The organism is Stenotrophomonas sp. YJH_SMC_119 (assembly GCF_059368315.1).
Map to the genome: position 1 here is coordinate 1 of NZ_JCAFRP010000016.1, position 57,037 is coordinate 57,037.

Genomic DNA, 57,037 nt, shown 5'->3' on the forward strand with positions numbered 1-57,037 from the left:
CGCCGTAAACCCCCCTTCCGGGGTCCGGCCCAGCCGCTGGCGGCTGTGCGTTCGGGCGCTTGCGAAGCAGTGCTTCGCAAGCAAAGCGCCCTCACCCCTGGGGGCTCGATGGCGCCATCCATGGCGCCAACGGTCCTGCCAGCCCACATCGCCCCACCTTTGACAGTTTCCCGGTGACGGTTGGACTGATCCTGGAACTACATGGGGTCCTGGGGTCAGATCCGTTTTCCTTTGGAAAACGGATCTGACCCCAATCGATTTCGATATCCGACAGAGATTCATCCACGCATGGCGTGGATCTACAGATCGCGGAAATCTGTCGAAGGCGGGGTGGGTCCGGTTGCGGGGGTGTCCGCGGCATGGATGCCGCGGCCAAGCCCCCAGGGTGAAGTGACCCCCGGGAGTTGGACGTCAGATCCAACCCCGAGGGATACATGAACAGATACGACGCACGTTTCAAACTGCAGGTCGCCAAAGAGGCCTGCAAGACCTCCACATCGGTCAAAGCCATTGCCCGTCGCCACGGCCTTGAGTTCTCCACGGTCAGGCGCTGGGTGGCGACCTATCGACTGCATGGTTGGCGCGGATTTCATCGCCAGGCCCGGTTCTATGACCTCCCGTTCAAGCTGGCTGTCCTGGAAAAGATGAGCCAGGACGGCATGTCCGGGCGGGAGGCCACCACCTACTTCCAGATTGGTGATGCCGGCGCGGTGGGGCGATGGCAGCGCCTGTATGCTCGAGGCGGTGCCCAAGCGTTGGCACCGCCTCCGCCGCTGCCCCGAAAGCCGATGAAAAAGACCCGTTCGTCCAAGCCGCCTGAGGAAATGAGCCGCGATGAGCTGCTCAAGGAAGTCGCCTATCTGCGTGCGGAGACCGACTACCTAAAAAAACTCGATGCCTTGATCCGGGAAGAGCAGGCGGCGCAAGACGCAAAGCGCAAGCCATCCAAGGATTGAGGCAGGTTCATACGCTGTCGCTTCTGCTCGAAGCGGCGGAGCTGTCACGCAGTACGTTCTATTACCAGAACCATGTCCTGGCCCATCCGGATCAGGACGAGGCAGCCCTTTGCGAGCGCATCCGTGCAATCTACGATCAAAGCAAAGGGCGCTATGGCTATCGCACGGTGACGCTGGAATTGGCCAATCAGGGTCATCGGACCAATCACAAGCGGGTACAGCGCCTGATGGGGGAGATGGGCCTGAAATCACGGGTACGGGTGAAGCGCTACCGGTCCTTCAAGGGGGCCGCCAATGTTGTGGTTGGCAATGACCTCAATCGCCAATTCCACGCCGAGCGCCCCAACCAGAAGTGGGTGACCGACGTGACCGAGTTCAAGGTACAAGGCATGAAGCTGTACCTGTCGCCGATCATGGACCTCTACAACGGTGAAATCGTGGCTTATCAGATCAAGCGCCAGCCCGTGTTCGATCTGGTAGGTCAGATGCTGGAGGAGGCCATCAAGGAGCTTTCGCCGGATGAGCGCCCCATGATCCACTCCGACCAGGGCTGGCAGTACCAGCATGAAAACTACCGGCACATGCTGGAAAAACACTCGCTGAAACAAAGCATGTCCCGGCGTGGCAACTGCCTGGACAATGCGGCGATGGAGAGCTTCTTCGGGACGCTGAAGTCGGAGTTCTTCTACCTGAACAGCTTTGACAACATCGAGAGTCTGGAGGCTGGGCTGGTGGAATACATCCAGTACTACAACCAGGAGCGCATCAAACCGAAACTGAAAGGTCTGAGCCCGGTAGAGTACCGGGAGCGGGCCCAATCGGCCGCCTGATCCCGTCCAAGTCTCGGGGGTCACTTCAGGGACGGGTTTACGGCGTCCCCCGCAACCGGACCCACCCCGCCATCCCACGGATAGTCGGCTTTTGCTGTTGCTTCGGCTTCGGCAGGTGCAGGGCGCAGCCCTGCCGAACACCCCCTCTCATGCTGCGCCGCAGAATGCATTCGGCTGAAGCCGCATGCTCTACTTGAATCGATCTAAATCCACGGTCTGGTGGGTCGGGCGTCATTCCAGGGGGAGCTCTCTGCAGGTCAGGGCAGGGCTCAGCGGAACGGTGCCGGACGGCCCCGGCCGTCTGCCTCCGCGTCATCGACTACAGGAACCCGACATGCGTCCAGTGCCGTCCGCTCCCGCCGTCCCATTGTCCTCCCGCCCGCTGGCGCGCCTGGCCTGTCTGCTGGCGCTTTCGGCCATGCCGATGCTGCTGCAAGCCGCACCGGCGGCGCTGGAGCGCGAGGTCAACACCTTCATCGGCAGCAAGGACGACGGCAATACCTTCCCCGGCGCATCGGCACCGTTCGGCCTGATCCAGGTCAGCCCGATCGGCAGCCACTATTCGGGCTGGCGCTACGACGACGAGAAGATCCGCGGTTTCGGCCACTCCTTCATCTCCGGCGCCGGTTGCTGGGAGCAGGGCGGGCAGGTGTCGATCCTGCCGGTCACCGGCAGCATCGGTCCGGGCGGCGATTTCGATACTGCTGATGCCAAGAACTTCAACCACAAGACCTATGCCGCTTCGTACACGCATGACGGCGAGATCGGCCAGGCCGGCTATTACAAGGTGCGCCTGACCAGCTACGGCGGCATCGATGCCGAGGCCACCGCGCGTACACGTGCCGCGGCCGAGCGCTACACCTTCAGCCAGCGCCAGGGCGAGGGCCACGTGCTGGTCAACGTCGGCCAGGCCAACGAACGCCACTCGGTGATCGGCAGCGTGGTCGATGTGGTCGGCGACCGCGTGGTCGAGGGCAAGCTGGTGACCAAGAGTTTCTGCGGCGGCCATCAGTACACCACCTGGTTCCGCATCGAGTTCGACCGCCCGTTCAAGGCGCATGGCACCTGGGGCGAGGGCGGCGGCCTGCCGGGTGCGCGCCACAGCATGGAAGGCGAACAGAAGCCGAATGGTGCCTGGCTCAGCTTCGACCTCGCCAAGGGCCAGTCGGTAACGGCGATCAGCGCGATATCGCATGTGGATGCCGAAGGCGCGCGCATCAACCTGCGCGCGGAAGGCATGCAGGGCGGCGCGCTGCTCGGTTTCGACCGGATGCGGGCGCTGTCCCAGCAGTCGTGGCGCGAGCAGCTGGGCCGGGTGCGCGTGCAGGGCGGCACCGCCGACGACCGCGCTGTGTTCTACAGCGCGGTCTACCACGCGCTGCTGCAGCCGATGACCGGCAACGACGCCGACGGCCGCTACCGCGGCTATGACGATGGCATCCACCGTGCCGATGGCTGGACCTACTACGAGTACTTCTCGCTGTGGGATACCTACCGCGCGCAGAACCAGTGGCTGGCACTGACCCGCCCGGACGTGGCGCGCGACATCGGCCGTACCCTGCTGGCGATCGACGAGCAGGGCGGCTGGCTGCCGCGCTGGGGCTATGCCAACTTCGAGACCAACATCATGACCGGCGATCCGGTCACCCCGTTCATGGTCGACCTGTGGCGCTTCGGTGCGCTCAAGGGCCGTGAATCGCAGGCCTGGGATGCGCTGCGCCGCAATGCCTTCGGCACGCCGCCGCTGAACTCACGCATGGCCGGCCGTTCCGGCAACCCGACCTACCTGGACAAGGGCTATGTGGTCTACGACCGCGCGTTCCCGTCCAAGGGCATGGACGTCGATCCGCACCACGGCGGTTCGGCTACCTTGGAATACGCACTGGCCGACTGTGCGCTTTCGCAGATGGCCGATGGCCTCGGCCATGCGCAGGACGCGGCGACGCTGCGTGAGCGCGGCCGCAACTGGCGCAAGGTGTGGGACCCGCAGGTGCGCGACGCCGAGACCGGCTTCACCGGTTTCCCGCGCCCGCGCACCGAGGATGGCCAGTGGTACACCCCGGCCGATGGCCACTACAGTCCGCGTTCGCACCACGGTTTCCATGAGGGCACGGCGTGGCAGTACCAGTGGCTGGCGCAGCAGGACGTGCCGGGGCTGGTCGAAGCGATGCAGGGCCGCGAACAGGCCGGCCGCCGCCTCGACGCGTTCTTCGCCATGGACGCGCTGCAGGCCGATCCGCTCAATGCCGCCCGCAAGGAGTGGGTGGTCGGGCCGTACAGCTACTACAACCAGTTCCGCTACAACCCGAACAACGAGCCTGACCTGCACTCGCCGTGGCTGTACACGCTGATCGGCCAGCCGTGGAAGACCGCGGCCGTGGTGCGTGCCGCGCAGCAGCTGTTCACCAATGCGCCCAATGGCGTGACCGGCAACGACGACCTCGGCACGATGTCGGCCTGGTATCTCTTCAGCGCCATCGGCGTGTATCCGGCGGTGCCGGGCAGCGGCCAGTTCCTGCTGCACACCCCGCGCTTCAGCAAGGTGGAACTGGACATGGGCAATGGCCGGACGCTGCGCATCGACGCGCCGGGTGCCGATGGCCGCCGCCTGCAGTACGTTCAGGGCGTGCAGGTCGATGGCCAGGCGCATGCGCCGGTCTGGCTGGACTGGAACCAGCTGCAGCAGGGCCCGCGCCTGCAGTTCGCGCTTGACGCGAAGGCGCCGGAGCAGGGCTGGGGTACGGCGGTGAAGGACCTGCCGGTGTCCTGGTGCGCGGCACCGGGCAGCCAGCTGCGCTGAGCCGGACTGTGCCGTTCGCGGTGACCCAGCGAACGGCACGGCACGACACGGCCCTGATCCATTAGGCTTGAGCCTCCAGCGGAGTCCGGGAAGACGATGAACGACAACGGCAGCAGTCCCAGCAAGCGCGCCGGCAAGGCAGTGACGGTGACCGACATCGCGCGTGCCATCGGCGTGTCACGGGCGACCGTGTCGCTGGTGTTGCGCGGCAGCCCGCTGGTCAACGTCGATACCCGTGCCAAGGTCGAGGCCGAGCTGCGCCGGCAGCGCTATGTCTACAACCGCGCTGCCGCCAACCTGCGCCGGCGTACCTCGTCGAGCATCGCGCTGGTGATCAACGATCTTTCCAACCCGTTCTTCGCCGAATTCGCGTCCGGCGTGGACGAGGCGCTGGGCGGACGCGGCTACGTGACCCTGCTCGGCAGCACTGGCGAATCGCCGGAGCGCCAGCAGGCGGTGCTGTCCACGTTGATGGAGCACACCCCGGCCGGCCTGATCCTGTCGCCGGCCGAGGGCAGCGATACCGTGCAGTTGCGACAGGCACTGGGTGCCAATGCCAACGTGCTGCTGTTCAACCGCGAACTGGAAGGGGCCGACTGGGACTTCCTGACCCTGGACAACCAGCACGGCGCCTATCTGGCCACGCGTCACCTGATCGAGCGCGGCCATCGCCAGATCGCCTTCTTCGGCGGCCACGCTGCATCGAGCTCGTGCCACCAGCGCCGTGCCGGTTTCCAGCAGGCGCTGGCCGAGGCCGGTCTGTCGCTGCCGCCGGGCTGGATGATCGAGTCGGCGCCGAACCGTCTGGAAGCCGCTGCGCGCACCGATGAGCTGTTTGCCGATGGCCATCGGCCGAGTGCGGCGGTCTGCTACAACGACACCGTCGCGCTGGGCCTGATGCTGGGCTTGAATTCACGGGGCATCCGTCCGGGAGGTGACTTTGCCGTTACCGGCTTCGACGATATTTCCGAGGCTGCGGTGGCGGTGCCGCCGTTGACCACGCTCACCGCCGATCCGCGCGAGCGGGGCCGGCAAGCTGCGGCGCTGCTGCTGCAACGACTGGACGAACCGGACGCGCCGCCACGGCGCACGGTCGCGCCGGTGCAGTTGCGCATCCGCGAAAGCAGTGCCGCACGACCGAACTGATTTATTCCATACACCCCTTCCACGCAACAACGACCTTCCGCGCATCGAGGCGCGTACCGCATGCCGATCTCCGCAACGCCCCGTCCAACGGGATCTTCGGGCAACGCACCTGCCGTCACCAACGGCAAGGCGCTGGCCGTGGTCACCACGATCTTCTTCATGTGGGGCTTCCTGACCTGCCTCAATGACATCCTGATCCCGCACCTGAAGGCGGTGTTCGAGCTGAACTACGCCAAGGCGATGCTGGTGCAGTTCACCTTCTTCGGCACCTATTTCCTGATGTCGCTGCCGGCGGGTCGGCTGGTGGCGGCGCTGGGCTACAAGAAGGGCATCGTGGCCGGCCTGGTGATTGCCGGTATCGGTGCGCTGGGCTTCTGGCCGGCGGCCGAGCTGCGCGTGTATGGCGCCTTCCTGGGCGCACTGTTCGTTCTGGCCACCGGCATCACCGTGCTGCAGGTTGCTGCGAACCCCTACGTCGCGCTGCTGGGCCCGGAGCAGACCAGCTCCAGTCGCCTGACCCTGGCGCAGGCACTGAACTCGCTGGGCACGGCCATCGCCCCGATCTTCGGCGGCATGCTGATCCTGTCCAACACGGTGAAGAGTGCCGATGACATCGCGGCACTGCCGGCCGCCGAACAGCTGGCCTACCGTGCCGCCGAGGCGCAGGCCGTGCAGGGCCCGTACGTGGGGCTGGCCGTTGCGCTGGTGCTGCTGGCGCTGTTCGTATACCTGTTCCGCCTGCCGGCACTGAGCGACGCCACCGAGCAGGCCGACCAGGGCCACCACCACAGCTACCTGGATGCGCTGCGCAAGCGCCACCTGCTGCTGGGTGTGCTGGGCATCTTCTTCTACGTCGGTGCCGAAGTTTCGATCGGCAGCTTCCTGGTCAACTACCTGTCGATGCCCAACATCGGCGGCTTCAGCGAGCAGGAAGCCACGCATTACGTGTCGGCCTACTGGACGATGGCGATGATCGGCCGCTTCGCCGGCTCGGCGCTGCTGGCGCGCTTCTCGCCCAGCCGCCTGCTGGCGATCTTCGCGCTGGTCAACGTGGGGCTGCTGGTCACGACCATGCTGACCTCCGGCAACATCGCGCTGTACTCGGTGGTGGCGATCGGCCTGTTCAATTCGATCATGTTCCCGACCATCTTCGCGCTGAGCATCGAGCGCCTGGGCCCGCTGACCAACAAGGGTTCCAGCCTGCTGATCATGGCCATCGTCGGCGGTGCGGTGGTGCCGTACCTGCAGGGCGTGCTGGCCGACCACATCGGTGTGCAGGCCAGCTTCATCCTGCCGCTGCTGTGCTACGGCTACATCATTTTCTACGGACTGGTCGGCGCACGTACGCCGGCTTCCGCAACGCAGGGAGGCTGAGTCCGGAATGGGTTCCATCGTTTGCTTCGGCGAAATTTTGATCGATCTACTAGCGCAGCCGCCGGCCTCGGCCGATACGCCGCGGGCGTTCCTGCAGTACGCCGGCGGTGCGCCGGCCAACGTTGCCGTGGCCGCTGCGCGGCTGGGCGCGAAGACCCAGTTCGTCGGCATGCTCGGCCGTGACATGTTCGGTGACTTCCTGGCCGACAGCCTGGTCGAGCACGGCGTGGGCACGGATTACATCGTGCGTACCGATGCGGCGAAGACCGCGCTGGCCTTCGTCGCCCTCGACGCCAGTGGCGAGCGCAGCTTCAGCTTCTACCGCCCGCCGGCGGCCGACCTGCTGTTCCGTGACAGCGATTTCCAGGCCGCCTGCCTCGACAGCGCGCAGTGCTTCCACGTCTGCTCCAACAGCCTGACCGAGCCGGGCATCGCCGAGGCGACCTTTGCCGGCATGGACCGTGCACGTGCGGCCGGCGCAGTGGTCAGCCTGGACCTCAACCTGCGGCCCGCGCTGTGGCCGGCGAACGAGGATCCGACGCCGCGCCTGTGGCAGGCGCTGGAACGCGCCGATCTGGTGAAGCTGTCGCGCGAGGAGCTGGACTACCTGGCCGCGCCGCTGGGCAATGACGGCGAGGCGACGGTGCTGCGGCGCCTGCTGGCCGCGCAGGCGCGCTGGGTGATCGTCACCGACGGTGCGGCCACACTGCATTGGTATACCCGCGACAACCACGGCACGGTCACCAGTTTCCGCGTGGCCACGGTCGACACCACGGCTGCTGGCGATGCCTTCGTCGGTGGCGTGCTGGTCGGCCTGCTGGAGCGCGGTGGGGCGGGCGCTGGTTTCGCTGCGTTCTGCCAGGACCCGGAGGCGATCACCGCCACGCTGCGTTTCGGCGCCGCCGTGGGGGCGCTGGCTGTTACCCGCAAGGGCGCGTTCGCCGCAATGCCCTCGCTCGATGAAGTGCAGCAGCTGCTGCAGGCACAGGACATTACCGCATGAGCACCTCGCCCGATTTCCGTTCGCCCGCGTTCCTGCGCGCGCACATCGCCGATACCATGGCGTTCTACCATCCGCGCTGCATCGATCCGGACGGCGGCTTCTTCCACTACTTCCGGGATGACGGCAGCGTCTACGATGCCAGCCACCGGCACCTGGTGAGCAGCACGCGCTTCGTCTTCAACTACGCGATGGCCTACCGCGAATTCGGCAATGCCGAGTACCGCGAGGCGGTCGAGCACGGCGTGCGCTACCTGCGCGAGGTGCACCGCAACCCGGCTACCGGTGGCTACGCCTGGACCCTGCGTGATGGCAAGGTCGAGGACGACATGAACCACTGCTACGGCGTGGCGTTCGTGCTGCTGGCCTACAGTTGCGCGCTGAAGGCCGGTATCGAACAGGCGCGTGTGTGGATGGACGAAACCTGGAAGCTGCTGGAAGCGCGCTTCTGGGAGCCACAGCACGGCCTGTACAAGGACGAGGCCGATGGCCAGTGGAACTTCACCGGCTATCGCGGCCAGAACGCCAACATGCACATGTGCGAGGCGATGCTGGCGGCGTTCGAGGCCAGTGGCGAGCAGCGCTATGTCCAGCGTGCGCTGCAGCTGGCCGACAACATGACCCGCCGCCAGGCGGCCAAGGCCGGCGGGCTGGTCTGGGAGCACTACGATGAGAACTGGGAGATCGACTGGGACTACAACCTGGACGACCCCAAGCACCTGTTCCGTCCATGGGGCTTCCAGCCCGGCCACCAGACAGAATGGGCCAAGCTGTTGCTGATCCTTGATCGCCACGTGCAGGCCGACTGGCTGGTGCCGACCGCGCAGCACCTGTTCGATGTGGCTGTGGCGCGCAGCTGGGACGAGGCGCGCGGTGGCTTGTACTACGGTTTCGCACCGGAAACGCGCCGACAGGCGGGCATGGACGGTGCCCCGATCGGCGGCGACAGCTTCGTCTGCGACGACGACAAGTATTTCTGGGTGCAGGCCGAAACGCTGGCCACCGCCGCACTGATGGCCAAGCGCACCGGTGATGACCGCTACTGGCAGTGGTACGAACGCATCTGGGCCTACTCGTGGGAGTACTTCGTCGACCACCAGTACGGTGCCTGGTTCCGCATCCTTGATGCCGACAACCGCAAGTACAGCGACGAGAAGAGCCCGGCCGGCAAGGTGGATTACCACACCATGGGCGCGTGCTACGAAGTGTTGAACGTGGTGCGCTGAAGATCGTTCGAAGGCAGTAGTGCCAGGCCATGCCTGGCAATCCGGAATCGGTAGCGCCGGGCGACGCCCGGCGGAAAAACAGGAGCTCCGCGTGCATCGTCTTTCCCTCGTTGTCCGTCTGCTCCTGCTGCTGATCGCAGCCTCCGCCTTCCCGGTAACTGCAGCCCCGCTGCAGGCACAGTGGGAATTCCGCATGCTGCCCGGTGATGCGCAGGGTGCAGCCCACCCGGGCCTGCAGCAATGGCGTGCGGCGAAGGTGCCGGGCAGCGTGCACACCGACCTGCTCGCCCACGGGCTGATCCGCGATCCGTACGTCGGTGCGCCTGAGGCAGAGCTGCAATGGATCGGCCTGGCTGCCTGGGAGTACCGCGCCCGCTTCGACGTGGATGCGGCGACATTGGCCAAGCCCAATGCCGAGCTGCGCTTCGACGGGCTGGATACCTATGCCGAAGTCAGCCTCAACGGCAGGCCGCTGCTGCACGCGGACAACGCGCACCGCACCTGGCGTGCGCGCGTGGACGGGCGCCTGCGCGCGAATGGCAATGAACTGCAGATCGTGTTCCGTTCGCCGATGCGCACGCTGTTGCCGGGTGTACAGGCGATGCCGCACAAGATCGCCGGCAACTATCCTTCGCCCTATGGCGATGAGCCCAAGGACGCGATGGTCGGCAACTTCGCGCGCAAGCCGGCCTATCACTTCGGCTGGGACTGGGGCCCGCGCTATGTCACCGCCGGCGTGTGGCGCGGGGTCGACCTGCAGGCCTGGGATGCGCACCGCCTGACCGATCTTGCCGTGCGTACCGATGCATTGAGCGCGGAGCAGGCGAAGCTGGCCGTGCTGCTGGAGATGGAGCAGGGCGCGGCGGCCGGTTCTGCGGTGGTCCATGTCGATGTGCGCGATCCGCAGGGTCGCAGCGTGGCCCAGGTGCAGCGCACGGTGCTGCTGAAGCCCGGCCAGAACGCCGTCGAAGTACCGGTCCAACTGATCAAGCCGCAGCGCTGGTGGCCGGTCGGCCACGGTGCACAGGACCGCTACACCGTACAGGTCCGCCTGGATGATGGTGTCGATGCAGCGCTGGTGCGCGAGCAGCGTATCGGCCTGCGCACGGTTGAACTGCGCCGCGAGGAAGACGGCAAGGGCGGGCAGGGCTTCGCTTTCGTCATCAACGGCGTGGAGATCTTCGCAAAGGGCGCCAACGTCATTCCGTTCGATGCCTTCCCCGCACGGGTCGACGCCGCGCGCCTGCGCCACGTGCTGACCGCCGCACGCGACGCCAACATGAACATGCTGCGCAACTGGGGGGGCGGCTACTACGAGGACGATGCCTTCTTCGACATCGCCGACGAACTGGGCCTGCTGGTCTGGCAGGACTTCATGTTCGGTGGTGGCATGCAGCCGGGCTACGATCCGGCCTTCCGTGCCAGCGTGGTGGCCGAGGCACGCGACAACGTGCGCCGGCTGCGCCATCACCCCAGCATCGTGCTGTGGTGTGGCAACAACGAGGAAGAAACCGCCTGGAAGGACTGGGGCCACGGCCGCGACCTGAAGGCGGCCGACCCGGCGTTTGCAGCGAAGGTCTGGCAGGGTTACGTCGACCTGTTCGGCAATGACCTGCGCCGGGTGGTGGGTGAGGAGGGGCTGGGCGTGCCGTACTGGTCCAGCTCGCCCAGCAACGACCTGGATGAAAAGGCGAACGACTCGACCCGTGGCGACAAGCACTACTGGCAGGTCTGGGGCAATCCGGCGCTGCCGGTGCAGGCTTACCTGCGCGAGACGCCGCGCTTCATGTCCGAGTACGGCCTGCAGGCATGGCCGTCGGTGGCCACCGTGGACCAGATTGCCACCCGCGCCGAGCAGCGCATCGACAGCCCGGTGATCCGCGCGCACCAGAAATTCATGGCCGGCGAGGGCAACAGCCGCCTGCTGCACTACATCGAACTGGGCTACGGCACGCCGAAGGACTTCGAGGACTTCGTCTACCTCAGCCAGGTGATGCAGGCCGATGGCATCGCGCTGGCCGCGCTGCACCATCGCGCCTCGCGGCCGTACACGATGGGCTCGCTGTACTGGCAGCTCAACGACGTCTGGCCGGGTGCTTCATGGTCCAGCGTGGACTACTTCGGTCGCTGGAAGGCGCTGCACTACGCCGCGCGGCGCTTCTTCGCGCCGGTCACGCTGGCGGCATTGCGTGATGAGGGCAGTACGCGGGTGCGCCTGATCAATGATGGCGCTGCCGCAGACGCACGTTGGCGGCTGCGGGTGATGGATGTGGATGGCAAGATGCTGCGTCGTCGCGAGGACGCGGTGGCGTTGACGGCGGCTGGCGTCACCTCGATTGGTGATTTCCGCGATGCCGAGCTGCTGGCCGGTGCCGATCCGAAGCGCACGGTGGCCGTGTTCGAGCTGCTGCAGAACGGGGCGGTCAGTGCCCGCCAGGTCGTCGGATTCGTCGAAGCCAAAGACCAGGTGTTGCCGCGGCAGAAGCTGAAGGCCACCTTGTCCATCGAAGGCGATCACTATCGTCTACGCCTGGAAAGCGCGGCTTACGTGCGCGCGACGTGGATCGATTTCGGCGCGCTGGATGTGCAGGTCGAAGACAACCTGCTGGACCTGCTGCCGGGCGAGACCCGGGACATTGCGGTGCGCGGCCCGGTGGACCTGACTGCCCTGCGCGAAGCAATGAAGCTGAAGACCCTCAACGATCGTTGAGGGCGGCGTATCCCGCATTGGCAGGTGCCAACCTTGGTTGGCACACCCGGAACATGCCAACCAAGGTTGGCATCCACCAGACGCGGAGCGGGGCAGCTGCGGACCGCTGGTCCGCCCACCTCGATCGTTGAGGGCGGCACATCCTGTTTTGGTAGGTGCCAACCTTGGTTGGCACACACCGAACATGCCAATCAAGGTTGGCATCTACCAGAAGCGGAGACGGGTAGGTGCGGACCGTTGGTCCGCACACATCTCTTCTTTACAGCTGGATCTGCTGGAAGTTCTCGACCCGCTCATGGCCGTTGGCGGCCTGGCCGATGCGCGGCATCGGGTAATCATCCAGGCGATCAATCAGGCGGGTCTGCAGGCCGGCTTCGCGGGCGGCGTCCAATTCCTCCACCACATCGGACAGGAACACGATCTCGCCGGCCGGCACGCCGATCGCCTGCACGATGCGGCGGTAGCTGTCGGCCTCGCGCTTGCCGCCGATCTCGGTATCGAACCAGCCCGACACCAGCGGGCTGAGGTCACCGGCATCGCTGAAACCGAAGAACAGCTTCTGCGCCGGCACCGAGCCGGAGGAGTACACGTACAGCGGCAGGCCGGCAGCGTGCCAGCCCTTCAGCACCGGCGCCACTTCCGGGTAGAAGTGCGCGGTGTAGTCGCCGCGGCGGTAGCCTTCATCCCAGATCAGGCCCTGCAGCGCCTTCAGCGCGGTGTGCTTGCGGTCCTGGTCGATCCAGCCCTGCAGCGTCTCGGCCACCAGGCTGTCCTGGCAGGCGCCGCCGATCTCGGTAGCCACCGCGTCCAGCCAGCGGCGGACCTCCGGCTGCTGGCCATGTTCGGCGACGAACGCCGGCAAGGCCTTGCGGGCATAGGGGAACAGCACGTTCTTGACGAACGAGATGCTGCTGGTGGTGCCTTCGATGTCGGTCAGGATGACGCGGGGCTGCATGGATCAGGACGCCTGGGTAGGTACGTAACGGGGGAACTTCTGTGCGATGTCGGTGCCGGTGAAATGACCCACCCAGCCGTCCGGCTCGGTGAAGAAGCGGATCGCCACGAAGCTCGGTTCATCGCCCATGTCGAACCAGTGGGTGGTGCCATCGGGCACGGCGATCAGGTCGTCCTTCACGCATTCGATCTCATAGACCTTGTCACCCACGTGCAGGGTGAACAGGCCGGAGCCTGCGACGAAGAAGCGCACCTCGTCTTCCTTGTGGAAGTGCTCGTCGAGGAACTTCTTCCGCAGCTCGGCGCGGTTCGGGTTGTCCGGGGCGATCGAGGCGACGTCCACGCTCTTGAAGCCGCGCTCGGCGACCAGGCGGTCGATGTCCGCACGGTAGGCAGCGAACACTTCCTCCTGGCTGGCGCCCGGCGCGACTGGCGCGGTGGCCTGCCAGCGCTCGAAGGTGACGCCGATCTTCTGCAGTTCGGCAGCGATGACCGCGCCGTCCTGGGTGTCCAGCAGCGGCGATTCGGGGCGGGTGTCGTCGTAGATGCGCAGTCGGCTCATGGCGGCAGCTTGAACGTCTCGGGGGGAAGACAGGGTAGCAGGGTGGGGACGAGGCGCAGATTCCGGATCGGCATCTGCACCTGCGCACGGGTTCAGCCGCGCAGCTTGCGCAGTTCCAGTTCGCAGTGGAACAGGAATTCGAAGGCTTCCAGATGACGGCGCGCCTCGGCCATGTCACGGCCCCAGGCGTACAGGCCGTGGCCGTCGATCAGGTAGCCCCACAGGTTCTGGCGGTCGAGCAGATCATCGACCTGCTTCGAAAGCACGTTCATGTCCTGGGTGTTGGCGAACACCGGTACGTCGATGGCCATCTCGTGGGTGCTGTTGCCGGCGAAGGCCTTCAGCAGTTCGTAGCCTTCCAGGTGCACATGACCCTGCGGCGCGTACAGGCGCGAGGCAATGGTCTGCACCGGCGAATGGGTGTGCAGTACGCAGCCGATTTCCGGGAAGCGGCGGTACAGCTGGGTGTGCAGCAGGGTTTCGGCGGAGGGGCGCAGCGGGCGGCCGACGGCCTTGCCATCGAAGTCCACCACCATGATGTCGTCCTCGATCAGGCGGCCCTTGTCCTTGCCCGAGACGGTGATCGCGGCGTGGCGATCGTCCAGGCGGTGGGAGAAGTTGCTGCTGGTGGCCGGGGTCCAGCCGGCCTGGGCCAGTTCGCGGACGTTGTCGATCAGCAGCTGGGCCAGTTCGCCCAGGCGGGCGGTGTCGTAGGGGAAGGTGGTGGTGTCCATGGACGGCATTTTACGTGATCCGGCCCGATGCTGGGCCCGCGCGGCGACCGCCTGCCTGATGCGTGGGCAACGCGAAGCGGCGTGCTGGCAGGCGGCGCGCAGGGGTTGGATCGAGGCAAGCACAGCGCTGGCTGAATGGGGAGGGCAGCGCTCCCGCTGGAAGCGATTCCGGTCGTGGACAGCCCTCTTGCCGCGAAACATCATCGGATTGCCGCAGAAGTTCCGGCGAGCGCCAAGAAAAGGAGTACTTCGATGATCGCGCGCGCGATGGGGATGATGGGGGTGATTGGCATCATGCTTGCCAGCAGTGGCTGCACGATGGAATGGGTGAAGATGGATGCGGGTGCGCGGTCATTCGGCCCCGCCCATTCGAGTTGCAGGGCGCAGGCCGACGATCACTGGCCGGTCAGGAATGAAGTGGCCACGCGCACCGTCTACGAAGACCGCAAGGTGCCCTGCAGGCTTGATGAAGTCTGCGCCATTGACGGCAAGTACAACATGGTACCCATGCCGAAAGAGGAGAGTTACATCGTGGACGTCAACGCGTCCGACCGCAGCAGCGAGTTCAATGCCTGCATGGCCGGTGCCGGCTGGCAGCAGCAGCTCATCTGGTTCAATCGCCGCTAGGCAGGGCGGGCGCAGCGGACGACAGGGGCTCGACCGGTTGCTGGTCAACGTAGTCGAGGCAACAGGGGCCAGCGGAGAATGATCTGGCTCTGCGAACCGTTCAGGCGTCGAGGCTGGAGACGAGCAGGGAGCAGGACAAGAACACGTACGACGTGGACGGAAAGTACGAGCGCGTGCAGCGACCGGAAATCGAGAAGGATGAGGGAGATGGCTACGTGTATGCGAATGGCCGTTGCTGCGGGGCTTGCGCTGTTGACCGGCGGTTGTGCGACCGAATGGGCCCGCTTCAGTGATCATGCTGATCCGCTGGATGAGTCGCGGTGGCGCTGCAGGGCCGAAGCGAACGAGAAGTGCCCGGAGAAGATTGAGGTTGTCGAGCGCACCGAAGAGACCGAGGTGCTGACGGTCTGCAAGGAAGGCGAGACAAGCGACGTGGATGGCAAATACAAGAAGATGCTGATGCCAAAGACCGAGCGCCACACCGTGGACGTCAACGCCAAGGAGAATCACGAGCACTTCATGGGCTGCATGGGCGGCGCAGGCTGGATACAGAAGACCATCTGGTTTGGCCGCAGGTGATCATCGTCGGGCGCCCTGGTCGCTGGGAATGACCATCATCCACGCATGGCGTGGATCCACCGGATGCGCCGGGAGAGTGTCGAAGGTGGGGAGGGGTGAGGTTGCGGGGGCGTGAGCCGCTTGGATGCGGCGACCGAGCTTACAGGGATGTACTTGCAGCGCCCCCCGCAATCTCGCCCCTCCCCGCCAAACCCTCAGACCCGCTGTTGCCGTTGCCGTTGCTCCGGCTTCAAAGGCGGGTGCAGGGCCGCAGGCCCTGCAATCCCTTTACTTCACCCGCAGGCGGCTGTGCCGGAACCCGTAGCAGAAATAGATCACGAAACCGACGAACGTCCACACCCCCATCAGCATCCAGTTGTGCATCGTCATCGCCGACAGCAGGGCAAGGCAACTCAGCACGCCCAGGCTGCAGATCAGCCACGCCATCGGCATGCGGAACGGGCGCGGCAGGTCCGGCTGGGTACGGCGCAGGATCAGCACGCCGGCGCAGACTGCGGCGAACGCGATCAGCGTGCCCATCGAGGTCAGCTCGCCCAGGATGTCCAGCGGGAACAGCGCCGCCAGCAGCGCGATGCCGATGCCGGTGATCACGGTGTTGATGTGCGGAGTGCGGTACTTCGGGTGGATCCTGGTGAACACCGGCGGCAGCAGGCCGTCGCGACCCATGATCATGAAGATGCGCGGCTGGCCGATGATCATCACCAGCACCACCGAGGACAGGCCGACCAGCGCGCCGACCTCGACCACCCAGCGCAGCCAGCCCAGCTGCGGATGCGCGGCCACGGCAGTCACCACCGGCTCGTCGGTGCCGAGCAGCTGGAACGGCACCAGGCCGGTCATCACCGCAGCCATCGCGATGTACAGCACGGTGCAGATCACCAGCGACAGCATCATGCCGAACGGCATGTCACGCTGCGGATTCTTCGATTCCTGCGCCGCCACCGACACCGCTTCGAAGCCGATGTAGGCGAAGAACACCATCGCCGCGCCACGCAGTACGCCTTCCATGCCGTACTTGCCAGGCCCTTCGTTGGCGGGAATGAACGGGGTCCAGTTGCTGGTGTCCACATACTTCCAGCCGACCACGATGACCAGCAGGATCAGGCCGGTCTTGAGCACGACCATCGCCATGTTCATCGCCGAGGACTTGCTGATGCCGACGTAGCACAGCCAGGTCAGCAGCAGTACCAGCGCAGCGGCCGGCAGGTTGGCGATCGCGCCGGTGGGGCGCAGCTGTGCATCGAGTGGGGCGCTGACCAGCGCCGCCGGTAGATGGATGTCGAACTGGCTGAGCAGGCTCAGGAAATAGCCGGTCCAGCTGACCGCGACCGCCGAGGCGGAGACGCCGTACTCGAGCACCAGCATCCAGCCGATGAACCAGGCCGAGAGCTCGCCGAAGGTGGCGTAGGTGTAGGTGTAGGCGCTGCCGGAGACCGGCACCATCGAGGCGAATTCGGCATAGGCCAGTGCGCAGAAGGCGCAACAGATGGCGGCCAGTACGAACGACAGCATGATGGCCGGGCCGGCGTGGTTGGCGGCGGCCTGGCCGGTGATGACGAAGATGCCGCCGCCGATCACCGCGCCGATACCGAGGGCAGTCAGGCCCCAGGGGCCGAGGTGGCGGCGCAGGCTCAGGCCGTTGGCCTCTTCATGGGCGGCATGCGGGTGCTTGGTGGCCCACAGTTGCTTGAACATGTGTGGTGGTCTTGTCGAAGCGCGCCACGGGCGGCGCGCGGGGAAAACGGACGGGCCGGCGCGAGGCCGGCCCGTAGGCGGATCAGGGCGACTTGGCAAGCTTGCTGTTGCGGATGCCGTAGCCCAGGTAGATCAGCAGGCCGAGCAGGGTCCAGCCAACGAACAGGTGCCAATGCACCACGAACGCCTGCCAGAACAGGAACAGGCAGGTGGCAGCGCCGAGCGGGCAGATGATCCAGACCATCGGCACGCGGAACGGGCGGTGCAGGTCCGGCTTGGTATAGCGCAGCACCAGCACGCCGACGCAGACGGTGGCGAAGGCCAGCAGGGTGCCCATCGAGACGAGTTCGCCGAGCACGTTCAGCGGCACCAGGCCGGCCAGCGCGGCAGCGATCACGCCGACCACGATGGTGGCGACGTACGGGGTGCGGAAGCGGGCGTGGACCTTGCCGAAGAACTTCGGCAGCAGGCCGTCGCGGGAGATGGTGTAGGCGATGCGGGTCTGGCCCATCATCATCACCAGCACCACCGAGGACAGGCCGGCGATGGCGCCGATTTCCACGAACGTCTTCAGCCAGGACAGGGTCGGGTAGGGCTCCAGCGCGGTGGCCACCGGCTTGTCGGTGCCCAGCAGGTGGTACGGCATCATGCCGGTCAGCACCGCACAGACGATGATGTAGACGAGGGTGCACACGGCCAGCGAGCCGAGCAGGCCAATCGGCATGTTGCGCTGCGGGTCCTTGGTTTCACCGGCGGCGGTGGAGACCGCATCGAAGCCGATGTAGGCGAAGAACACGATGGTGGCCGCGCGGAACACGCCGCTCCAGCCGAACTCACCCGGCACGCCGGTGTTTTCCGGGATGAACGGCTGCCAGTTGGCCGGGTCGATGTGGGCCGCGCCGATACCGATGAACAGGCAGATGACGGTGACCTTGATCGCCACGATGATCGCATTGACGAAGGCCGACTGGGTCACGCCCACGTACAGCAGGCCGGACACCGCTGCCACGATCAGCACCGCTGGCAGGTTGAACAGCTTGCCGGAGGCGATGAACTCGCTGCCTGTCCAGGCGATGGGCGCGGCACTGAGTGCATCCGGGAACGGCATGTGCAGCGTAGTGGTGATGAAGCTGATCAGGTACGCCGACCAGCCCACCGCGACCGAGGCCGAAGCGAACAGGTATTCCAGCACCAGGCACCAGCCGATGAACCAGGCCATGCCTTCGCCGAGGGTGGCGTAGGAGTAGGAGTAGGCGCTGCCGGAGACCGGCATCATCGCCGCGAACTCGGCGTAGCACAGGCCCGCCAGGGCGCAGGCGAAACCGGCGATCACGAACGACAGCATGACTGCCGGGCCCGCGTGGTTGGCCGCGGCCTGGCCGGTCAGCACGAAGATACCTGCGCCGATCACCGCACCCACGCCGAGCAGGATGAGGTGTTTAGCCGTGAGGGTCCGTTTCAACGTGGCTTCGCCGTCCAGGCTGCCTTCGATGGGTTCGCCGGCATCGACGTGCCCGGCCGGTTCAACCGGCTTGACCCTCAACAGAGCTTTCAGCATGCAGTACTTCCTAGTGATCGGATGGGGTGGGACGCCGATACGTTGCCGGCAACCCTGGAATGGTGAAGGCCGCGCGAACGGCCCGCTGTACCTTAGCCAAAGCTGAAGCCAACGCACAAGCGCAATCGCAACAATGAACGGCGATAATGAGCAGTATTTTTCCAGACCGCCCCCATTCATGCGCCAGACCGCCGAAACCCTTGCCGTGCTTGACGATCGCCTGCGCGACCTGTTGCGGGACTACGCCCGCCGTGAGCCCGCCCACGACGCACTGGCTGCCGAATTCGGCACATTGCTGGATGATCCGGAAGACCCGTTCCGGCGTGAACGGCTTGCCGGCCACTTCACCGCCAGCTGCTGGCTGGTCAGTGCCGATGGCCAGCGCCTGCTGCTGACCCATCACCGCAAGCTGCAACGCTGGCTGCAGCTGGGCGGCCACGCCGACGGTGACCGCGACCTGGCCCAGGTGGCACTGAAGGAAGCCGAGGAGGAGTCGGGCCTGAGCGGCCTGGTGCTGGAAGATCCGGCCATCTTCGATCTGGACAAGCACTGGATCCCGGAGCGCAAGGACGTGCCGGGGCACTGGCACTACGACGTGCGTTTCGTGATCCGCGCGCTGGGTGGCGAAGCCTTCGTGCTCAGCGAGGAGTCACTCGACCTGGCATGGCGGCCGGTGACCGAAGTCGCGTCCGATCCGGAATCGGACGAGTCCATGCAGCGCATGGCGCGCCGGTGGCTGGCACGTTGAGGTAAAAAGGGGACGGAGGGGATTAAGTCGTTTATAGCGCATGTGCCGCAAACGACTTAATCCCCTCCGTCCCCTTTTTTCAATACAGGATGCGTGTCCGCAGCGTGCCCGGAATCGCGGCCAGCTCGTCGCGCACGGCGGCGGCCTGTTCCTCGCTGGCGGTGATGTCGATCACCACGTAGCCCACCTTCGGGTCGGTGCGCAGGAACTGGCCGTCGATGTTGACGTTGTGGCGCGAGAAGATCTCGTTGACCTTGGACAGCACGCCCGGCACGTTCTGGTGGATGTGCAGCAGGCGCAGGCTGTCTTCGTGTTCGGGCAGGGTCACTTCCGGGAAGTTGACCGCCGACAGGGTGCTGCCGTTGTCGCTGTAGCGCACCAGCTTGGCCGCCACCTCCACGCCGATGTTGTCCTGCGCCTCCAGCGTGCTGCCGCCCACGTGCGGGGTCAGGATCACATTGTCGTGGCGGGTCAGCGGCGATTCGAAGATATCGCCATTGCCCTTCGGCTCGACCGGGAACACGTCCAGCGCGGCGCCACCGACGTGGCCGCTGGCCAGCGCCGCGTCCAGCGCATCGATGTCGACCACGGTGCCGCGCGCGGCGTTGATCAGGTGCGCGCCCTTGCGCATCTTCGCCAGCTCGGTGCTGCCGATCATCCACTGCGTGGCCGGGGTCTCCGGCACATGCAGGGTGACGATGTCGGCGCGGGCCAGCAGGTCGTCCAGGCTGGCCGCAGCACGCGCATTGCCCAGCGCCAGCTTGGTTTCCACGTCGTGGAAGATCACCTGCATGCCCAGCGATTCGGCCAGCACGCCGACCTGGGTGCCGATGTGGCCATAGCCGATGATGCCCAGGGTCTTGCCACGCACCTCATGGCTGCCGCTGGCCGACTTCGACCAGCCGCCGCGATGGCACTCGGCATTCTTCTGCGGAATGCCACGGGTCAGCATGATGGCCTCGGCAATCACCAGCTCGGCCACGCTGCGGGTGTTCGAATAGGGCGCGTTGAACACCGGGATGCCGGCCAGCTCGGCCGCGTCCAGGTCGACCTGGTTGGTGCCGATGCAGAAGCAGCCCACCGCGATCAGGCGCTTGGCCTCGGCCAGCACCTCGGCGCTGAGCTGGGTGCGCGAGCGGATGCCGACGATGTGCGCCTCGGCGATGCGCGCCTTCAGTTCGTCCTCGGGCAGCGCCTTGGTGTGCGCCTCGATCTGGCTGTAGCCGGCGGCGCTGAACACCTCCACGGCGGTCTGGCTGACCCCCTCCAGCAACAGCACGCGGATATCCTGCTTGGGGAACGAGGTCTTCTTCGGCGACATGGGGCGACACGGCCAGTGGGACAGGGGCTGACCACTATGCCAGATCGAAGCGCCCATGGTGCAGTGCGCAATTGGTTGCATCCGTAGCTATCTGCAGCGCGGCAGGGCTGGACGCTGGCGCGTGCCGCTGGCACGCTTGCCCGTTCTTCACGCCCCGCGCTGGACCGTCATGACCGATTCCCGCATTGCCTCGCTGCAGCAGGCCTGTCCCGGCCTGAAGCTGAAGACCGACCCGGCCGACCTGGAGCATTACGGACGCGACTGGACCCGGCGCTGGACGCCGGCGCCGCTGGCGATCGCACTGCCGGCCACGGTCGAGGAAGTGCAGGCGGTAATGCGCTGGAGCGCAGGTGAGGGCGTGGCCGTGGTGCCGTCCGGTGGCCGCACAGGCCTTTCCGGGGGCGCGGTGGCCGCCAACGGCGAGCTGGTGCTCAGCCTGGAACGTATGAACAAGGCGCTGGCCTACGACGCGGTCGATCGCACCCTGGTGGTGCAGGCCGGCATGCCGCTGGAAGCCGTGCACAACGCCGCGCTGGACCACGGCCTGATCTACCCGGTGGATTTCGCCGCGCGCGGGTCGTGCACGATCGGCGGCAACATCGCCACCAATGCCGGCGGCATCCGTGTGATCCGCTACGGCAATACCCGCGAGTGGATCGCCGGACTGAAGGTGGTCACCGCCAGTGGCGAGTTGCTGGAGCTCAACAAGGGCCTGATCAAGAACTCCAGCGGCTATGACTTCCGCCAGCTGCTGATCGGTTCGGAAGGCACGCTGGGCGTGATCGTCGAAGCGACGGTGAAGCTGACCGATCCGCCGCCGGCCAGCAACGTGATGCTGCTGGCGCTGCCCAGCTTCGAAGTGCTGATGCAGGTATTCGCCGCGTTCCGCGCGCGGCTGCAGCTGCAGGCCTTCGAATTCTTCACTGATCGCGCGCTGGAGCACGTGCTGGCGCATGGTGCGCAGGCACCGTTCGACGAGGTGCACCCGTATTACGTGGTCACCGAGTTCGCCGCCAACGACGAAGCGCAGGAAGCGGCGGCGATGGCGGCCTTCGAGGACTGCATGGGCAACGGCTGGGTCAGCGACGGCGTGATCAGTGCCAGCGATGCCCAGGCCGCCCAGTTGTGGCGCCTGCGCGAAGGCATCACCGAATCGCTGGCGCGCTACAAGCCCTACAAGAACGACGTCTCGGTGCGGATCTCGGCGATGCCGGCGTTCCTGGCCGAGACCCAGGCATTGATCGGGCAGGCCTACCCGCACTTCGATGTGGTGTGGTTCGGTCATATCGGTGACGGCAACCTGCACATCAACGTGCTCAAGCCCGATGACACCAGCGACGCCGATTTCGTGGCGCAGTGCGAGCATGTGACCAAGCTGCTGGCGCAGGTGCTGGCCCGGTTCGATGGCAGCATCTCGGCTGAACACGGCATCGGCCTGGTCAAGAAGGGCTACCTGGACAGCACCCGCGGCCCGGCCGAGATCGCCCTGATGAAGGCGGTCAAACGTGCGTTCGATCCCCAAGCGCGGCTGAATCCCGGCAAGCTGTTCGACGTTTGAGCCGGGCAAATCCTTCACGCACCCGTTACGCTCCACGCATCCTCACAACCGGCTTCGAACCGATGACCCGTCCGCTTCTGCTGCTCGCCCTGCTGTCCCTGCCGCTGGCCGGCTTCGCTTCCAGCTTCGCCGGCACCTCGGCCGGTTCCGCCACCGGTGCATCGTCGGGCTCTTCGGCCAGCAGCTCGGGCGACGACAAGGTGGTGCAGGCCGCACGCGACGATGCCGCCGCGTTCATCGCCAGCGACGGCCAGATCCGTGGCGCCCGCCTGCAGGCCGCGCTGGTCCACCTGCGTGAGCAGAGCGCTGCCGCGCAGCAGCAGAGCGACCTGGAACTGGCCCGCGCGCTGCTGGCGCGTTGATCCCGGGTAGTGCCGGCCGCTGGCTGGCAACGCCATGACATCTGCACGGAACGCAGCCAGGCATGGCCTGGCTCTACTGCTGGCCGTTCCGGCCGCACATGCCAGCAGCGACCTGCGCCTGGATCCGGAAGGGCTGAGCCCTGCACAGCAGCAGGTGGCGATGCAGACCCTGGCCGACGTGCAGTCCCTGCTGCCAGATGGCCTGCTGCGCTCACTGCCAGCACACGTGCAGGTGCGCTGGAGCGACCACCTGCCGGCCGATGTGCACGGTCGCGCTTTCGCCGGCCGCATCGACCTGCGTCGCGAGCTGCTGGATGATGCCGTGCCCGGCGCACGCCGTGCACGACGCAGCGCGCTGGTGCATGAACTGACCCATGTTGCAGACCGTAGCGGCGCGAACTGGTCGCGCAGTGCGCGCTGGCGCGACCTGGCCGGATGGCAGCGCAAGCCCTGGCATCTCGGCCGTGGTGGCAACGACTTCCGTGACCGTAGTCCGGATGCCTATGAACTGAAGGATCCGGCCGAGTACCTGGCAGTGAACGCCGAGCATTTCGTGCTCGACAGCGAGTTTGCCTGCCGGCGCCCGGCGCTGGCGCAGTGGTACCAGGCCCATTTCGGAACCCCGCCATCGCTGCCGCAGTCGCACTGCGCGGCCACGTTGCCATTGCTGCAGGCCGAATCGGAAGAGGGTGCGGCATCGCTGCTGCAGCTCGATCCTTCGCGCGTCTACGCCGTGGACTACCTGTTCGCCGAAGGCAGTGCGCAGCCGATGAGCCGCTTGGGGCACAGCATGCTGCGGCTGGTGATCTGCCGGCCGGGCCGTGCGCCGGGGCCGGACTGCCGCCTGGACCTGGAGCACCACCGCGTGCTGTCGTTCCGCGCATTCGTGGGTGATGTGCAGATTTCCAACTGGCGTGGCCTGACCGGCGGCTATCCCTCGCGGCTGTTCGTGCTGCCGCTGCAGCAGGTGGTGGACGAGTACACCAAGGTGGAACTGCGTGGGTTGCAGTCGCTGCCGTTGCAGTTGTCGCCCGGCGAGATCGCCGGCCTGCTCGAGCGCACTGCACAGGTGCACTGGAGCTACGACGGGCGCTATTACTTCGTCAGCAACAACTGCGCGGTGGAAACCGCAAGGCTGCTGCAGGCGGGCGTGCCGCGCCTGGGGGAGGCCGGGCTGGCCCAGCTGAGTCCGCGCGGGTTGAAGCGTCGGCTGGCGCGATTGCAGGTACTGGATGAGCAGGTGCTGGCTGATCGGGATTCCGCGCAGGCGCAGGGCTACTACTTCGCCTCGGCACGCGACCATTACCAGCAGTTGTTCGATGTGGCGGCTTCGCAGCTGGATCTGCCGGTGCGCGATGTGCGCGCCTGGCTGAAGCTGCCCGCACAGCAGCGTGCGCCCTGGCTGCTGCAGGGTGACCTGCGTGCCAGCGCCGGGCTGCTGCTGCTGGAACAGGCTGCGCAACGCCGCGCCGAACTGCGCGCGCGCGATGTGCTGAAACGGCGCCTGCTGGCGGCACCGGACAGTGCCGAGACGCGCGGCCTGCGCCAGCTGCTGGAGCAGGGTGGGCAATGGCTGCGCCCGGGTACGCTGCTGGTCGACGATGGCTACGGGTTGCCGCTTGCCGATGAGCAGGCGCTGTTGTCCGAGGTCGTGGCCACCGCCAGTGCGCAGGCGGTGCCGGCGTGGCAGGCGCTGCGCGTACAGCTGCGCCAGACGCTGCCGGCGCCGCAGCGCGACGAAATGGATGCGATCGACGCCAATCTGACCACACTCGGCGCGCACCTGCGCGAACAGGCCAGGCTGCCGGCTACTGGCGCGGAAGCTCGATGACGAAGCGGCTGCCGCCGGCGCTGCCGGGCGTGCAGTAGACGCGCCCGCCATGTGCATCGGCGATGGCCTTGACCACCGCCAGGCCCAGCCCGCTGCCGCCGCCCTGGCGCGAGCGCGAGCCGTCGGCGCGCATGAACGGAGTGAAGATGTCGGTGTGAAGTTCCGGGTCGATGCCCGGGCCTTCGTCCTCGATCGCCACCTGCACGTGTCCGGGCGTGTCGTGCACGGCAATCCGCACCTTGCCCGGGCTGGCGTAGCGACGCGCATTCTCCAGCAGTGCCAGCAGGGCCTGGCGCAAGCGTGTCGGGTCACAGTGCGCGTTGTATTCCTCGCGGCTGGTTTCCAGCTCCAGCACGAAGCCGGCGGCGCGGAACTGCGGGTCGACCAGGGTCATCACCGAATGCACTTCGGCCACCACGTCGGTGCGCGCGCGGCGTACGTCCAACCGCGCGTTGTCGGACAGGCTCAACACGCGCAGATCCTCGATCAGGCGTGAGAGGCCTTCGACCTGTGCCAGCAGGCTGCGGAACTGGGATTCGTCTGGCTGGAACACGCCCTCGGCCAGCCCCTGCAGGCGACCACGCAGGATCGTCACCGGAGTCCTTAGTTCATGGGCAATGGCCGCATGCCACATCGCGCGCTCGCTCTCCATGTGCTGCAGGCGGCGCGCCATCGCATTGAAATCCTCGACCAGGGTGGCCACTTCGCCGGGCGAGTTTTCCTGGGCGCTGGCGCGCGCACCGAGGTCGCCGCCGGCAAGCGCGCGCACGCTGTCGACCAGCGAATTCAACGGCGACAGGATGCGGTGGGCAAGGCGGAACGAGGCGGCGATGGCCAGTGCCAGGCCGGTCAGGATCACCCCGACCATCCATGCCAGCTCCGGCCCGGTCGGCAGCCAGCTTTCCGGCTCTTCGGCACTGCCGGGGAAGAACTCGACCAGCACCGCGTACAGCAGCCACGATGACAGGATCATCATCACGATGACGCCGATCACCATCAGCGACATCGAGACGATGATGTGGCGACTGAGCCCGGAGCGGCGCAGGCGGGCCATCAGCGGTCGGCCATCAACCGGTAGCCGACACCGCGCACGCTGGCCGGAACATTGACCATGCCCACTTCATCCAGCTTGCGGCGCAGCTTGCTGACATGGCTGTCGACCGTGCGCTCCAGCGCCTCGCTTTCCGGCAGGCATTCGTGCATCAGTTCGCTGCGGCTGAAGATGCGGGTCGGCGCCAGCGCCATGCAGTGCAGCAGCTTGAACTCGGTGAGGGTGAGCAGCACTTCGTGGCTGTAGCCGTCGCCTTCCACATGCACGGCATGGGTGGCCGAGTCGATCAGCAACGGGCCCGCGCGCAGTGCGGTCGGTGCGTCCACGCGCGAGCCACGCAGCGTACGCCGCAGCACGGCGCGCACGCGCGCTGCCACTTCGGCTGGATTGAACGGCTTGACCACGTAGTCGTCGGCGCCCATGCGCAGCGCAGTCAGCTTGTCCAGGTCCTGGTCCAGCGCGGTCAGCATGATCACCGGCGTTTCGCCGCGCTGGCGCAGCTGGGTCAGTACGCTCCAGCCATCCAGCCGCGGCAGTTGTACGTCGAGCAGGACCAGGTCGGGGCGGGCGCTGCGGTGCAGGTCCAGTGCACTGTGGCCATCGGCGGCACGCAGGGTGCGTAGTCCTTCGCGTTCCAGGTAGGCGGTAAGAATATCGGCGATCTCGGCCTCATCCTCGACGATCAGGACGAGGGCGGCGAGGGCAGGGGAGGCATGCATGCAGGGGCGGGGCCTTAAGGTGCTTGCCTCCATCGTATCTCCACAGTTCCTCCATCGAAACCCCATCATCGCCCCGCAGACTGCACGCTTCAGAACCTATCAGCCGCCCGCGCGGCATTGTGCACAGCAATGAGAACCTTCAGGACTCCGGTCGCGTTGATCGCGGCCCTCGCCCTGGCCATGACGGCCTGCTCCGCCCCCGAAGCCACGCCCGAAGCGACACCGCGCGTCAGCGTGGTCACGGTCGGCCCGCAGGTCGTACAGCGCGATGACGAACTGCCCGGCCGCGTGGCCGCCGTACGCACCGCACAGATCCGTGCCCAGGTGGGCGGCATCGTGCAGCGCCGGCTGTTTGAGCAGGGTGCGGAAGTGCGCGCCGGCCAGGCCCTGTTCCAGATCGATCCGGCGGCGTTCCGTGCCGATGTCGACTCGGCACTGGCCGCGCTGCAGCGCAGTGAGGCCGCCTTGGGCCGCAGCCGCGTGCAGTCGCAGCGCCTGCATGCGCTGGCGGCCGCGCAGGCGGTCAGCCAGCAGCACCGCGACGATGCCAGTGCCGAGTACGAACAGGCCCGTGCCGCGGTGAACGAGGCGCGCGCGATCCTGGCCCGCCGCCAGCTCGACCTGCGCTATGCCACGGTCAGTGCACCGATTGCCGGTCGCATCGACCAGGCGCTGGTGACCGAAGGTGCACTGGTCGGCGTGGCCGATGCCGAGCCGATGGCGGTGGTGCAGCAGATCGACCAGGTCTACGTCGATGTGCGCCAGCCAGCGGCGCAGCTCGAGTCGCTGCAACGCAGTGCCGGTGGCGGCGAGCTGCCGGTGACGATCATCGGTGCGGCCGGCAAGCCGCTGCCCGAACGTGGCCAGATGCTGTTCTCCGGTATCAATGTCGATGCGCGCACCGGTGATGTGATCCTGCGTATCCTGGTCGACAACCCGCAGCGCCAGCTGCTGCCCGGCATGTACGTGCGCGCGAAGGTGCCGCGGGGTGCGCCGGCCAGCGCACTGACCGTGCCGCAGCAGGCCGTGCTGCGCAGTGCCGGTGGCCAGGCCTATGCCTGGGTGATCGGTGGCGATGGCAAGGCGGTGATCCGCACGCTGGAAGTGGACGGTAGTGTCGATCGCCAATGGCTGGTGCGCACCGGCCTGAAGGCGGGCGAAAAGGTGGTGGTCGAAGGCCAGGAACGCCTGCAGGAAGGCGTGGTGGTCGATGCGCGCGATTGGCAGATGCCGGTCGCCAGCGCCGGCGCGGTGCAGGCCGGCAGCAAGGGCTGAGCCTCTACCGGGCCGGTCCCTCCAGGAAAATCCAACATGGCACGTTTCTTCATCGATCGCCCGGTGTTCGCCTGGGTGCTGGCGATCTTCATCATCCTGGCCGGTGTGCTGGCGATCCCGCGGCTGGCGGTGGAGCGCTATCCGGCGGTTGCCCCGCCCAGCGTCAGCATCTATGCCAGTTACCCGGGTGCGAGCCCGCAGACGCTGAATGACGCGGTGGTCGGCCTGATCGAGCGCGAGCTGTCCAGCGTCAAGCACCTGCTATACTTCGAGTCGTCGGTGGACACGTCCGGCGAAGCCTCGATCACCGCCACCTTCAAGCCGGGCACCAACCCGGAGCTGGCGCAGGTGGACGTGCAGAACCGGATCAAGGCGATCGAGCCGCGCCTGCCGCGCAGCGTGCGCCAGAACGGCCTGTTCGTGGAGGCCGCCGATTCCGGCTTCCTGATGCTGGTCGGCCTGCGTTCGCCGGATGCCAGCGTCAGCGAGGCCGCACTGGGCGACTTCATGGCGCGCAACATCATCGAGGAGCTGCGCCGCATCGATGGCGTCGGCCGCGTGCAGCTGTTCGGTGCCGAGCAGGCGATGCGCGTGTGGCTGGACCCGACCCGGCTGACCGGCTATGGGCTGACCATGGGTGACGTGGCCGCTGCCATCGAGCAGCAGAACCTGGAGATCTCGCCGGGGCGCATCGGCGATTCTCCGGGTGTTCCGGGCCAGCGCATCACCGTGCCGCTGAGTGCCGATGGCCAGCTGTCCACGCCGGAGCAGTTCGCTGCCATCGTGCTGCGCGCCGGGGCCGACGGCTCGCGGGTGGTGCTGGGCGATGTCGCCCGCGTCGAGCTGGGCGCGCAGAGCTATGCCTGGGGCACCCGCGAGGATGGCCATCCGGCCACCGCCGCCGGCGTGCAGCTGCGTCCTGGCGCGAACGCGGTTCGCACCGCGTCGGCGGTGCGCGAGCGCATGGCCGAGCTGGCGCCGCTGCTGCCGCGCGGCGTGGAATCGAGCATTCCGTTCGACACCGCACCGTTCGTCAAGATCTCGATCCAGAAGGTGGTGCAGACGCTGCTGGAGGCGATGCTGCTGGTGTTCGCAGTGATGTACCTGTTTCTGCAGAACTGGCGCTACACGCTGATTCCGGCACTGGTCGCACCGATCGCGTTGCTGGGCACCTTCGCGGTGATGCTGGCGCTAGGCTTCTCGATCAATGTGCTGACCATGTTCGGCATGGTGCTGGCAATCGGCATCATCGTCGACGACGCCATCGTGGTGGTCGAGGGCGTGGAACGGATCATGGCCGAGGAAGGCCTGCCGCCGCGCGAGGCCACCATCAAGGCGATGCGCGAACTGACCGGTGCGGTGATCGGCATCACCCTGGTGCTGACTGCGGTGTTCATTCCGATGGCGCTGGCCAGCGGCTCGGTGGGCGCGATCTACCGCCAGTTCACCGTGGCGATGGCGGTGTCGATCCTGTTCTCGGCGCTGCTGGCATTGAGCCTGACGCCGGCGCTGTGCGCGACCCTGCTGCGCCCGAACACCCATGGCCACCATGGTCGGGGCGGTCTGTTCGGCGCCTTCAATCGTGGCTTCGAGAAGATGACCGGGCGCTACCAGCGTGGCGTGGCGTCGGTGCTGCAGCGGAGCGGGCGGGTGATGGGCGTGTTCGCCGCGCTGGTGGCGGCGCTGCTGCTGGGCCTGCACTGGCTGCCGGGCGCCTTCCTGCCGGAAGAGGACCAGGGCTACTTCATGACCTCGATCCAGCTGCCGGCCGAAGCCACCGCCGAACGCACGCTGGCCGTGGTCGAAGCCTACGAACGGCACGTGGCGTCACGCCCGGGCATCGGCTCCAACCAGTCGATCCTCGGCTACAGCTTCTCCGGTTCCGGCCCGAGCGCGGCGCTGACCTACACGATGCTGAAGGACTGGGGCGAGCGTGCAGGGGCCACCGCGGCCGGCGAAGTGGAGGCCGCGCAGAAGGCGATGGCGACGATTGCCGAGGGCGAGGTGATGAGCGTAATGCCGCCGGCGATCGACAGCCTGGGCCGTTCGTCCGGCTTCTCGCTGGCCCTGCAGGCGCGTACCGGGCAGAGCCAGGCCGAACTGCGTGCGGCCCTGCAGCAGCTGCTGAAGCTGGCCGAGGCCAGCCCGCTGCTGTCGGAGGTGCATGCCGATGGCCTGCCGGCAGGTACCAGCGTGCGGCTGGACATCGACCGCGCCAAGGCCGAGGCGATGGGCGTGGGGTTCGAGCAGATCAGCAGCACGCTGTCGGCGGCGATGGGCTCGCAGTACGTCAACGACTTCCCCAACAAGGGGCGGCTGCAGCAGGTGATCCTGCAGGCCGATGCACCCCATCGGATGGAGCTGGAGGACGTGCTGAAGCTGTACGTGCGCAACAGCGAAGGCGGCATGGTGGCGTTGTCGGAGCTGGTGACGCCGCACTGGACCGAGGCGCCGCTGCAGCTGCAGCGCTATCTCGGCTTCCCGGCGCTGAACCTGTCCGGTGCACCGGCCTCCGGCGTGTCGACCGGCCAGGCCATGGCGGAGATGGAGCGGTTGGCGGAGAAGCTGCCGTCCGGTTTTGCCCTGCAGTGGACCAGCCAGTCGCTGCAGGAGCGGGAGTCCGGTGCGCAGGCGCCGTGGTTGCTGCTGTTGTCGATGCTGGTGGTGTTCCTGGTGCTGGCGGCACTGTACGAGAGCTGGTCGATCCCGCTGGCGGTGATGCTGGTGGTGCCGCTGGGCCTGCTCGGTGCGGTTGCTGCGGTGCTGTTGCGCGGCATGCCCAACGACGTGTTCTTCAAGGTCGGCATGATCACCGTGATCGGGCTGTCGGCGAAGAACGCGATCCTCATCGTCGAGTTCGCGCGCCAGCTGCAGCAGCAGGGTCGCGGCCTGGTTGAAGCGGCGCTGGAGGCGGCGCGGCTGCGCCTGCGGCCGATCGTGATGACCTCGTTGGCATTCGCGCTGGGCGTCGTGCCGCTGATGCTGGCGCAGGGCGCGTCGAAGGAAACCCAGCAGGCGATTGGAACCGGTGTGTTCGGCGGCATGGTCAGTGCGACGGTGCTGGCGGTGTTCTTCGTGCCGGTCTTCTATGTAGTGGTGCAGGGCGCGCGGCAGTGGATCGCGCAACGCCTGCGCAGGTGCCGGCCGATGCCGGAAGGATCCGTGGATGGAACGGGACATCGTTGAAGACCTGCATGAGCGGCAGTTGGCAGCGCTGGAACAGCGCCTGCGGCAGGCATTGCTGGATGACGACCACGATGCGCTGACCGCGCTGGTATCGCCGGCATTGTTCATGATGGACGGGCAGGGCGGACGCTTGCTCGACCTGCCGTGGCTGGGCGACTGGCTGGCCGGAAACCTGCACGTGCGCAGCCTGCAGTCGTACGCGGTGGAAACGCTGCTGTGCGGACGCCTGGCATTGTTGTCCAGCGACGTGCGCTTGTCGGTGCGCGGGCAGGGCCAGGAGCGCGAGCTGAAACTGCGCCTGCTGCGGGTGTGGACCTGCAGTTCCGGCGAAAGCGGCGCGCAGCTGTTGTCGATGGCGGTACTGGCCGCATGAGTGCGGTCAGGCCGCTTTCAGGCCCCGCTCACCGACAGGTGGTAGGGTCGAGCCTCTCTGTAGTGTCGACAAGGAGTCGAGCCATGCGTGTAGTTCCCAGTCTGTTGGCAGCCTCCCTCGGGTTGGTGCTGGCCGCGTGCCAGCCGGCCCAGCCGCCCGCCGCAGGCGGCAATGACGCCCCGCCTGCCGCGCCGCAGCCGAGCGCCAGCACCGAAGGTGGCAGCGAGACCACGTACCAGTGTGGTGATCTGAGCGTGCGCGCGACCTTCAATGGCGAGGATGCGGCCACGGTGGTGATCGGCGAACGCACCTTCGCCATGAGCTCCGAGCGTGCGGCGTCGGGTGCCAAGTACGGCGATGGCAAGGGCAACAGCTTCTGGACCAAGGGCAGCGATGACGGCCTGTTGAGCCTGAAGGGCGAAGCCGATCGCGAGTGCCATGCGGTCGAAGCCACTGAAGGCGATGGCAGCGCCGGCAATGCCGCGTTCCGTGCCACCGGCAATGAGCCGGGCTGGCTGGCGGTTGTCGACGGCGACACGCCGGGCCTGCAGGTGGAAGTGGATTACGGTGAGCGTCGTTTCGATGTCGCCCAGCCCACCGCAGGTGCTGACGGCTGGAGTGGCAAGGCGTCCGATGGCACCGACGTCAAGCTCAGCTTCCAGCGCACGACCTGCCAGGACGACATGAGTGGCGAGGCGTTCGATGCCAAGGTGAACCTGACCATCGGCACCCGCCAGTACCACGGCTGCGGCAATTTCGGCGCGAAGCAGCCGTAAGCTACCTGTAGAGCCGAGCCACGCTCGGCTGCAGTCCCTGTCCAACGCACAGCAGCCGAGCGTGGGCTCGGTGCTACACGACTGCTACATCCGATGGCCTGCCTGCGGCGAATGCGCCGCAGGCAGGGACAGGCAGCCGATCAGCGCGAGGCGATTAGTCGGCACGGCCCGCGAATTCGCCGGTGGCGGTGTTCACCAGCACGCGTTCGCCGTTGACGATGTACTCCGGCACCATGATCTCGATGCCGGTGTTGAGCTTGGCCGGCTTCGGGCGCTTGGTGGCGGTGCCACCCTTCAGTTCCGGCGGCGTCTCGATCACTTCCAGCACCACCGAGGCCGGCAGCTGGATCGCCACCGGCTGCTCGTCGATGACCTGCACGTAGATGCCGGTCAGGCCGTCGGTGATGTAGCCGGCGTCGTCGCCGATCACGTCCGCATCCAGGGTGTAGGGGGTGTAGTCCTCGTCATCGAGGAAGACGAAGGCGTCGCCGTCCTTGTACGAATAGGTGGACTGGCGGCGCAGCAGTTCGACCTCGACCAGGTTGTCGTCGGCATCGAAGCTGGCGTCGAGCTTGTTGCCGCCCGGCACGCTGTACATGATGAAGCGGAAGCGGACGTTGCCGCCGCGACCCTGCGGCGAGCTGCGCTCGATGTCGCGGATCTGGTACACGCCGTTGTTGTACTCGACGACGTTGCCCTTCTTGATGTCGTTGGCTTTCATGGTGATCTAGGTCGTTGGGGGAGGGCGCCGTCCCGGCGCCCGGGGGGGAATCACTTCGGAGCGAGGCGGGTAGCGCCGTCCAGGCGGATGGTCTCGCCGTTGAGGTAGGTGTTGCCGAGGATGAAGCCGACCAGGCTGGCGAAGTCTTCCGGCTTGCCCAGGCGCGACGGGAACGGAATCGAGGCGGCCAGCGACTGCTGCACGGCCTCAGGCATGCCGTCGACCATCGGTGTCCAGAACACGCCCGGGGCGATGGTGTTGACGCGGATGCCGAAGCGCGACAGTTCGCGCGCCATCGGCAGCGTCATCGAGACCACGCCGCCCTTGCTGGCGGCATACGCGGCCTGGCCGATCTGGCCTTCATAGGCGGCGATGCTGGCGGTGTTGATGATCACGCCGCGCTCGCCGTCGGTGCCGGCCTCGTTGTGCTGCATGCGGTTGGCAGCGGCCTTGGCCACGTTGAAGCTGCCGACCAGGTTCACCATCACCGTGCCCTGGAAGCCGGCCAGCGGCATCGGGCCTTCCTTGCCCAGCACGCGGCCGGCGCCCAGGATGCCGGCGCAGTTCATCGCCACGTTCAGGCCGCCGAGGAAATCGTGGGCCTGGTCGATGGCCGCGGTCACCGCCGCCTCATCGCTGACGTTGACGTTGAAATAGCGGGCCTTGTCGGCACCCAGCCCGGCAATGGCGGCAGCGCCCTTGTCGTCGTTGAGGTCGAACAGGGCCACCTTGCCGCCCTGGGCGACGAGGTGCTGGGCCACGGCCAGGCCGAGGCCGGAGACGCCGCCAGTGATCACGGCACGTACGGAAGACAGCTGCATTGAACGGTCCTGCAGGTTCGAGAACCGCCGATTCTAACGGAAGCCGCGACCGCCGCTGTTGTGCACTGCGCCGCCTTTGCGGGGCGGCGCAGTGCGGCGGTCAACCGGCGGCGGCCAGCGCCTGCCCGGTGCGGCTGGCGGTGGCGCGGCCGAGCAGGCCGGCCAGCCAGCGGCCGGTCTCGGCCAGTGCCGGCAGGTCCACGCCGCTGTCCAGGCCGAGGCCCTGCAGCAGGTAGACCACGTCTTCGCTGGCCACATTGCCGCTGGCGCCCTTGGCATACGGGCAGCCACCGGCACCCGACACCGCACTGTCGACCACGCGCACGCCTGCTTCCAGGCAGGTGGCGATGTTGGCGATGGCCTGGCCGTACGTATCGTGGAAGTGCACGGCCAGTGCTTCCATCGGAATCTCGGCAGCGACCGCCTGCAGCATCGCCCGTGCCTTGCGTGGGGTGCCGACGCCGATGGTGTCGCCCAGCGAAATTTCGTAACAGCCCATCTGGTGCAGGGCGCGTGCAACGCGCACCACATCAGCCAGCGGCACTTCGCCCTGGTAGGGGCAGCCGAGCACGGTGGAGACGTAGCCGCGCACGCGCACGCCATCGGCGGCGGCACGGCGCAGGATCGGCTCGAAGCGCGCCAGCGATTCATCGATGCCGGCATTGGTATTGGTGCGGTTGAATGCCTCGGACGCGGCGGTGAACACCGCTACTTCCTCGACGCCCACCGCACGGGCGCGGTCGTAGCCCTGTTCGTTCGGCACCAGTACCGGGTAGTGGATGCCGGGCCGGCGCTGGATGCCGGCATAGACCTCGGCGGCATCGGCCAGCTGCGGGATCCACTTCGGGCTGACGAAGCTGGTTGCCTCGATGCTGCGCAGGCCGGTGGCCGACAGGCGGTTGATCAGTTCGATCTTGTCGCCGGTGGAGACCGACTGCTTCTCGTTCTGCAGGCCGTCACGCGGCCCGACCTCGACGATGCGGACGTAGTCACTCATGCGGTTGCCCCATTGGCAGGGCGGTGGCAGACCGCCTCGATGTTGTTGCCATCCGGGTCCAGCACGAAGGCGCCGTAGTAGTCCGGGTGATACCACGGGCGCAGGCCCGGGGCGCCGTTGTCGCGGCCACCGGCGGCGAGGGCGGCGGCATGGAAGGCGTCCACCTGGTCGCGGCTGGCGCAGGCGAAGGCCACATGCACGCCATGGCTGGCGGTGCCGCCATTGCCAAGCCAGAAGAACGGCTTGCCGTCGCTGCCGAAGCCGATGTGGTCGTGCGCGCCGGTCTGTTCGGCGGTCACTTCCATCACCACGCCGATCTGCAGTGGCGCCAGTGCCTGCAGGAAGAAGGCCTTGCTGCGCGCCAGGTCGGCGCTGGTCAAACCAAGATGATCGAGCATGTTCAGGCTTCCGTGACCCAATGGGGGGCGCGCTTGTCGAGGAAGGCGCCCAGGCCTTCCTGGCCCTCGGCCGACACCCGCAGGCGCGCGATCAGGGCGGCGTTATCGCGATCCAGGGTGTCGCGGTCATGGCTGTCGCGGACCTGGCGGACCAGTTGCTTGGCGGTGGACGAGGCGATCGGGCCGGCCTTGTCGAGCAGGGCCAGCTGGCGTTGCACGGCCTCGTCCAGGCGTTCGGGCTCGACCAGCTGGTGGACCAGGCCGATGCGCAGCGCGGTGTCGGCGTCAAAATGCTCGCCGGTGGCGAACCAGCGGCGGGCCTGGCGCGGGCCGATGGCTTCGATCACATAGGGCGAGATCACCGCCGGCAGCAGGCCCAGGCGGCTTTCGGTCAGGCCGAAGCGGGCCGAGGTGCTGGCGATGGCGATGTCGCAGCAGGCGACCAGGCCGACGCCGCCGCCGAAGGCCGCGCCATGGACCCGGGCCAGGGTCGGTTTGGGCAGCTCGTCCAGGGTGCGCATCAGCCGGGCCAGGGCCAGCGAGTCCTCGCGGTTATCGGCTTCGCTGGCCGCCGCCATGCCGCGCATCCACTGCATGTCGGCACCTGCCGAGAAGGAGGCGCCGTGGCCGGCCAGCACCACCGCGCGCACCGAAGCATCGTGGCCGGCGGCCTCCAGTGCGGCAGTCAGCTGGGCGATCAGCCCGGCGTCAAAGGCGTTGTGCAGCTCCGGCCGGTTCAGCCAGAGAGTGAGGACGGCGCCGCTGCGCTCGATCTGCAAAGCATCGTTCATGGGATTCCAGGGTCACTCCATACCTGTATGGATCATAGCGGGCCATTGGTCATGGGCCATGACGCGACGCGGGAATGTTAGAATCGAGAACCATTTACATCCAGCAGAGAACGCGCTAGATGACGCTGTCCGAACTGCCGCTGCACACCTCGGCCGTGGTCGAGTCCGTGCAGGACCTGCATGCCAACGATGCCATCGCCCGTCGCTTGCGCGAGCTGGGTTTCGTGAAGGGCGAGGAAGTGCGCCTGGTGGCCAAGGGTCCGGTGGGGGGAGAGCCGCTGCTGGTGCAGGTCGGGTTCACCCGTTTCGCGCTGCGGATCAGTGAAGCCAAGCGGGTCGTGGTCGACGCCGCCAGCCAGGAACGACGCGCATGACTGCTACTGCCACTACCGCCCCCCTGCGCGTTGCGCTGGTCGGTAACCCCAACAGCGGCAAGACCGCACTGTTCAACCAGCTGACCGGCAGCCGGCAGAAGGTTGCCAACTACACCGGCGTCACCGTCGAGCGCAAGGAAGGCCGTCTGCGTGCGCCGTCCGGCCGCGAGTTCGCGGTACTCGACCTTCCGGGCGCCTACAGCCTGCATCCGGCCAGCCTGGACGAGGCGATCACCCGTGACCTGTGCCGGGGCTTCTACCCGGGCGAAGCCGCGCCGGATGTGCTGCTGTGCGTGATCGACGCCACCAACCTGCGCCTGCACCTGCGCTTCGCGCTGGAACTGCGCGAGCTGGGCAAGCCGATGGTGGTGGCGCTGAACATGGTTGATGCGGCCCAGCGCCGTGGCATCCAGGTGGACGTGGCCGCGCTGGAGCGCGAGCTGGGCGTGCCGGTAGTGGAGACCGTGGCGGTGCGCAAGCAGGGCGCCAGGGCCCTGGTCGAACGCCTGGATGCGATGGTCCCGCACCTGGATGCACCGGTGCCGGGCCCGGAAGGTGGCATCGATTACCACGCCAAGGTGCGCGAGATCCTGTCGGTGGCCGTGCGCATGCCGGCGCGGACCGCGAAGATCGACGACGCGCTGGACCGCTGGCTGCTGCACCCGGTGTTCGGCCTGGTCAGCCTGGCGGTGGTGATGTTCCTGATCTTCCAGGCCGTGTACGCCTGGGCGACGCCGCTGATGGACGCCATCGAGGCCGGTTTCGCCTGGCTCGGCGCCTTCGTCGGCAGCGTGCTGCCGGAAGGCCCGCTGGCCAGCCTGCTGACCGACGGCATCATCGCCGGTGTCGGTGGCGTGGTGGTGTTCCTGCCGCAGATCCTGATCCTGTTCTTCTTCATCCTGGTGCTGGAGGAATCCGGCTACCTGCCGCGTGCGGCGTTCCTGCTCGACCGCATGATGGCCGCCGCCGGCCTGTCCGGCCGCTCGTTCATCCCGCTGTTGTCCAGCTTCGCCTGTGCAGTGCCGGGCATCATGTCCACCCGCAGCATCCAGGACCCGCGTGACCGCCTGGCCACGATCCTGGTGGCGCCGCTGATGACCTGTTCCGCACGCCTGCCGGTGTACGCGCTGCTGATCGGTGCGTTCATTCCGCAGAAGACGGTGTGGGGCGTGTTCAACCAGCAGGGCCTGGTGCTGTTCGGCCTGTACGCGGCGGGCATCCTCAGTGCGCTGGCGATGTCGTGGATCATGAAGAAGTGGCGCCGCGACAAGAGCGAGCACCCGCTGATGCTGGAACTGCCGTCGTACCGCCTGCCGCACGTGCGTGACCTGGCGGTGGGCCTGTACGAGCGCGGCATGATCTTCCTCAAGCGCGTGGGTGGCATCATCCTGGCGCTGACCATTCTGTTGTGGGTGCTGCTGTCGTTCCCGGCGGCACCGGCTGGCGCCACCATGCCGGCCATCGACTACAGCTACGCGGGCCAGATCGGGCATGCGATGGAGGTGTTCTTCGCGCCACTGGGCTTCAACTGGCAGATCTGCATCGCGCTGATCCCGGGCCTGGCCGCGCGGGAAGTGGCGGTGTCTTCGCTGGCCACCGTGTATGCGCTGTCGGCGGCCGATGATGATGCGGCCAGCCAGGCACTGACGCCGTTGATCAGCGACGGCTGGTCGCTGGCCACCGCGCTGTCGCTGCTGGTCTGGTACATCTACGCCCCGATGTGCATCTCGACGCTGGCCACCATCAAGCGCGAGACCAACTCATGGAAACAGATGGGCTTCGCTGCGTTCTACCTGTTCGCGGCGGCCTACGTGGCCGCGCTGATCACCTACCAGGTGACCAGGGCGCTGGGAGGCGGCTGATGGATGCCGGGCTGCTGATCCAGTACCTGATCATCGCGGTGGCCGTGCTGGTCAGTGCCTGGGTGGTGCTGAAGAAGCAGTTCCCCGGTACCGTGCGCAAGCTGCGCGGTGCGTTGGCGCTGGCCCTGCTGAAGCCCGGTCGCGCCGCCTGGCTGCAGGCGCTGGGGCGGAAGGTCGCGCCACCGGCGAGCGGAAGTGGCGGTGCCTGTGGCGGTTGCGACAGTTGCGGGCCGACTCCGCCGAAGCGGCACTGACGCTGCTTCTCCTGCGCTGGTGGGTGCGAACCTTGGTTCGCACGCTTCCGGGGTTCAGACCTCTCTGCGGATGATCGCCCGGAAGCGTCCATCCCGATTCAATCGCCGCACCGATTCCCGGTTCCCATGGGTTGCCGCGAAGCCGGCCACGTCGGCAAGGGCATCGAGCAGCAGGCCTTTCAGTCCGTCGCGGTTACCAGCCTGCAGCAGGTCTTCAAGATCCTGCTGGATGAAGGCCCGGCGCAGGCCTGGTGTCTCTTCGATCCGCCAGTCGACGTGGGGCGTGGGAATGCTGGAGCGGTACCTGAAAGCCGTTTCAAGATCGTCAGGTGCGAGGGGATGCTCGAGCAGCTCTGGAAAGTAGAGTCCAGCATTCACATAGAAACCCCGGCTTTCGCTGGCACGCTGGTGATTCACGACAAGCAGGGCGTCATCCAGCAAGCGGTAGCGGGTAGTCGTGGTCCCGGCAAAGCCGGTCTTCCTGGCGCACTTGCTGAAGACAGTCGAGGATTTCATGGGCTTTGCCCGGGCCGGAACAGGGGGGGCACAGCCTTGAGGCGCGGTGCCTGGCGGTCAATTGGCAAACGCGACACGCGGAACACTGGCCACCATTTCATCCACGCATGGCGTGGATCTACCAGGCGCGTGAGCCCAGGTCCGCCGCCAGCGCCAGCCACTTGCTGCGTTGTGCCGCTGTACTGCTGCGTACAGCGCCAAGGCGGCTGACACGCACCGGGCGGATGCCGCAGAACTGCAGGATGGTGGCGCGGATCTGGGCGACGCCCGGGTCGCGGTAGATCCAGCGGTAGTACCAGGGCGGCGTATCCAGCGTGGTGATCACCCGCGCGCTGCGCCCGGCCAGCAGCCGGTCCCACCACACCGAATCGCGCCGGTAGCGGAAGGCGTACCCCGGCAGCAGCACGCGATCGAAGAAGCCCTTCAGCAGTGCCGGCATCGCGCCCCACCAGGTGGGGTAGACCAGCACCAGGTGATCGCAGGCCTCGATCGCTTCCGCGGCGTCCTGCAGGTCGGCTTCCAGCGGCTGGATCTGACGGTAGCCGTGGCGCAGTACCGGGTCGAACTGGAGGTCACCCAGCGCGATCAGGCGTACCTGGTGACCGGCGTTCTCGGCGGCGGTGGCGTAGCGCTGGGCGAGGGCGCCGCACAGGCTGTCGCGGTCGGGATGGCCGAGCAGGATCAGGATGGAACGGGACACGGCAACCTCGGGCAATGGAAAGTGCGCGAGGTTGGGGTCTGCCCCAGGGGCAGAGTCAAACCGGGGTGGTGCAGCCGCTGGGTTCCAGGATGCAGTCGCCGCTGCCGGAGTGCAGCCACTGCTGCAGTTCGTCGCTGACCAGCTGCAGGTCGCGCTCGACCTGTGCCAGCCGCATCCGCTCGTCGGCGATGCGGCCGCGCTGCTGCTCCAGCAAGGCCAGTACCGCTGGCCAGTCGAGCCGTCCATCGCGGCCCTGCAGGCGTGAGATCGCGGCCAGGGTGATGCCCAGCCCCAGTGCCTGACGGATCAGCTGCACCCAGGCCACGTCCTGTTCGCTGTAGTCGCGATAGCGGTTCAGGCGTGGCACCGGCGGCAGTAGTCCGCGCGCCTCGTACAGGCGGATGGCCTTGGCACTGGCGCCGGTCAGGCGGCTGACTTCGGAGATGCGCATCGACTCAGTCCCGCACCAGCCCGCCATCGACCACCAGGTTCTGACCGGTCACCGCGCGCGACCAGGGGCTGGCGAAGAACAGCGCGGCATCGGCGAACTCGGCCGGCGTGGTGACGCTGCGCAGTGGCGTGTTGGCGGCGATGTAGTCGAACACTGCTTCCGGGGTGGCGGCGCTGGCATCGGTGGTGCGCAGCAGGCCGCCCGACAACATGTTCACGGTGATGCCATGCGGGCCGAGGTCGCCGGCCAGGGTACGGGTCAGCGACAGCAGTGCGGCCTTGGCGGCGGTGTAGTCGTGATAGGGCACCACCGGATTCTGGAACAGGTTGGTGCCGATGTTGATCACCCGACCGAAGCGACGGGCCTGCATGCCGGGCAGGGCGGCCTGCACGGTGTTCAGCGCGCCGCGCACGCTGCCCTCGAACTGCGCCTGGAACGCCGGCCAGCCGATGTCGGCGGCGCCGTCGCGGGCATCACCATTGAACGAGAACGCTGCCAGTGCGTTGTTGACTACGGTGGTGACGCCCTGGCCGAAGTGGGCGAGGGCGTGCTGCAGCATTGCATCGACCTCGGCGCGCTCAGTGACATCGGCCGGCAGCGCGATCGCCTGTCCGCCCAGCTCGGCAGCCAGAGCACGTGCAGCGCCTTCGCTTCGGTGGTAGTTGATGATGACGCGCGCGCCCTGCGCGGCGAAGGCGCGGGCGATGTGCTGGCCAAGTCCGCGCCCGGCACCGGTGACCAGCACCAGCTGTTCACTGATCTGCATGAGGGAACTGCCATCCATTGCATGAAAGGGCATGCAGCGTAGCAGCGATGGCGCTTGCCGGAGCGGGCGTGCTGCCGCTAGCCTGCAGGCATGAACCAGACTCCCCTGCGATTGCTCATCCACGGTGCCTCCGGGCGCATGGGCCAGGCCCTGCTGCGGCTGGCCGCCGAACATCCCGAAACCCTGCAGATCGCCGCTGCGGTGACGGGTCGTGCGCCGGCCCAGCGCGTGGTCGATGGCGTACCGTTCTTCGCGGCCAGCGAGCTGCCCGGTGCGCCGGCATTCGACGTGGCGATCGACTTCAGCCTGCCGGAGGGTTTCGACCCGATGCTGGCACTGTGCGTGGAACGTGGTGCGGGGCTGGTCTCGGGCACTACCGGCATCTCCAGCACGCAGCGCCAGGCGCTGGAGGCGGCGGCGGCGAGGATCCCGCTGGTCTGGGCCTCGAACTTCAGCCTGGGCGTGGCGGTGCTGGACGAGCTGGTCGAGCGCGCGGCGCAGGCGCTGGCCGGCTGGGACTGTGACATCGTCGAATCGCACCACACCCAGAAGAAGGACGCGCCGTCGGGCACTGCACTGACCCTGGGCGCGGCCGCGCAGCGGGGCGGGGCAGAGCCGCACTACGCCAGCCTGCGTGCCGGTGACATCGTGGGCGAGCACCTGGTGCAGTTCACCGGTCTGGGCGAGCGCATCGAGCTGGTGCATCGGGCCACCAACCGCGACATTTTCGCCCGCGGCGCCCTGTTCGCCGCCCGCCAGCTGCAGGGCCGCGCCCCGGGCAGCTACCGGGTACGGGACCTGCTGCAGTAAGGCGGTAGTGCCGGTCGCTGGCCGGCAGCTTCCGGGCGCCCGAAGGCGTGGGGATAGCCGGCCAGCGGCCGGCACTACCAGGCGGCGGACCGCGCATACGCCGCCGGATTGAAATGAATGCGCAATCGCCCGTTCATGAAGCGCGATAACCGCTGGCGCGAGCGCCCCGGCAGCGCTACAATTCGCACTCGCCGAATCACGAAAGCCGGACCGGTCCCAGACCGCACGTCCGCGCTTTTTTGCAACCGGATTTCCGTGAAGCGCAGGCGTGACTTCGGCAGCCCCCTCGGTAGCCAAAGTGAGATTCCCGTGACCCAAGCCGCAATCCTCGTCCTCGAAGACGGCACCGTATTCGAGGGCGAATCCGTAGGCGCGCCCGGCCTGTCCGTCGGTGAGGTGGTGTTCAACACCGCCATGACCGGCTATCAGGAAGTGCTGACCGACCCGTCCTACGCCCGGCAGATGGTCACGCTGACCTATCCGCATATCGGCAACACCGGCATGACCGACCAGGACAATGAAGCGTCCAAGGTGTGGTCGGCCGGCCTGATCGTGCGCGATGTTCCGCGTCGCCCCAGCAACTGGCGCAGCCAGGTGTCGCTGCAGGACTGGCTGATCCAGCGTGGCGTGGTTGCCATCGCCGGCATCGACACCCGCAAGCTGACCCGCATCCTGCGCGAGAAGGGCGCGCAGAACGGTGCGCTGATGGCCGGCGACATCGACGTGGAAAAGGCACTGGAAGCCGCCCGCAAGTTCCCGGGGCTGAAGGGCATGGATCTGGCCAAGGTCGTCACTACCGAGAAGACCTACACCTGGACCGAGGGCCAGCTGGACCTGGATGCCAATGCCTTCGTCAGCGTGCCGGCCAAGTACAAGGTCGTGGCCTACGATTTCGGCGTGAAGACCAACATCCTGCGCATGCTGGCCGAGCGCGGCTGCGAAGTGACCGTGGTGCCGGCACAGACCCCGGCCGCCGAAGTGCTGGCGCTGAAGCCGGATGGCGTGTTCCTGTCCAACGGCCCGGGTGACCCGGAACCGTGCGACTACGCCATCGAAGCGATCAAGACCTTCATCGACGTGAAGATCCCGACCTTCGGCATCTGCCTGGGCCACCAGCTGCTGGGCCTGGCCTCGGGCGCGCAGACCATGAAGATGGGCCACGGCCACCACGGTGCCAACCACCCGGTGCAGGACCTGGACAGCGGCCGGGTGATGATCACCTCGCAGAACCACGGCTTCGCGATCGATGAAGCGACCCTGCCGCCGACCCTGCGCGTGACCCACCGCTCGCTGTTCGATGGCACCAACCAGGGTGTCGCCCGCACCGACGTGCCGGCGTTCTCGTTCCAGGGCCATCCGGAAGCGTCGCCGGGCCCGACCGATGTCGGCCCGCTGTTCGACCGCTTCGTGGTGCTGATGGAGCAGGCCAAGGCGTGATCAGTACGCCGCCGGCCCCCCGGTGGCGTCGCGATGGACCGTAAACCCCGCATCGCTGCTGCCCCTGGCGCGGCGCTGCGGTTCAAGATTCCTGATCGACAGCGTGCGATCACTCCCCCTTGTCACGCTGTACTGACTTAGAGAAGAAAATGCCCAAGCGCACTGACCTCAAGACCATCCTCATCATCGGTGCTGGCCCGATCGTCATCGGCCAGGCCTGCGAGTTCGACTACTCCGGCGCCCAGGCCTGCAAGGCCCTGCGTGACGAGGGTTACCGCGTGGTGCTGGTCAACAGCAACCCGGCCACGATCATGACCGACCCGGAGATGGCCGATGCCGTCTACATCGAGCCGATCAACTGGCAGACGGTCGAGAAGATCATCGCCAAGGAAAAGCCCGATGCGCTGCTGCCGACCATGGGTGGCCAGACCGCGCTGAACTGCGCGCTGGACCTGGCCGACAATGGCGTGCTGGAGAAGTACAACGTCGAACTGATCGGCGCCAAGCGCGAAGCGATCCGCATGGCCGAAGACCGCGAGCTGTTCCGCGTGGCCATGGGTGAGATCGGCCTGGAATGCCCGACCGCCGCCGTCGCCCACACCCTGGACGAAGCGCTGGAGATCCAGACCCGCGTCGGCTACCCGACCATCATCCGCCCCAGCTTCACCCTGGGCGGCAGCGGTGGCGGCATCGCCTACAACCGCGAAGAGCTGGTCGAGATCGTCAGCCGTGGCCTGGAACTGTCGCCGACCACCGAAGTGCTGGTGGAAGAGTCGGTGCTGGGCTGGAAGGAGTTCGAGATGGAAGTGGTCCGCGATACCGCGGACAACTGCATCATCGTCTGCTCGATCGAAAACCTCGACCCGATGGGCGTGCACACCGGTGACTCGATCACCGTGGCCCCGGCGCAGACCCTGACCGACAAGGAATACCAGCGCCTGCGCGATGCCTCCATCGCCGTGCTGCGCAAGATCGGCGTCGATACCGGTGGCTCGAACGTGCAGTTCGGCATCAACCCGAAGACCGGCCGCGTGGTCGTCATCGAGATGAATCCGCGCGTGTCGCGTTCCTCGGCGCTGGCGTCCAAGGCCACCGGCTTCCCGATCGCCAAGGTCGCCGCCAAGCTGGCCGTGGGCTACACCCTGGACGAACTGAAGAACGAGATCACCGGCGGCCTGACCCCGGCCTCGTTCGAGCCGTCCATCGATTACGTCGTCACCAAGATCCCGCGCTTCGCCTTCGAGAAGTTCCCGGCCGCCGACGCCCGCCTGACCACCCAGATGAAGTCGGTGGGCGAGGTGATGGCGATGGGCCGTACCTTCCAGGAGTCGGTGCAGAAGGCCCTGCGTGGCCTGGAAACCGGCAAGGTCGGTTTCGACCCGACCGGCCTGGACCTGGGCAACGAAGACGACCTGCAGACCCTGCGCCGCGAACTGAAGGCACCGGGTCCGGAGCGCCTGTTCTTCGTCGCCGATGCATTCCGCGCCGGCATGAGCGTGGACGAGATCTACGCGCTGTCGTTCATCGACCACTGGTTCCTGGACCAGATCGAGGAAATCATTGCTGCCGAAGCTGACGTCGCCGCCGGTGGCATCGACGCACTGGACGCCGCACGCCTGCGCAAGCTGAAGCGCGCCGGCTTCTCCGACGCACGCCTGGCGCAGCTGACCGGCACCAACGAAGCCGCCATCCGCGCGCTGCGTCGTGCGCACAAGGTGCGCCCGGTCTACAAGCGCGTGGACTCCTGTGCCGGTGAATTCTCCACCGGTACCGCCTACCTCTACTCGACCTACGAGGACGAGTGCGAGGCCGCGCCGAGCAACCGCGACAAGATCATGATCCTGGGCGGTGGCCCGAACCGCATCGGTCAGGGCATCGAGTTCGACTACTGCTGCGTGCATGCGGCACTGGCGCTGCGCGAGGATGGCTATGAAACCATCATGGTCAACTGCAACCCGGAAACCGTGTCGACCGACTACGACACCTCCGACCGCCTGTATTTCGAACCGCTGACCCTGGAAGACGTGCTGGAAATCGTCGAGCTGGAACAGCCGAAGGGCGTGATCGTGCAGTACGGCGGCCAGACCCCGCTGAAGCTGGCGCGCGCGCTGGAAGCCAACGGCGTGCCGGTGATCGGTACCAGCCCGGATTCGATCGACCTGGCCGAGGACCGCGAGCGCTTCCAGCAGCTGGTCGACAAGCTGGGCCTGAAGCAGCCGCCGAACCGCATCGCCCGCAACGACCAGGAAGCGCTGCTGCTGGCCCGCGAGATCGGCTACCCGCTGGTGGTGCGCCCGAGCTACGTGCTGGGCGGCCGTGCGATGGAAATCGTCTACGGCGAAGCCGACCTGGCCCGCTACGTGCGCGACGCGGTGAAGGTGTCCAACGATTCGCCGGTGCTGCTGGACCGCTTCCTCGACAACGCCGTCGAGTGCGACGTCGACATCATCGCCGACAAGGAGGGCAACGTCCTGATCGGTGGCGTGATGGAGCACATCGAAGAAGCCGGCGTGCACTCGGGCGATTCCTCGTGCTCGCTGCCGCCGTACTCGCTGTCGGCTGAAACCCAGGCCGAGCTGCGCCGCCAGGTGGTGGAGCTGGCCAAGGCCCTGAACGTGGTCGGCCTGATGAACACCCAGTTCGCGATCCAGACCAGCGACGAAGGTGCCGACACCATCTACCTGCTGGAAGTGAACCCGCGTGCCTCGCGCACCGTGCCGTTCGTGTCCAAGGCCACCGGCATGCCGCTGGCCAAGATCGCGGCGCGCTGCATGGCCGGCAAGAGCCTGGCCGAGCAGGGCGCGACCAAGGAAATCGTGCCGGACTATTACTCGGTGAAGGAAGCGATCTTCCCGTTCGCCAAGTTCCAGGGCGTCGACCCGATCCTCGGGCCGGAGATGCGCTCCACCGGTGAGGTGATGGGCGTGGGCCGCAGCTTCAACGCCGCCTTCGCGCGTGCGCAGGAAGCCGGTGGCATCAAGGCACCGCCGGTCGGCAAGGCCTTCGTTTCGGTCCGCGATCCGGACAAGAAACGCGTGCTGCCGGTGGCCAAGGCGCTGCTGGCGCGTGGCTACAGCCTGGTCGCGACCCGTGGCACCGCCGCGTGGCTGCAGCAGCACGGCATGGACTGCGAGATCATCAACAAGGTGGTCGAAGGCCGTCCGCACATCGTCGACTCGATCAAGAACGGCGAGATCGTCTACATCGTCAACACGACCGAAGGTCGCTCGGCGATCAACGACTCGTTCTCGATCCGTCGCGAGGCGCTGCAGCATCGCGTCACCTACTCGACCACCATTGCCGGCGCCAAGGCGCTGGTGGATTCACTGGAATTCCGCGGCACCGGCCCCGTCTGGTCGCTGCAGGAGCTGCACAAGGAGTTGAATGCATGAGAGCCCCCATCACGATGAAGGGCGCGCAGAAGCTGCGCGACGAACTGGATCACCTGAAGTCGGTCAAGCGCCCCAAGGTGATCGCCGCCATCGCCGAAGCACGTGAGCATGGCGACCTGAAGGAGAATGCCGAGTACCACGCCGCGCGCGAGGAACAGGGCTTCATCGAAGGCCGCATCAAGCAGCTCGAAGGCGAGCTGTCGCACGCCGAGATCATCGACGTGAGCAAGCTCAATGCCGGCTCCAAGGTGGTGTTCGGCGCCAGCGTGACGCTGGCCGACGTGGAAACCGACGAAGAGAAGAAGTACCAGATCGTCGGTGACCTGGAGGCGGACATCAAGCAGGGCCTGATCGCGATTTCCTCGCCGGTGGCGCGCGCGATGATCGGCAAGCTGGAAGGTGATTCGATCGTGATCGACGCCCCGGCCGGCCAGCGCGAGTACGAGATCGTCAGCGTCAGCTACGTGGACTGACCCGGTGGCAACGGCGACCCTGCTGTTGCCGGCACGCAGCCGCTTTGCCGCGGCTGCGCTGCCGGACGATGTGGCGCGCGCGCTTGGCCGCGCCACGACGGTGCAGGTCGCACCGGGTGAACGCGCGCAGCTGACGCGCCATTTCACGGTCGCCGCGCCGCAATGGCCGGTGGCCGCGTTGACCCGCCAGCGCGACGTCGGCGATGCCGCTGGCGCCAGCTGGCTGCGTGCCGATCCGGCCTGCATGGTGCCGGACATGCATGGCGCGCGGATGATGGCCTACGGCGAAACGCTGCGACCGACCCTGGCCGACTGCCTGGCCCTGCTGCCGGTGCTGCAGCCGTTGTTCGCCGATGCCGGATTCGTGCTCGACGCACCGGACCCTTCGCGCTGGTACCTGCGCCTGCCGATCGACCTGGCCCTGCCGGACTTCGACAGTCCGGACGAGGTGCTGGGCGATGACCTGTTCTCGCACCTGCCGGAAGGCGAGGTCGGCCGCCGTTGGCGGGCGCTGATGACCGAAGCGCAGGTACTGCTGCACAACCATTCCTGGAACCAGCAGCGCGCCGCGCAGGGACAACAGCCGATCAATTCGCTGTGGTTCTGGGGTGGTGGCGTGATGCCGGTATCGGTCAGCACGCCGCATGCGCAGGTGCGCAGCCGCGATGCGCTGCTGCAGGGCCTGGCTCTTGCGGCTGGCGTAGCCGTGGATGGCGAGCAGGCGGTGGATGCACTGGTTGATCTGCGCCAGCTGCGCTCGCTGCAGCAGCTCGGCAACGATGCGATCCGTCCGCTGCTGGCCGCGCTGAAGCGCGGCGAGCTGCAGCGGCTGGTGCTGGATTTCGAGGACGGCCTGCAGTTCCAGCTGGATCGCGGACAGCGCTGGCAGTTCTGGAAGAAGCCGCGCCAGCTTCACGACTGATCGGGGCCTCGGCCGAGCGGGGTCGGATCCGTTTTCCTAGGGAAAACGGCTCTGACCCCATTTTGTCTATCGATATCTGAAAGATGTGTCGACCAAGGTCGACACCTACCAGCAGCGGCGTGAACCTGTCGAAGGTGGGGCGGTGTCGGATTGCGGGGTGTCAGCCGCATGGATGCGGCTGCCAAGCCTACAGGGACGTACTTGCGGCGTCCCCGCAATCCGACACCGCCCCGCCAACCCACGGACTCCCCGCTGTTGCTGTTGCTTCGGATGTTGCTTCGGCAGGTGCAGGGCGCAGCCCTGCAAACAATCACCTCACCGTGCTGACCACGGTCGGCAGCTGCCAATGCCCACCCGCCACGCCGCGGCACTGCCCGGTGGTGAACTCGCCGCTCTTCACGAATCGCGCGCCATCCCAGGCCCAGTCGTGGCCGGAGAAGCAGTCACCGATGCCGCGTCCACGGAAGCGCCCGCGCAGCGTCGCGTCATCGCGATCAAAGTCCTCCGCGTTGGAGGTCACGAACTTCGCCTGGTACGGCGCCTTGTCCTGCACTACCCAGTAGCCGCTGCTGAAGTTGTAGGCACCCATGAAGCAGCTGGTGCTTGCCAGTACATGCTGGGCGTCCAGTCGCTGGATCTCGATCTCGTCTGTCCCACCCTCGCTCAGGCGGCCGCACTCATCCGGCTTCGGCAGGCTGGCGATCAGTGCCTTGCGCAGGCCCGGTGCGTTCGCCAGTGCCGCGTCCGAGGCGCGCGGTGCCACCAGCGTGCCGCGCATGATCACTGGCACCGGCAACGCCGCAGGCACGCTCGCTTCTGGCTTGTCGCCACGCCGCACCAGCGCACCGGGTGTGCCCAGCCGGCCCTGGGCCTCGTCCATCTTCAGCAGTACGGCCGCTGCACCGCTGTCGGAGATCGGCCACGCCTTGCCCTTGCCGTCGATGATGTCGATGCGTGCGTGGCGCGGCAGCGCGGCGACCAGCGCATCGGTCTGTCCCTGCTGCAGCAGTACTTGATCTCCGTCGCCGGTGTCGCGCACCGGGCCCAGGTCCTTGCCGTTCAGGCGCAGGCGCAGCGCCCCGGTCGGCGTCGCGCTTTCGCCATCCTCGCCATTGCGCAGCCGCGCGAGCACCTTCGTACCCGGGCCGCCCGCGCGTTCCAGCATCAGGCTGAGCAGATTGCCGGGTTGTTCCGGACTGTAGCCGGCGGCGCGGCAGGTGCGGGTGTTGTCACAGGCCAGCGACCAGTCGTTGTGCTGGAACTGCACGCCGGCCTTCGGTTCGGGCGTGGCGGCGTGGGTGGCCGGGGCCATGGCGAGGCCCAGCAGCGCGGGAAGGAGCGTGCGATGCATGCGTTGAAGTCCATTTCCGGGCCGACAAGCATGGAAGATAGGCTGGCAGATTCCAAATGCCAGCGATCGGGGGGGAGCCTCCTGCGGGCAGAGAGATCCGACCCCGCGCTATCATGGGGATGTCTTCCGCAACCCGGCGATGCCGATGTCCCTTGCCGCCGATGCTGCGCAGCCGTCCTCTGATACGCCGATGATCCGCCGCCGCGATGCGGTCGTACCGGGCAGCTGGCCAGACGGCACGCTGCCACTGCTGGCGCGACTCTATGCCAGCCGCGGCGCCGGTACGCCAGAGCTGGCACTGCCGAAGCTGGGCAGCCTCCACGCGCCTGAACTGCTGACCGGTATCGATGATGCGGTGGGTCTGCTGATCGAGGCCATCGCCAACGACAAGCGCATCCTGGTGGTCGGCGATTTCGATTGCGATGGCGCCACCGCCTGTGCGGTCGGCGTGCGTGGCCTGCGCATGCTCGGCGCGCAACACGTCTTCCACGCGGTGCCGAACCGCATGGTGCACGGCTACGGCCTGTCACCTTCTCTGGTGGAGGAGCTGGCCGCGCTGCAGCCGGACCTGCTGGTCACGGTCGACCACGGCATCGCCTGCCATGCGGGCGTGATCGCGGCCAAGGCGCGGGGCTGGCAGGTGCTGGTCACCGACCATCACCTTCCCGGGCCGCAGCTGCCGCCGGCCGATGTCATCGTCGATCCCAATCTCGACGGTGATGCGTTCCCCAGCAAGTCGCTGGCCGGCGTCGGTGTGATCTTCTACGTGCTGATGGCGCTGCGCCGTCACATGCGCGAGGCCGGCGTCTTCGCCGATGGCAAGGGGCCGGACCTGACCACGCTGCTGGACCTGGTGGCGGTCGGCACCGTCGCCGACCTGGTGGCGCTGGATCCGAACAACCGGGCACTGGTCAGCGCGGGCCTGCGCCGTCTGCGCGCGGGGCAGGGCTGCGTCGGCCTGCGAGCGCTGATCGAAGCCAGCGGCCGTGACGCGGCGCGGCTGACCGCCACCGACATCGGCTTCGCACTCGGCCCACGCCTGAACGCGGCGGGCCGGCTGGAAGACATGGCGCTGGGCATCGCGCTGTTGCTGACCGAAGACCCGCGCCAGGCGCGGGAGATCGCGCAGACGCTAGAGCAGATCAACTCGGAACGGCGCGCCGTCCAGCAGTCGATGACTGACGACGCCGAGCAGGCCTTGACCCGCGTGGTGCTGGACATGGCCGGTCAGCGACCGGTCGCGGCCTGCCTGTTCGATGCCGACTGGCATCCCGGTGTGGTCGGCCTGGTCGCTTCGAAGATGAAGGATCGCCTGCATCGCCCGGTGATCGCCTTTGCCCCGGCCGAACCGGGCGCCGACACCCTGCGTGGCTCGGCGCGCTCGATTCCCGGCCTGCACATCCGTGACGCCCTGGCGCTTGTAGACGCGCGCCATCCGGGCCTGATCGAGCGCTTCGGTGGGCATGCCATGGCGGCTGGGCTGAGCATGCGGCTGGATCACGTCGATGACTTCAAGGCCGCCTTCGTCGCCGTGGTGCTGGAGATGCTCGATCCTGCCGCATTGCAGCAGCAGGTGCTCAGTGACGGCGAACTGGCGGCAGATGAGCTGGACCATCGCCACGCCGATGCGCTGCGCCTGGCCGGGCCGTGGGGCCAGGGTTTCCCCGAGCCACTGTTCGACGGCCACTTCGAAGTGGCCAACTGGCGCGTTCTGAAGGAACGCCACCTCAAGCTGGAGCTGCGCCTGCCCGGCGTGCCCGGCACCATCAACGCGATCCACTTCGGTGGCTGGCACGGCAACGCGCCTGGCCGCCACGTGCACCTCGCCTACCGCCTGGCCTGCGACGACTATCGCGGTGGCAGCGCCATCCAGCTGATCATCGAACACTGCCTGCCCGCCTAGAAAAAGGGGACGGAGGGGATTAAGCCGCTTTTGCCTTGTTTGCCAATTGCGACTTAATCCCCTCCGTCCCCTTTTTGGGGGCCCGCCAACCCCGTTACGGTTGCTGGTGCGTTCAACGATCCACGATCCCACTGGAGTCCGGTCATGGTCTTCGCCCGTTGCTGCACTGTGTTGTTGCTGGCCCTTGTGGCCTGGCCCGCTGGCGCGCAGTCGCCGCCGATCTCCCGGCCGCAGGCCAGCACGCCGTTGCTGATTGCCCCGGCTGCCGAGCAGGCGGTCCAACTGCGACACGCCCGCATCGAAGGCGAAGTCCAGGCCGGCGTCGCCCAGACCCGGATCTCCCTGGAATTCCACAACCCGAACCGGCGCGTGCTGGAGGGTGAGCTGCAGTTCCCGCTGAGCGATGGTCAGCAGATCAGCGGCTTCGCGCTGGATATCAACGGCGAGATGCGTGACGCGGTGCCGGTGCCCAAGGACCGCGGCCGCCAGGTGTTCGAGGAGATCGCCCGTCGTGGTGTCGATCCGGGCCTGCTGGAACAGACCGCCGGCAACCAGTTCCGCCTGCGCGTCTACCCGCTGCCGGCCGGTGGCAGTCGGCGTGTGCAGCTGGTGATCCGCGAACCGCTGGCCTTCGCCGGCCAAGGCTGGCAGTGGACGCTGCCGCTGCAGTTCGCCGCCGGTGCAGCCTCGGTTGAACTGAATGTGCATGCTCCCGACGCGGCCACCGCAGGTACTGCGCCATTCCGCATCAGCGCGGGCCAGCTGCAGTGGCAGGGCAAGGGTGCGCAGCTGCCGAAGCAACTCCAGTGGAACCTGCCGGCAGCCCGCCACGCACAGTTGCAGGTGGCGCCCTGGCAGGATGGGCACTACCTGTTGGCACAGCTGCCGGTGGCGGCCAGCAGTACACCCCGCACGTTGCCCAGCGAGATCGGCCTGCTGTGGGACGGCTCCGGTTCGGCGGGGCTGCGCGATCGCACGCGTGAGTTCGCCCTGCTGGATCGCTATTTCGCCGCGCTGGGTGACGGCACCGTGGCCTTGACCGTACTGCGCGATCGCGCCGAGCCGGTGCGTCGATTCCGTATCCGCGCCGGCAACTGGAACGAGCTGCGCGCAGCGTTGCAGGCGGTGCGCCCTGACGGTGCCAGCGCGCTGGCGCAGTGGCAGTCGCAGCCGGGCGTGAAGGAATACCTGCTGGTCAGCGATGGACTGTTGACCTACGGCCCGGAACAGCTGCCGGCGATGGCGCCGGATCAACGCTTGTTTGCGGTCAGCAGCGCCGGTGCGCGCACCGATGCCGTGCGACTGCGTGGTTGGAGCGAAGCGCGTGGCGGCCGCTTCGTTGCGCTGGGCGAGGATGTCGATGCGGCGGCGCGCGAGCTGCTGTCTTCGTCGCTGGATGTGCAGGTCGATGCGGGGCGCGGCGTGCAGGACGTGGTGATCGATCGTCGCAGTGAAGCCCAGGGCTGGTTGTGGCTGCATGCACGACTGGCGGCCGACAGTGTGCCGATGCGGGTGCGCGTGGGTGGCGGCGAATGGCAGGCGCTGCCCGCCACGCAGAAGAGTGAAGGCGGCGAGCTGCTGGCCGGCTTGTGGGCGCAGGCGCGCCTGCAGCAGCTGGCCGCCGACCGCCGTGGCAACCGCGAGGCGATGCAGCGGCTGTCGCAGCAGTTTGGCCTGGTCGGCCCGGACACCTCGCTGATCGTGCTGGAGACGTTGGAGGACTACCTGCGCTATGCGATCCGCCCTTCGGGCACGCTGCGCGCCGGGTACGACGCCAGGTTTGCAGTGCAGGTAAGAGATCGCGCCGCTGCTGATCGCCAGCGCCTGGATGAGGTGGCGGCACGCTGGAAGGAGCGCCAGCAGTGGTGGAGCCGCAGCTGGCCGAAGGGTGTGCCACCGCAGGCGAAGGGCGGGGCACTGGAAGTGGCCTCGGCGGACCATGCGATGGAATCGGCGCCGGTGGCGATGCTCGCCGCGCCGGCCCCTGCGGCACCGCCCGCCCCGGCACCGATGGCCGCCGCCGCCGAGCAGCGCATGGAAGCCAGCAGCGCGCGTGCACGTCGCTCGGCGCCTGCATCGAACAAGGCCCTGGATTCAATCACGGTCACGGGTGGCCGTGTCGCTGCGCCCGCTGCCGCCAACGACGGCCAACTCGGCATCCAGCTGGCGGCCTGGCAGCCAGACTCGGCCATCGCCCGGCGTCTGCGCCAGGGCCCGCCGTCGCAACTGTATGACCGCTACCTGGCCGAGCGCGATGCCCACGCCGACAGCAGCGCCTTCTTCCTTGATGTGGCCGACCTGCTGCTGGCGCAGGGTCAGCGCGACCTGGCACTGCGCGTGCTGTCGAACCTGGCCGAGATGGACCTGGACAACCGGCACCTGCTGCGCGTGCTCGGTTACCGGCTGATGCAGGCTGATGCCCCCGCACTGGCGGTGCCGGTGTTCGAGCAGGTGCTGGCGATGGGCCAGGAAGAGCCGCAGAGCTTCCGCGACCTGGGCCTGGCACTGGCAGCGGCCGGCAAGCCGCAGCAGGCGCTGGCGCCGCTGTACCAGGTGGTTGTGCGGCCATGGGACAGGCGTTTCGATGGCATCGCCCTGATCGCATTGGATGAACTGACCAACCTGGTGGCCCGCAGCACGCCCCGGCTGGATACCACCAGCATCGACCCGCGCCTGCTGCAGGCAATGCCGCTGGACCTGCGCGTGGTGCTGTCGTGGGATGCCGACAACAGCGACATGGATCTGTGGGTGACCGACCCGAACGGCGAGCGCGCCTACTACGGCAACCGCCTGACCTACCAGGGTGGGCAGATGTCGGAGGACTTCACCGGTGGCTATGGCCCCGAGCAGTTCTCTCTGCGCAACGCCAAGCCAGGCAAGTACAAGGTGGAAGCGAACTACTTCGGGAGCCGCCAGCAGCTGGTGACCGGCGCGACGACCCTGATGCTGCGCTTGACCACCCATTGGGGCACGGCCAGGCAGAAGGACCAGATGGTGACGATGCGCCTGAAGGATCGCGCCGAAGCCGTGCTGGTGGGCGAGTTTGAGGTGCGTTGACCGCTCGGACGTCCGCGTAGCGTCGAGCTTGCTTGACTGCTTTGATGTAGAGCCGGGGCCATGCCCGGCTCACGGCACAGGCAGCCGAGCCTCGGCGCGGCTCTACAACGCCACGGTGCGCGCCTTTGACGCCGCTGGCGGATCGGCACGCAGGCCGAACAGGGGCCGCAGCCAGCGGCAGCGACGGATCAGCAGCTCGTGGATCAGCAGGCAGCCGCCGACGGTGCCGCCCAGCAGCAGTGCCGGTTCCAGCCATGGGCCCAGCTGCAGCGGTCTGAACCAGAACAACAGCACGATGATCAGGCTCTGGTGCAGCATGTACCAGGGATAGATCGCCTCGGTGCAGTACGGCAGCCAGCGGAACGGGCGGTCGAGGAAGACCTTTCCCCAGCCGAGGATGCTCAGCAGCGCGGTCCAGACGTAAAGCGACTGGCTGGCCCGGCCCTGCAGGTCCCAGAACGGTTCGGGCCATTGCCGCAGCGGGGAGTCGGCGGGCAGCACCTGGCCGAGGATGCGCAACCCCAGATACCAGCCAACGGCAGCAAGCGCCAGCCACAGCGTGGTGCGGCGCAGGGCGACCACGCGCTGCCAGAACACCGGCTCACGGCCCAGCAGGTAGCCGGCCAGGAATACCGTTGCGTACTTCGCGTGCTGGTACCAGTCGCTGAGCAGGGCATTGGTGGACGGGTAGATCGGCTCCAGCCAGATCACCCAGGCCAGCAGCAGGGCGGACGGAAGGCCGATCAGCAGCATCGGCGATGCTGCGCAGAACGCCACCGCGCGGCGCACCACCGCCGTTCCCAGCAACGGCATCAACAGGGCCAGGGCCAGCGTGTAGTTCCAGAGATACGCCAGGTACCACAGATGGTTCCAGGTGATGCCGTACTGCCAACCGGCGAAACTCCCTTCCGGCCATGGCCGCACCTGCCAATAGCGCAGCAGGAAGTGGCCGAAGCCGGGTGCCACGTGGCCGTTGGCTACGCCTTCGCAGTAGGGCTGGATCGGCACGATCACGAACATGCCGAACAGCAGCGGCAGCAGCAGCCGCCAGGTGCGCAGGCCGGCGAAGCGCAGCAACCTGCCTTCCGGCCGCATCAGCGCGATGGCGATACCCGAGATCAGGAACAGCAGCGACATCCGCCAGCGGTTGACGAACAGCATCGGCCACTGCAGCCATTCGGCGGTATGCACGCTCTTGAGGTGAAAGCCCCAGTCGTCCACGTAGGCCATGGCGGTGTGGTAGAGGATCAGCAGGGCGAAGGCGAACACGCGCAGGGCGTCGATGTCGTAGCGTCGGGTCATGGTGGTGGTGTGCCGGAGAGTCGAGCCAAGGTGACGCCGTCCGGTCCGTGCGGCGACCGGCAAGGGGCCGCTGGAACCGACGCAGTGACCAATGGCGGGGGTGGTGGGACCAATGGAGCCGCTACCCTTGGTCCCTTGAGGCAGGCTGGAGCACCGCAACGACATGGATGCAGCAATGACCCAGGGCCGACCATCGCGCTGGCGTACTTCAACCCGCCTGCTGGTATGGGCGGCGATCCTGTCGGCCTCGGCAGTGACCAATGCGCTGGTGGAAGTGATGGACGCCAGTCGCCGCGGCGCCGATCTCGGGCTGTGGGAGCCGATGATCTGGGAGTTCAGCAGCCTCGGTCTGATCCTGTTGACCCTGCCGTTGCTGTGGTAGGGCTGCGAGCGCTGGCCGCTGCATGCTGATACCTGGAGGCGGCGGTTGCCACTGTATCTGCTGGCCAGCGTCGGCTGGTCGCTGCTGCACGTGGTGGGGATGATGCTGCTGCGGCATCTGGCCTACGCGTCGCTGGGCTACCGCTACCAGGACGATGCCGGCTGGCTGGAGCGCTTTGCCTACGAATACCTGAAGGATGTGCGCACGTTCGCGATGTTCGTGGCCCTTGAGCACTTTGCCAGCTGGTTCGGCAGGCGCAGGCAGGGCGAAGCGAGCCTGCTGGCCGAGCCCGACGTCGGCCCGCCGGTGGAGCCGGTCGAGCGCCCCCAGCACTTCCTGGTGCGCAAGCTGGGCAAGGAATTCCTGGTCGCCACCGCAGATGTGGAGTACGCGCAGTCGGCGGGCAACTACGTGAACCTGCGGGTGCGCGGCCACGACTACCCGCTGCGGATCACTATGGCGGTGCTGGAGCAGCGGCTGGACCCGGGCGAGTTCCTGCGCCCGCATCGCAGCTGGCTGATCAATCGCGGCCAGTTGCGCTCGATCGAGCCGCTGGACGGAGGCGAGGCCCTGCTGCACATGGCCGATGGAGCCAAAGTGCCCTGCAGCCGGCGCCAGCTGCCGGTCCTGCGGCAGGCGCTGGGCGGCGCGGGCGCGGGTAGAGTCGACTGTTGGTCGACTATCGCGCGCAGCGCGGGCTCCACCGCAACCTGAATGAAAAGCAGTCGACTACAGTCGACTCGGCGGGTCTACCAGTGGTTGGCTCCCAGCGGCAGGCCTGGTCCCTCATTCCGGGCGCCCCCGGCCTGCGGTATCATTGGCAGTCATCTTTTGAATGCATAACCGCCGACATGATCGAACTGAATCCTGTCCGCCAGCGCATCACCGATCTGACCGATCGCGTGCTGTCGCTTCGGGGGTATCTTTGACTACGACGCCAAGAAAGAGCGTCTTGAAGAAGTAACGCGGGAGCTGGAAAGCCCCGACGTCTGGAACAACGCTGAGTACGCCCAGAACCTGGGCCGCGAACGTTCCAGCCTGGAAAAGACCGTGGGCGGCATCGCCTCGGTGCTGGATGGCCTGAACGACGCCACCGAACTGCTCGAGCTGGCCGAGTCCGAGCAGGACGAGGACACCGCACTGGCGGTGGTCGCCGACCTGGACAAGCACCAGGCGCACGTGGAAAAGCTGGAGTTCCAGCGCATGTTCTCCGGCGAGATGGACAATGCCGCTGCGTTCGTCGACATCCAGGCCGGTGCCGGTGGCACCGAAGCCCAGGACTGGGCCGAGATCCTGCTGCGCATGTACCTGCGCTGGTGTGAATCGCGCGGCTGGAAGACCGAGCTGATGGAAGTCTCCGGTGGTGACGTCGCCGGCATCAAGTCGGCCACGCTGCGCGTGGAAGG

The 57,037-nt window shown here is 67.1% G+C and carries 47 protein-coding genes and 1 pseudogene (1 of these 48 cut by a window edge); 29 read left to right on the forward strand and 19 right to left on the reverse strand.

Features of this window, described 5'->3' with window-relative positions; translation table 11 throughout:
* Positions 1-434: 434 nt before the first annotated feature.
* From AC5P6S_RS18605 to AC5P6S_RS18635, 7 genes are all read left to right on the forward strand, one after another.
* Positions 435-1,786, forward strand: a protein-coding gene (locus AC5P6S_RS18605; protein ID WP_495204717.1) for an IS3 family transposase whose coding sequence is annotated in 2 segments (ribosomal slippage) — positions 435-882 and positions 882-1,786 — 1,353 coding nt in all. Because the reading frame shifts where the segments join, the coding sequence is not laid out codon by codon here.
* 334 nt (positions 1,787-2,120) lie between these two features.
* Positions 2,121-4,586, forward strand: coding sequence for a GH92 family glycosyl hydrolase (locus tag AC5P6S_RS18610; protein ID WP_049396130.1), 2,466 nt, complete (start codon positions 2,121-2,123; stop codon positions 4,584-4,586).
* Positions 4,587-4,682: 96 nt separating this feature from the next.
* Entirely contained in the window at positions 4,683-5,732 is a 1,050-nt protein-coding gene (locus AC5P6S_RS18615) for a LacI family DNA-binding transcriptional regulator (protein WP_005413180.1), read from the forward strand.
* A 60-nt stretch (positions 5,733-5,792) separates the two neighbouring features.
* A complete protein-coding gene (fucP, locus tag AC5P6S_RS18620; protein ID WP_005409446.1) occupies positions 5,793-7,106 on the forward strand; it encodes an L-fucose:H+ symporter permease in 1,314 nt (437 codons plus the stop codon).
* A gap of 7 nt (positions 7,107-7,113) precedes the next feature.
* Positions 7,114-8,109, forward strand: coding sequence for a carbohydrate kinase family protein (locus AC5P6S_RS18625; RefSeq protein ID WP_012480047.1), 996 nt, complete (start codon positions 7,114-7,116; stop codon positions 8,107-8,109).
* Positions 8,106-9,332 (forward strand): AGE family epimerase/isomerase, encoded by a 1,227-nt coding sequence (locus AC5P6S_RS18630; protein WP_495204718.1) that lies wholly within the window; start codon positions 8,106-8,108, stop codon positions 9,330-9,332. The genes AC5P6S_RS18625 and AC5P6S_RS18630 overlap by 4 nt, the downstream gene beginning before the upstream one ends.
* A gap of 91 nt (positions 9,333-9,423) precedes the next feature.
* On the forward strand, positions 9,424-12,042 hold the full coding sequence (locus tag AC5P6S_RS18635) for a beta-mannosidase (protein WP_495204719.1): 2,619 nt from the start codon (positions 9,424-9,426) through the stop codon (positions 12,040-12,042).
* Positions 12,043-12,301: 259 nt separating this feature from the next.
* Here AC5P6S_RS18635 and mtnC read toward each other — a convergent pair whose 3' ends face one another.
* From mtnC to AC5P6S_RS18650, 3 genes are all read right to left on the reverse strand, one after another.
* Complete coding sequence (mtnC, locus tag AC5P6S_RS18640) at positions 12,302-12,997, reverse strand: acireductone synthase (protein ID WP_012480050.1); 696 nt, start codon at positions 12,995-12,997, stop codon at positions 12,302-12,304.
* 3 nt (positions 12,998-13,000) lie between these two features.
* Entirely contained in the window at positions 13,001-13,558 is a 558-nt protein-coding gene (locus AC5P6S_RS18645) for a 1,2-dihydroxy-3-keto-5-methylthiopentene dioxygenase (RefSeq protein ID WP_005409451.1), read from the reverse strand.
* A 92-nt stretch (positions 13,559-13,650) separates the two neighbouring features.
* Positions 13,651-14,292: a methylthioribulose 1-phosphate dehydratase gene (locus AC5P6S_RS18650; protein WP_032966041.1), complete on the reverse strand. Its 642-nt coding sequence runs from the start codon at positions 14,290-14,292 to the stop codon at positions 13,651-13,653.
* Between the two features lie 252 nt (positions 14,293-14,544).
* Between AC5P6S_RS18650 and AC5P6S_RS18655 the strand changes: the two genes are divergently transcribed.
* On the forward strand, positions 14,545-14,919 hold the full coding sequence (locus tag AC5P6S_RS18655; RefSeq protein WP_005413186.1) for a hypothetical protein: 375 nt from the start codon (positions 14,545-14,547) through the stop codon (positions 14,917-14,919).
* A gap of 225 nt (positions 14,920-15,144) precedes the next feature.
* Positions 15,145-15,498 (forward strand): hypothetical protein, encoded by a 354-nt coding sequence (locus AC5P6S_RS18660; protein WP_223846400.1) that lies wholly within the window; start codon positions 15,145-15,147, stop codon positions 15,496-15,498.
* Between the two features lie 267 nt (positions 15,499-15,765).
* Here the strand turns inward: AC5P6S_RS18660 and AC5P6S_RS18665 are convergent, their stop codons facing one another.
* Positions 15,766-17,193, reverse strand: coding sequence for an amino acid permease (locus AC5P6S_RS18665; protein WP_043035619.1), 1,428 nt, complete (start codon positions 17,191-17,193; stop codon positions 15,766-15,768).
* A gap of 82 nt (positions 17,194-17,275) precedes the next feature.
* Positions 17,276-18,751: an amino acid permease gene (locus AC5P6S_RS18670; protein WP_495204720.1), complete on the reverse strand. Its 1,476-nt coding sequence runs from the start codon at positions 18,749-18,751 to the stop codon at positions 17,276-17,278.
* 133 nt (positions 18,752-18,884) lie between these two features.
* Here AC5P6S_RS18670 and AC5P6S_RS18675 point away from each other — a divergent pair, with 133 nt between their 5' ends.
* Complete coding sequence (locus tag AC5P6S_RS18675; RefSeq protein WP_099561856.1) at positions 18,885-19,499, forward strand: NUDIX hydrolase; 615 nt, start codon at positions 18,885-18,887, stop codon at positions 19,497-19,499.
* Positions 19,500-19,578: 79 nt separating this feature from the next.
* On the opposite strand, the gene serA is transcribed toward AC5P6S_RS18675, so the two are convergent.
* Positions 19,579-20,820 carry a phosphoglycerate dehydrogenase gene (gene serA, locus AC5P6S_RS18680; RefSeq protein ID WP_033833465.1) on the reverse strand — a complete coding sequence of 414 codons (1,242 nt, stop codon included), beginning with the start codon at positions 20,818-20,820 and terminating at the stop codon, positions 19,579-19,581.
* Between the two features lie 169 nt (positions 20,821-20,989).
* Here serA and AC5P6S_RS18685 point away from each other — a divergent pair, with 169 nt between their 5' ends.
* The 3 genes from AC5P6S_RS18685 (at position 20,990) to AC5P6S_RS18695 (ending at position 24,571) form a co-directional block, all read left to right on the forward strand.
* Positions 20,990-22,378, forward strand: coding sequence for an FAD-binding oxidoreductase (locus tag AC5P6S_RS18685; RefSeq protein ID WP_024958330.1), 1,389 nt, complete (start codon positions 20,990-20,992; stop codon positions 22,376-22,378).
* A gap of 62 nt (positions 22,379-22,440) precedes the next feature.
* Complete coding sequence (locus AC5P6S_RS18690) at positions 22,441-22,740, forward strand: DUF2388 domain-containing protein (RefSeq protein WP_005409460.1); 300 nt, start codon at positions 22,441-22,443, stop codon at positions 22,738-22,740.
* A 34-nt stretch (positions 22,741-22,774) separates the two neighbouring features.
* On the forward strand, positions 22,775-24,571 hold the full coding sequence (locus AC5P6S_RS18695; RefSeq protein ID WP_138969619.1) for a DUF7844 domain-containing protein: 1,797 nt from the start codon (positions 22,775-22,777) through the stop codon (positions 24,569-24,571).
* Here the strand turns inward: AC5P6S_RS18695 and AC5P6S_RS18700 are convergent.
* Positions 24,549-25,625: an ATP-binding protein gene (locus AC5P6S_RS18700; RefSeq protein WP_109337572.1), complete on the reverse strand. Its 1,077-nt coding sequence runs from the start codon at positions 25,623-25,625 to the stop codon at positions 24,549-24,551. The genes AC5P6S_RS18695 and AC5P6S_RS18700 overlap by 23 nt on opposite strands.
* On the reverse strand, positions 25,625-26,341 hold the full coding sequence (locus AC5P6S_RS18705) for a response regulator (protein WP_005413196.1): 717 nt from the start codon (positions 26,339-26,341) through the stop codon (positions 25,625-25,627). The genes AC5P6S_RS18700 and AC5P6S_RS18705 overlap by 1 nt, the downstream gene beginning before the upstream one ends.
* Before the next feature lie 129 nt (positions 26,342-26,470).
* On the opposite strand from AC5P6S_RS18705, the gene AC5P6S_RS18710 reads away from it, so the two are divergent.
* The 4 genes from AC5P6S_RS18710 (at position 26,471) to AC5P6S_RS18725 (ending at position 31,951) form a co-directional block, all read left to right on the forward strand.
* Positions 26,471-27,616, forward strand: a complete 1,146-nt coding sequence (locus tag AC5P6S_RS18710) for an efflux RND transporter periplasmic adaptor subunit (RefSeq protein ID WP_099523812.1) — start codon at positions 26,471-26,473, stop codon at positions 27,614-27,616.
* A 36-nt stretch (positions 27,617-27,652) separates the two neighbouring features.
* Complete coding sequence (locus tag AC5P6S_RS18715) at positions 27,653-30,802, forward strand: multidrug efflux RND transporter permease subunit (RefSeq protein WP_171956576.1); 3,150 nt, start codon at positions 27,653-27,655, stop codon at positions 30,800-30,802.
* Complete coding sequence (locus AC5P6S_RS18720) at positions 30,783-31,175, forward strand: nuclear transport factor 2 family protein (RefSeq protein WP_005413199.1); 393 nt, start codon at positions 30,783-30,785, stop codon at positions 31,173-31,175. The genes AC5P6S_RS18715 and AC5P6S_RS18720 overlap by 20 nt, the downstream gene beginning before the upstream one ends.
* An 83-nt stretch (positions 31,176-31,258) precedes the next feature.
* On the forward strand, positions 31,259-31,951 hold the full coding sequence (locus AC5P6S_RS18725) for a COG3650 family protein (RefSeq protein ID WP_005413200.1): 693 nt from the start codon (positions 31,259-31,261) through the stop codon (positions 31,949-31,951).
* Positions 31,952-32,105: 154 nt separating this feature from the next.
* Here the strand turns inward: AC5P6S_RS18725 and yeiP are convergent, their stop codons facing one another.
* From yeiP to AC5P6S_RS18750, 5 genes are all read right to left on the reverse strand, one after another.
* Positions 32,106-32,672, reverse strand: a complete 567-nt coding sequence (gene yeiP / locus AC5P6S_RS18730; protein WP_005409468.1) for an elongation factor P-like protein YeiP — start codon at positions 32,670-32,672, stop codon at positions 32,106-32,108.
* Between the two features lie 50 nt (positions 32,673-32,722).
* Positions 32,723-33,493 carry an SDR family oxidoreductase gene (locus AC5P6S_RS18735; RefSeq protein ID WP_005409469.1) on the reverse strand — a complete coding sequence of 257 codons (771 nt, stop codon included), beginning with the start codon at positions 33,491-33,493 and terminating at the stop codon, positions 32,723-32,725.
* 100 nt (positions 33,494-33,593) lie between these two features.
* The gene (locus tag AC5P6S_RS18740; protein ID WP_012480063.1) at positions 33,594-34,490 is read right to left on the reverse strand and encodes a hydroxymethylglutaryl-CoA lyase; all 897 of its coding nucleotides are present in this window, start codon (positions 34,488-34,490) and stop codon (positions 33,594-33,596) included.
* Positions 34,487-34,888 carry a VOC family protein gene (locus tag AC5P6S_RS18745; RefSeq protein WP_005409471.1) on the reverse strand — a complete coding sequence of 134 codons (402 nt, stop codon included), beginning with the start codon at positions 34,886-34,888 and terminating at the stop codon, positions 34,487-34,489. Before AC5P6S_RS18745 ends, AC5P6S_RS18740 begins: the two co-directional genes overlap by 4 nt.
* A 2-nt stretch (positions 34,889-34,890) precedes the next feature.
* Entirely contained in the window at positions 34,891-35,679 is a 789-nt protein-coding gene (locus AC5P6S_RS18750) for an enoyl-CoA hydratase/isomerase family protein (RefSeq protein WP_235643774.1), read from the reverse strand.
* 119 nt (positions 35,680-35,798) lie between these two features.
* Here AC5P6S_RS18750 and AC5P6S_RS18755 point away from each other — a divergent pair, with 119 nt between their 5' ends.
* From AC5P6S_RS18755 to AC5P6S_RS18765, 3 genes are read left to right on the forward strand one after another with little or no spacing between them, the layout of a single operon-like run.
* A complete protein-coding gene (locus AC5P6S_RS18755; protein WP_005409473.1) occupies positions 35,799-36,053 on the forward strand; it encodes a FeoA family protein in 255 nt (84 codons plus the stop codon).
* Positions 36,050-37,915 carry a ferrous iron transporter B gene (gene feoB / locus AC5P6S_RS18760; RefSeq protein ID WP_235643773.1) on the forward strand — a complete coding sequence of 622 codons (1,866 nt, stop codon included), beginning with the start codon at positions 36,050-36,052 and terminating at the stop codon, positions 37,913-37,915. The genes AC5P6S_RS18755 and feoB overlap by 4 nt, the downstream gene beginning before the upstream one ends.
* Positions 37,915-38,169, forward strand: a complete 255-nt coding sequence (locus tag AC5P6S_RS18765) for a DUF6587 family protein (protein WP_005409475.1) — start codon at positions 37,915-37,917, stop codon at positions 38,167-38,169. Before feoB ends, AC5P6S_RS18765 begins: the two co-directional genes overlap by 1 nt.
* 54 nt (positions 38,170-38,223) lie before the next feature.
* Here AC5P6S_RS18765 and AC5P6S_RS18770 read toward each other — a convergent pair whose 3' ends face one another.
* The 4 genes from AC5P6S_RS18770 to AC5P6S_RS18785 all read right to left on the reverse strand — a co-directional run bounded on the left by AC5P6S_RS18770 (position 38,224) and on the right by AC5P6S_RS18785 (position 40,602).
* Positions 38,224-38,685 carry a DUF4304 domain-containing protein gene (locus AC5P6S_RS18770; RefSeq protein WP_012480065.1) on the reverse strand — a complete coding sequence of 154 codons (462 nt, stop codon included), beginning with the start codon at positions 38,683-38,685 and terminating at the stop codon, positions 38,224-38,226.
* Between the two features lie 118 nt (positions 38,686-38,803).
* Positions 38,804-39,385 (reverse strand): NAD(P)H-dependent oxidoreductase, encoded by a 582-nt coding sequence (locus AC5P6S_RS18775; protein WP_012480066.1) that lies wholly within the window; start codon positions 39,383-39,385, stop codon positions 38,804-38,806.
* 55 nt (positions 39,386-39,440) lie between these two features.
* Positions 39,441-39,836 carry a MerR family transcriptional regulator gene (locus tag AC5P6S_RS18780; RefSeq protein WP_012480067.1) on the reverse strand — a complete coding sequence of 132 codons (396 nt, stop codon included), beginning with the start codon at positions 39,834-39,836 and terminating at the stop codon, positions 39,441-39,443.
* Between the two features lie 4 nt (positions 39,837-39,840).
* A complete protein-coding gene (locus AC5P6S_RS18785; RefSeq protein WP_414486345.1) occupies positions 39,841-40,602 on the reverse strand; it encodes a 3-oxoacyl-ACP reductase in 762 nt (253 codons plus the stop codon).
* 90 nt (positions 40,603-40,692) lie between these two features.
* On the opposite strand from AC5P6S_RS18785, the gene dapB reads away from it, so the two are divergent.
* The 5 genes from dapB to AC5P6S_RS18810 all read left to right on the forward strand — a co-directional run bounded on the left by dapB (position 40,693) and on the right by AC5P6S_RS18810 (position 47,636).
* On the forward strand, positions 40,693-41,412 hold the full coding sequence (gene dapB / locus AC5P6S_RS18790) for a 4-hydroxy-tetrahydrodipicolinate reductase (protein WP_005409480.1): 720 nt from the start codon (positions 40,693-40,695) through the stop codon (positions 41,410-41,412).
* 309 nt (positions 41,413-41,721) lie between these two features.
* The gene (gene carA, locus AC5P6S_RS18795; protein WP_005413213.1) at positions 41,722-42,849 is read left to right on the forward strand and encodes a glutamine-hydrolyzing carbamoyl-phosphate synthase small subunit; all 1,128 of its coding nucleotides are present in this window, start codon (positions 41,722-41,724) and stop codon (positions 42,847-42,849) included.
* 149 nt (positions 42,850-42,998) lie between these two features.
* Positions 42,999-46,241 carry a carbamoyl-phosphate synthase large subunit gene (carB, locus tag AC5P6S_RS18800; protein WP_005409482.1) on the forward strand — a complete coding sequence of 1,081 codons (3,243 nt, stop codon included), beginning with the start codon at positions 42,999-43,001 and terminating at the stop codon, positions 46,239-46,241.
* Positions 46,242-46,249: 8 nt separating this feature from the next.
* Entirely contained in the window at positions 46,250-46,714 is a 465-nt protein-coding gene (greA, locus tag AC5P6S_RS18805) for a transcription elongation factor GreA (protein WP_181453298.1), read from the forward strand.
* A gap of 4 nt (positions 46,715-46,718) precedes the next feature.
* On the forward strand, positions 46,719-47,636 hold the full coding sequence (locus tag AC5P6S_RS18810; RefSeq protein WP_012480070.1) for a hypothetical protein: 918 nt from the start codon (positions 46,719-46,721) through the stop codon (positions 47,634-47,636).
* A gap of 310 nt (positions 47,637-47,946) precedes the next feature.
* Here the strand turns inward: AC5P6S_RS18810 and AC5P6S_RS18815 are convergent, their stop codons facing one another.
* A complete protein-coding gene (locus AC5P6S_RS18815; RefSeq protein WP_241880132.1) occupies positions 47,947-48,987 on the reverse strand; it encodes a DUF1176 domain-containing protein in 1,041 nt (346 codons plus the stop codon).
* Between the two features lie 145 nt (positions 48,988-49,132).
* On the opposite strand from AC5P6S_RS18815, the gene recJ reads away from it, so the two are divergent.
* Entirely contained in the window at positions 49,133-50,890 is a 1,758-nt protein-coding gene (gene recJ / locus AC5P6S_RS18820) for a single-stranded-DNA-specific exonuclease RecJ (RefSeq protein ID WP_044571328.1), read from the forward strand.
* A gap of 144 nt (positions 50,891-51,034) precedes the next feature.
* Positions 51,035-53,947: a DUF2135 domain-containing protein gene (locus AC5P6S_RS18825; RefSeq protein ID WP_495204721.1), complete on the forward strand. Its 2,913-nt coding sequence runs from the start codon at positions 51,035-51,037 to the stop codon at positions 53,945-53,947.
* 102 nt (positions 53,948-54,049) lie between these two features.
* Here the strand turns inward: AC5P6S_RS18825 and AC5P6S_RS18830 are convergent, their stop codons facing one another.
* Positions 54,050-55,249 carry an acyltransferase family protein gene (locus AC5P6S_RS18830; protein ID WP_414498520.1) on the reverse strand — a complete coding sequence of 400 codons (1,200 nt, stop codon included), beginning with the start codon at positions 55,247-55,249 and terminating at the stop codon, positions 54,050-54,052.
* 175 nt (positions 55,250-55,424) lie between these two features.
* On the opposite strand from AC5P6S_RS18830, the pseudogene AC5P6S_RS18835 reads away from it, so the two are divergent.
* Positions 55,425-56,345: pseudogene (locus tag AC5P6S_RS18835) on the forward strand (LytTR family DNA-binding domain-containing protein).
* 137 nt (positions 56,346-56,482) lie between these two features.
* Positions 56,483-57,037, forward strand: a protein-coding gene (gene prfB, locus AC5P6S_RS18840) for a peptide chain release factor 2 (RefSeq protein WP_014037064.1) whose coding sequence is annotated in 2 segments (ribosomal slippage) — positions 56,483-56,557 and positions 56,559-57,037 — 1,125 coding nt in all; it runs 571 nt beyond the window's last position. Because the reading frame shifts where the segments join, the coding sequence is not laid out codon by codon here.

What these genes read in the sequence shown, in the direction of transcription:
- AC5P6S_RS18610 (WP_049396130.1), top strand. Translation starts at nt 2,121, where the DNA reads ATGCGTCCAGTGCCGTCCGCTCCCGCCGTCCCATTGTCCTCCCGCCCG.
- AC5P6S_RS18615 (WP_005413180.1), top strand. Translation starts at nt 4,683, where the DNA reads ATGAACGACAACGGCAGCAGTCCCAGCAAGCGCGCCGGCAAGGCAGTG.
- fucP (WP_005409446.1), top strand. Translation starts at nt 5,793, where the DNA reads ATGCCGATCTCCGCAACGCCCCGTCCAACGGGATCTTCGGGCAACGCA.
- AC5P6S_RS18625 (WP_012480047.1), top strand. Translation starts at nt 7,114, where the DNA reads ATGGGTTCCATCGTTTGCTTCGGCGAAATTTTGATCGATCTACTAGCG.
- AC5P6S_RS18630 (WP_495204718.1), top strand. Translation starts at nt 8,106, where the DNA reads ATGAGCACCTCGCCCGATTTCCGTTCGCCCGCGTTCCTGCGCGCGCAC.
- mtnC (WP_012480050.1), bottom strand. Translation starts at nt 12,997, where the DNA reads ATGCAGCCCCGCGTCATCCTGACCGACATCGAAGGCACCACCAGCAGC.
- AC5P6S_RS18645 (WP_005409451.1), bottom strand. Translation starts at nt 13,558, where the DNA reads ATGAGCCGACTGCGCATCTACGACGACACCCGCCCCGAATCGCCGCTG.
- AC5P6S_RS18650 (WP_032966041.1), bottom strand. Translation starts at nt 14,292, where the DNA reads ATGGACACCACCACCTTCCCCTACGACACCGCCCGCCTGGGCGAACTG.
- AC5P6S_RS18655 (WP_005413186.1), top strand. Translation starts at nt 14,545, where the DNA reads ATGATCGCGCGCGCGATGGGGATGATGGGGGTGATTGGCATCATGCTT.
- AC5P6S_RS18660 (WP_223846400.1), top strand. Translation starts at nt 15,145, where the DNA reads ATGGCCGTTGCTGCGGGGCTTGCGCTGTTGACCGGCGGTTGTGCGACC.
- AC5P6S_RS18665 (WP_043035619.1), bottom strand. Translation starts at nt 17,193, where the DNA reads ATGTTCAAGCAACTGTGGGCCACCAAGCACCCGCATGCCGCCCATGAA.
- AC5P6S_RS18670 (WP_495204720.1), bottom strand. Translation starts at nt 18,751, where the DNA reads ATGCTGAAAGCTCTGTTGAGGGTCAAGCCGGTTGAACCGGCCGGGCAC.
- AC5P6S_RS18675 (WP_099561856.1), top strand. Translation starts at nt 18,885, where the DNA reads ATGAACGGCGATAATGAGCAGTATTTTTCCAGACCGCCCCCATTCATG.
- serA (WP_033833465.1), bottom strand. Translation starts at nt 20,820, where the DNA reads ATGTCGCCGAAGAAGACCTCGTTCCCCAAGCAGGATATCCGCGTGCTG.
- AC5P6S_RS18685 (WP_024958330.1), top strand. Translation starts at nt 20,990, where the DNA reads ATGACCGATTCCCGCATTGCCTCGCTGCAGCAGGCCTGTCCCGGCCTG.
- AC5P6S_RS18690 (WP_005409460.1), top strand. Translation starts at nt 22,441, where the DNA reads ATGACCCGTCCGCTTCTGCTGCTCGCCCTGCTGTCCCTGCCGCTGGCC.
- AC5P6S_RS18695 (WP_138969619.1), top strand. Translation starts at nt 22,775, where the DNA reads ATGACATCTGCACGGAACGCAGCCAGGCATGGCCTGGCTCTACTGCTG.
- AC5P6S_RS18700 (WP_109337572.1), bottom strand. Translation starts at nt 25,625, where the DNA reads ATGGCCCGCCTGCGCCGCTCCGGGCTCAGTCGCCACATCATCGTCTCG.
- AC5P6S_RS18705 (WP_005413196.1), bottom strand. Translation starts at nt 26,341, where the DNA reads ATGCATGCCTCCCCTGCCCTCGCCGCCCTCGTCCTGATCGTCGAGGAT.
- AC5P6S_RS18710 (WP_099523812.1), top strand. Translation starts at nt 26,471, where the DNA reads ATGAGAACCTTCAGGACTCCGGTCGCGTTGATCGCGGCCCTCGCCCTG.
- AC5P6S_RS18715 (WP_171956576.1), top strand. Translation starts at nt 27,653, where the DNA reads ATGGCACGTTTCTTCATCGATCGCCCGGTGTTCGCCTGGGTGCTGGCG.
- AC5P6S_RS18720 (WP_005413199.1), top strand. Translation starts at nt 30,783, where the DNA reads ATGGAACGGGACATCGTTGAAGACCTGCATGAGCGGCAGTTGGCAGCG.
- AC5P6S_RS18725 (WP_005413200.1), top strand. Translation starts at nt 31,259, where the DNA reads ATGCGTGTAGTTCCCAGTCTGTTGGCAGCCTCCCTCGGGTTGGTGCTG.
- yeiP (WP_005409468.1), bottom strand. Translation starts at nt 32,672, where the DNA reads ATGAAAGCCAACGACATCAAGAAGGGCAACGTCGTCGAGTACAACAAC.
- AC5P6S_RS18735 (WP_005409469.1), bottom strand. Translation starts at nt 33,493, where the DNA reads ATGCAGCTGTCTTCCGTACGTGCCGTGATCACTGGCGGCGTCTCCGGC.
- AC5P6S_RS18740 (WP_012480063.1), bottom strand. Translation starts at nt 34,490, where the DNA reads ATGAGTGACTACGTCCGCATCGTCGAGGTCGGGCCGCGTGACGGCCTG.
- AC5P6S_RS18745 (WP_005409471.1), bottom strand. Translation starts at nt 34,888, where the DNA reads ATGCTCGATCATCTTGGTTTGACCAGCGCCGACCTGGCGCGCAGCAAG.
- AC5P6S_RS18750 (WP_235643774.1), bottom strand. Translation starts at nt 35,679, where the DNA reads ATGAACGATGCTTTGCAGATCGAGCGCAGCGGCGCCGTCCTCACTCTC.
- AC5P6S_RS18755 (WP_005409473.1), top strand. Translation starts at nt 35,799, where the DNA reads ATGACGCTGTCCGAACTGCCGCTGCACACCTCGGCCGTGGTCGAGTCC.
- feoB (WP_235643773.1), top strand. Translation starts at nt 36,050, where the DNA reads ATGACTGCTACTGCCACTACCGCCCCCCTGCGCGTTGCGCTGGTCGGT.
- AC5P6S_RS18765 (WP_005409475.1), top strand. Translation starts at nt 37,915, where the DNA reads ATGGATGCCGGGCTGCTGATCCAGTACCTGATCATCGCGGTGGCCGTG.
- AC5P6S_RS18770 (WP_012480065.1), bottom strand. Translation starts at nt 38,685, where the DNA reads ATGAAATCCTCGACTGTCTTCAGCAAGTGCGCCAGGAAGACCGGCTTT.
- AC5P6S_RS18780 (WP_012480067.1), bottom strand. Translation starts at nt 39,836, where the DNA reads ATGCGCATCTCCGAAGTCAGCCGCCTGACCGGCGCCAGTGCCAAGGCC.
- AC5P6S_RS18785 (WP_414486345.1), bottom strand. Translation starts at nt 40,602, where the DNA reads ATGCAGATCAGTGAACAGCTGGTGCTGGTCACCGGTGCCGGGCGCGGA.
- dapB (WP_005409480.1), top strand. Translation starts at nt 40,693, where the DNA reads ATGAACCAGACTCCCCTGCGATTGCTCATCCACGGTGCCTCCGGGCGC.
- carB (WP_005409482.1), top strand. Translation starts at nt 42,999, where the DNA reads ATGCCCAAGCGCACTGACCTCAAGACCATCCTCATCATCGGTGCTGGC.
- AC5P6S_RS18815 (WP_241880132.1), bottom strand. Translation starts at nt 48,987, where the DNA reads ATGCATCGCACGCTCCTTCCCGCGCTGCTGGGCCTCGCCATGGCCCCG.
- recJ (WP_044571328.1), top strand. Translation starts at nt 49,133, where the DNA reads ATGTCCCTTGCCGCCGATGCTGCGCAGCCGTCCTCTGATACGCCGATG.
- AC5P6S_RS18825 (WP_495204721.1), top strand. Translation starts at nt 51,035, where the DNA reads ATGGTCTTCGCCCGTTGCTGCACTGTGTTGTTGCTGGCCCTTGTGGCC.
- AC5P6S_RS18830 (WP_414498520.1), bottom strand. Translation starts at nt 55,249, where the DNA reads ATGACCCGACGCTACGACATCGACGCCCTGCGCGTGTTCGCCTTCGCC.